The organism is Microvirga sp. 2YAF29, from assembly GCF_052114605.1.
GTDB lineage: Bacteria > Pseudomonadota > Alphaproteobacteria > Rhizobiales > Beijerinckiaceae > Microvirga.
Genome location: NZ_JBFRFB010000001.1, coordinates 286,232 through 343,902, shown reverse-complemented (window position 1 = coordinate 343,902; position 57,671 = coordinate 286,232). Strand labels below are relative to the sequence as shown.

The following is a 57,671-nucleotide window of genomic DNA, read 5'->3' as shown; positions in this document are numbered from 1 at the left end:
CGCGGCGCGGCGAGCTGGCACAGATGTATGAATGGACGAAGCCGCGCATTGCGATTCCCGCCCATGGCGAACCGCTGCATCTGGCAGAGCATGCCAAGTTTGCGCGCCAACAGGGTGTGCTGGAGGTGGTGCGGGCCAAGAACGGAACGCTGGTGCGTCTGGCGCCCGGCAAGGCCGAGATCATCGACACCATTCCCGCGGGCCGCCTCTATCGGGACGGCAACATCGTCATCCCTGCAGGTGAGCGCGCTCTTCCTGAGCGCCGCAAACTCGCCTTCGCAGGTATCGTGACGGTTGCCATTGCCATCAATTCCAAAGGCGAGATCGCCGGCGATCCTGTGGTGGATGTGATGGGTCTGCCGGAGAAAAACAGACAGGGGCGGGATCTCACCGATATCGTCGCCGATACCGTGGCTGACCTGCTCGATGGATTGTCCAGCGCCAAGCGCCGCGATCCCGATGCTGTCGAGAATGCCGTTCACAGAGCAGTCCGCGCTGCAGTCAATCAGGAATGGGGCAAGAAGCCCGCCTGTCATGTGCTCGTGATCGAGGTATAAGGCATTCAAGGTTTCGTCGGAGAGGTCTCATATGCTCGGTCGCTTGAACCATGTCGCCATTGCCGTTCGCGATATCGCGGCGGCGTCCAATCTTTATCGCGGTACCCTCGGCGCTCAGGTGTCCGAGCCGGAGGCGCTGGAGGAGCATGGGGTGACGGTGGTGTTCATCACGCTGCCGAACACCAAGATCGAGCTGCTGGAGCCTCTCGGCGCGGATTCACCCATCGCCAGGTTCCTGGAGAAAAACCCCGACGGCGGCATGCATCACATCTGCTACGAGGTGGACGACATCTTCGCGGCGCGGGACCGGCTTGTGAATTCCGGGGCCAGAGTTCTGGGGAATGGCGAGCCGAAGATCGGTGCCCATGGAAAGCCCGTGCTTTTCCTGCACCCGAAGGATTTCAACGGCACCCTCATCGAACTTGAGCAAACCTGAGGACAAGCTGTTGATCAACCTTGTAAAACGTCTGTCCTCTTCGCTCTGGTCCACGCTTGCCGTCGTCGTCGTGATTTCGGCGGTTGCGGTTGCCATCACGGTGCAATTCTTCAGCCTTCGGATCAGCGGCGGCCTCGCGCTCTATTTCGTGATCTGGTGGATCCTGCTCTTTGCCATCCTGCCTTTCGGAATCCGCAGCCAGGTGGAAAGCGGAGATGTCGTGGCCGGCAGCGAGCCCGGAGCACCGACCGCCCCAGCGCTTCAGGAAAAGGCCATCTGGACCACGCTCGTCTCATCCGTGGTCCTTATCCTCGTGGCAGCCATGTTTCCGCTGGCAGGGCTTTGAGCGTCACGCTGCCTCCGACAGGCTGCCTAGCGAATGGATCGTGCTGGAAAGGCTATCCCAGGTGCGAGAGCTGCTCGAGAAGCCCGAGGAGATGGCGCTGGAACAGCCGGCGAAGCTTAACGGCTTCGGTTCCCTGGAGGTTTTGCGTCACCATTTCAGGCGCCGCTTGAAGACAAGCCCCAGTGCCTATCGGACACGGTTCGGAAGGTGATTGCCGTAAGGGAAAAGATGAAATTGTCTCATCGAAAGGGTCCCCAAAAAGAAAAAGCAAGGCTTTCGCCTTGCTAAACTGCCTTTTGGCATTTGTTAATCCCCGGCTTTCTGGCGCCGTCGCATCTGGGCAACTTGGGATCGTGTTCCTCCCGAAACTCGGACCGCCACCTCTAACTTGGAAGGTATGAGGCGTTAGTGAAGTGTTTATAGTTCCCTTGCCTTGCGGTGTCACCTTTTTTGGGCACACCCTGATGCATTTTATGGCACTTAATGTATTGATCTTTGGTCTAATCCATCTCGTCGCAGGCCGGTTGGGACGATGGCAGCTTGTCTTTTCCTCGCAGCCTGTGTTGTGTGCTGGAAACGAGTCGTAACCCTCTGAGCGATACTGAAGGCGTCCTATGCGTTTGAGCCGCTATTTCCTTCCCATTCTCCGCGAGACGCCTAAAGAGGCGGAGATCGTCTCCCATCGCCTGATGCTGCGCGCCGGCATGATCCGCCAGGAATCGGCGGGCATCTATGCCTGGTTGCCTCTCGGCCTGAAGGTGCTCAACAAGATCAACGCCATCGTCCGCGAGGAGCAGAACCGCGCCGGCGCGGTGGAGCTGCTGATGCCGACGATCCAGTCGGCGGATCTGTGGCGTGAGTCGGGCCGTTACGACGCCTATGGCAAGGAAATGCTGCGCATCCAGGATCGGCACGAGCGCGAAATGCTGTTCGGTCCGACGAACGAGGAAATGATCACGGAGATTTTCCGGGGTTATGTGCGCTCCTACAAGGATCTGCCGCTGAACCTTTATCACATCCAGTGGAAGTTCCGCGACGAGGTGCGTCCGCGCTTCGGCGTCATGCGTTCGCGCGAGTTCCTTATGAAGGACGCCTATTCGTTCGATCTCGATCAGGCCGGCGCGGTTCATTCCTACAACAAGATGTTCGTGGCCTATCTGCGCACCTTCGCCCGCATGGGCCTGAAGGCGATTCCGATGCGCGCCGATACCGGCCCCATCGGCGGAAACCTGAGCCACGAGTTCATCATTCTCGCCTCCACGGGCGAGAGCGAAGTGTTCAGCCACGCGGACTATCTCGACTACGATATCCCGTCCGAGGACACAAATTTCGACGACATTCAGAGCCTCCAAGGCATCGTCGACAAGTGGACGTCGCTTTATGCCGCGACCTCGGAAATGCACGATGAAGCGGCTTTCAATGCCGTTCCCGAGGACAAGAAGATGTCCGCGCGCGGCATCGAGGTTGGCCACATCTTCTATTTTGGCACCAAATATTCCGAACCCATGGGTGCGAAGGTCATGGGACCGGACGGGCAGGAGAGGTCGGTCCACATGGGCTCATACGGCATCGGTCCGAGCCGTCTGATCGCCGCCATCATCGAGGCGAGCCACGACGAGAACGGTATCATCTGGCCAGAGGGTGTCGCGCCGTTCGACGTGGCGATCCTCAACCTCAAGGTCGGGGATTCCGGAACGGACGCGGCGAGCGAGCAGCTTTATCGCGAACTGACGGCCACTGGTCGCGACGTGCTCTATGATGATCGCGACGAGCGTCCGGGCGGCAAATTCGCCACCGCCGATCTCATCGGCGTGCCGTTGCAGATCCTCGTCGGACCCAAGGGTCTCGCCGAGGGCAAGGTGGAGCTGAAGAACCGCGCGACGGGCGAGCGTGAACTTCTTGCCCTCGAAGGAGTGGCAGCGCGGCTCGGAGCACATAAATAAGCTGTCATGAGCAAGACGGCACCGACAGGAACGAAACCCTTCTCCCTCTTCGAGTGGATGCTCGCCGGGCGCTACCTGCGCACGCGCCGTCGCGAGGGTTTCGTGTCGGTGATCGCCGGCTTCTCGTTTCTCGGCATCATGCTGGGCGTTGCGACGCTGATCGTGGTCCTCTCGGTCATGAACGGCTTCCGCAAGGAATTGCTCGACAAGATCGTGGGCATCAACGGCCACATCTTCGTGGCGCCCATCGAGAGTCCGCTGACCGATTATCCTGAAGTGGCGGCGCGCATCGCCGCCGTTCCAGGCGTGAAGCGGGCCATTCCCTTGGTGGAAGGGCAGGCCTTCGGCTCTTCTCAATATAACGGCAGCGGCGTTCTCGTGCGCGGCATTCGTGGCAATGACCTGCGCCAGATCGAACACATCGCCAACAATCTGCGCCAGGGTACGCTCGACAATTTCGAGGAAGGCGAGGGCGTTGCCATCGGTCGCCGCCTCGCTGAATCTCTCTCGATTCAGGCGGGCGATACGCTGACACTCATCACCCCACGCGGCGCCGCAACGCCTTTCGGCACAGCACCTCGTGTCAAAGGTTATCCGGTGAAGGCCGTGTTCGAGATCGGCATGTCCGAATTCGACAACACCTTCGTGTTCATGCCCCTGACGGAAGCGCAGAACTACTTCAATCGTCAGGGCGATGTGCCCCTGATCGAGGTTTATCTCGACAACGCCGACAGAGTGGATCAAGCCCGTGCGGCCATCGAAGAAGCGGCGCAAAGGCCGATCATGATGACCGACTGGCGCCAGCGCAACCGCACCTTCTTCGGCGCGCTGGAGGTCGAGCGCAACGTGATGTTCCTCATCCTCACGCTGATCGTGCTGGTGGCGGCGCTCAACATCATCTCCGGCCTCATCATGCTCGTTAAGGACAAGTCGGAGGACATCGCGATCCTGCGCACCATGGGCGCGACGCGCGGTTCGATCATGCGCATCTTCCTGATCACGGGTGCCTCCATCGGCGTGATCGGCACGCTCGCGGGCTTTGGGCTCGGACTGCTGATCGCCGCCAATGTTCAGTCCATACAGAACTTCTTGTCCTGGGCGACGAACTCGAACCTCTGGGATCCGACGCTGCGCTTCCTGAGCCAGATTCCGTCCGAGGTGAACCCGAGTGAAGTTGCGACCGTACTGGCGATGGCACTCGGGTTGTCGCTGCTGGCGACCCTTTATCCCTCTTGGCGGGCTGCGAAGCTCGATCCCGTCGAAGCGTTGCGGTACGGTTGATCATGGCGCCCGGACAAGCACAGCCTGCCCTTCACCTCTCCCAAGTCGAGCGTCGCTACCCTCAAGGAGACAGTCATCTCGAGGTTCTGCGCGGGGCAGATCTTGCGATCTGGCCCGGCGAAATCGTGGCGCTCATCGCTCCCTCCGGCACAGGCAAATCCACGCTGCTGCATCTGGCAGGCCTGCTTGAGAAGCCCGATGGCGGCGAGGTCTATGTGGGCGCGAAGCCGACTGCGCAGATGACGGACCAGGAGCGCACCCGCGTGCGCCGCGAGGAGCTGGGGTTTGTCTATCAGTTCCACCACCTGCTGCCCGAATTCTCCGCGCTCGAGAATGTGGTGATCCCCCAGCTCATTCGCGGCCTGCCGCGAGCGGAGGCTGAGGATCGCGCCACGCAGCTTCTGACCTTTCTAGGATTGGGCAAACGCCTCGTTCACCGCCCAGGAGAACTTTCCGGCGGTGAGCAGCAGCGTGTCGCCATCGCCCGCGCGGTGGCCAACGCACCGCGTCTCCTTCTGGCCGATGAGCCGACTGGCAATCTCGACCCGAACACCGCCGACCGGGTATTCCAGACGCTCGTCGCCATCGTGCGTGCCTCGCGCCTCGCCGCGCTCATCGCCACACACAACTTGGAACTCGCCGCCCGCATGGACCGCCGGGTGACGATCCGCGACGGGCTGATCGTCCAACTGCCGTAAGGCGGAGGCGTGGCATCTCCGGACTTGTGCCGTTGATCTATATCTTCGTTGCCACCCCACGGCCCTCATCCTGAGGAGCAGTCGTGAGGCTGCGTCTCGAAGGATCATCCAGCGATCCCTCACGATGAGGGCTATGGAGCAGATGGGGCCAAGAAGTGGATACCCGCAACAAGTGCGGCCACAACAGCACAGCCGGCGCTCCGTTATCTGGGCGTCTGTCGTCTCCGCTTGAAGAACAACTTCTCCACAGCCTTCCCCAGCTTTTCCTCCGAACCGCGGCAGGCACAGTTCCGTGCATTTTAAGGCTTTGTTGACTCCGTCCTCACCGCTCGATCCACAGCGGGTTTACAAGGAACATTTATCGAACATAATTGAACACATCAGGAACACGGAGGGCTTCACATGCTTCGCATTTTACTCGAAACCGCAGTCGAATTGACCTCTCTCGCTGTGTTTGGATCAGCCGTGGCGATCTGGGCACTGGTGCTTTTACCCATCGCATAATACCCGGAATTAACAAGCCGGACAGGCATGATTCACAGGAACCAAATCCTTTCGGGGTGACGTTAAGAACGTTGGCCAGAGAATCGTGGCAATATGCGCGCCATTCTTCGAGAAGAGTTTCATGGCACGCATTCTGCAAGACATCGGCTTCGTTCACCTGCATGTCCATTCCTCGTATTCGCTGCTCGAGGGGGCGCTGAAGATCGCGCAATTGCAGAAACTCGCAGCCGCCGACAAGCAGCCTGCGATTGCACTGACCGACACCAATAATCTCTTTGGCGCGCTCGAATTTTCAGAAAAGATGGCAGGCTCGGGCATCCAGCCCATCGCCGGAGTGCAACTATCCGTCTGCTTCGAGGAGGCGGATCCTGTGGCGCGGGTGGTGCCGCAACCCTCCAACATCGTGCTTCTGGCGCAGAACGAGGAGGGCTACCGCAATCTCATGCGCCTCGTGAGCCACGCCTATTTCGGCGTGCCGCTCGGCGAGTCTCCGAGTCTTGCCGCGCCCGTGCTGGACTCCCACAGCGAAGGGCTTATTGCGCTGACAGGCGGTTATTCAGGCCCGCTCGATTGCGCGCTCCGCAACGGTGGCCGACGGGAGCTCGCGCAGGCGAGGCTCGACATTCTTAAAGAGGCCTTCGGGCACCAGCTCTATGTGGAGATCCAGCGTCATCACCTCGACGAGGAGCGCCTGATCGAAGGCGAGTTGCTTGCGCTTGCCGATCGAAACGGCCTGCCGATCGTCGCTGCCAACGAGCCGTTCTTCTCGTCGCCAAAGGATTACGAGGCGCATGACGCGCTGCTCGCCATTGCGGAAGGGCAGCTCGTTTCAAACGACAACCGCCGTCGGCTCTCGGCGGATCATCACTTCAAGACGCGCCAGCAGATGATGGAGCTTTTCTCCGATCTCCCGGACGCGCTGCAGGCGAGTGTCGAGATCGCCATGCGCTGCTCGACACGCGTGAGAACCCGTAAGCCCATCCTCCCAAGTTTCGGCACTGGTCCGGAAGCTGCGAACTTGGATGAAGGCGAGGAGCTGCAGCGGCAGGCGGAAGAAGGATTGGCCAAGCGTCTCGCGGCGCATGGCACCGCACCGGGTGTGACGGAACAGGAATACCGCGACCGCCTTGCATTCGAGGTTGGCATCATCCGCAACATGAAGTTTCCCGGCTACTTCCTGATCGTGGCGGACTTCATCAAATGGGCGAAGGATCACGACATCCCGGTCGGGCCGGGCCGTGGTTCGGGCGCGGGCTCGCTGGTAGCATATGCACTCACCATCACCGATCTCGATCCCATCAGGTTCGGCCTGCTGTTCGAGCGCTTCCTCAATCCCGAACGCGTGTCGATGCCCGACTTCGATATCGATTTCTGCGTCGATGGCCGCGAACGCGTGATCGATTATGTGCAGAAGCGCTACGGCGAAGAGCAGGTCGCGCAGATTATCACCTTCGGTACGCTGCTTGCCCGAGGCGTTCTGCGCGACGTGGGTCGCGTGCTCGAAATGCCGTATGGCCAGGTGGACAAGCTCACCAAGCTCGTGCCGCAGAACCCGGCCAATCCGGTGACATTGGAACAGGCCATCGAAGGCGAGCCGAAATTGCAGGCAGCGCGCGATGAGGAGCCCGTCGTCAAGCGGATGCTCGACATCGCGCAAAAGCTTGAAGGTCTTCACCGCCACGCGTCCACGCACGCGGCGGGCGTGGTGATCGGCGACCGTCCGTTGCAGGAGCTGGTGCCGCTCTATCGAGACCCGAAAACCGGCATGCGCGTGACCCAGTACAACATGAAATGGGTCGAGCAGGCAGGCCTTGTGAAGTTCGACTTCCTCGGCCTGAAGACGCTCACCGTACTGCGCACAGCGGTCGATCTCATCAAGCGCAAGGACATTCACATCGATCTGTCGGCGCTGCCGCTCGATGACCGTAAGACCTACGAAATGCTCCAGCGCGGTGAAACGGTCGGCGTGTTCCAGGTGGAATCCGCGGGCATGCGAAAAGCGCTTGTCGAGATGGAAACTGACCGTTTCGAGGACATCATCGCGCTCGTGGCGCTCTACCGTCCGGGCCCGATGGCGAACATCCCGGTCTATTGCGCGCGCAAGCTCGGCAAGGACGAGCACAACAAGAGGGATTGGTATCCGCACGACAAGCTGGAACCGATCCTGCGCGAGACCTTCGGCATCATCGTTTACCAGGAGCAGGTGATGGAGGTGGCGAAGGTCCTCTCTGGCTACTCGCTCGGCGACGCGGATCTTCTGCGCCGCGCCATGGGTAAGAAGATCAAGTCCGAGATGGACGCACAGCGCGAACGCTTCGTTGCAGGCGCGAAGGAGGGCGGTCTCGACAAGTCGAAGGCCAACGAAATTTTCGACCTTCTCGCCAAGTTCGCGGATTACGGCTTCAATAAGAGTCACGCAGCGGCCTACGCGCTCGTCGCATTCCAGACCGCGTATCTGAAGGCGAATTTCCCGGTCGAGTTCATGGCCGCGTCCATGACGCTCGATCTCGACAACACTGACAAGCTGTCCGAATTCCGCCGCGAGGCGCAGCGCCTCGGCTTCAAGGTCATCCCGCCGTCCATCAACCGTTCGGGCGTGGTGTTCGACGTGGTCTATGACGCGGAAGGAACGGGCTCCATCCTCTATGCGCTCGCCGCTGTGAAGGGCGTTGGACGGCAGGCTATCGAGGCTGTCGTGGAGGCGCGCGGCGACGAGCCTTTCAAGGATCTCGCGGATTTCGCGCGGCGCATCAATCCGCGCATGATCAACAAGCGGACGCTGGAAAACCTCATCGCCGCCGGTGCTTTCGATGAATTGGAGCCGGATCGCGCGAAGGCCTGTGCTTCCATCGACGCCATGATGAGCCTCGCCCAGCAGGCGCATGAGGCAGCCAATGGCGGCATGGTTGATATGTTCGGCGGCATGGCGTCGGCGGATGTACAGCTGCGGATCGGACCTTACGAGCACTGGCCTGCAGCAGAGCGCCTGCAGCGCGAATACGATGCAGTCGGCTTCTTCTTGTCAGGCCATCCGCTCGATGAGTACGGCGATCTTCTCAAGAAGCTGCGCGTGCAGACCTGGGTGGATTTCTGTCGTTCGGTGAAGGCAGGCAATTCCGTCGGCAAGGTGGCTGCCACTATCCTCGACCGGCAGGAGCGCCGCACGAAGACCGGCAACAAGATGGGCATTCTTACTCTGTCCGATCAGACCGGGCAGTTCGAAGCGATCATCTTCTCGGAAGGCCTCGTGCGGCTGCGCGAGGTGCTGGAGCCGGGTACCGCCGTCGTTCTCATGCTTCAGGCCGGCCTCGAAGGCGAGGAGGTGAGGGCGCGCATCGGCATGGCGGAGCCCTTGGAAGAAGCCATCGCCAAGCACCAGAAGGGCATGCGCATCTTCCTGCGTGATGAGCGGCCGATCACCAGCGTCTATGAGCGCCTGAAGGCGAGGGGCGAGGGCGAGGTATCCCTGGTCTTGATTCTCGAAGACGGCGACCGCGAGGTCGAGGTGAAGCTTCCCGGCAAGTACATGGCCACGCCGCAGATCGCAGGAGCCCTCCGGGCGGTGCCTGGGGTAGTGGAAGTTCAGATGAGCTGATCCGTGGTGTAATCAAATCGGCGCCCAGCAGGAGCGGTCGGCGCCGATTTGCCTCATGCCGAGCGCGATTACGCCGGGTTGAATTTTAAGATACAATAATCGGCATATTTTGCTTCCGCGGAAGCGTGAGTATGCCCAATGGCACCTCGCCCAGCCCTTCTGTCGCTCGCGACAGCCGTTCCGCCCTTTATCCTGACGCAAAAGGATATCGCAACGGCTGCCCGACAGGTTTTTGGCCCGCAATTCGGCGATTTCGACAAGGTTGAGCAGGTCTTCGAAACGACAGGAGTCGTTCAGCGCCACGCCGTGCGTCCACTCGAATGGTATCTGGAGCCGCATGGTTGGCCTGATCGGACGGAAGTGTATCTACAGAGCGGTGCGGACCTTTTCGAAGAAGCGGCAAGCAAGGCCCTTGCTGCCGCAGGCTTGAACGGTTCCGATGTTGACACGGTCGTCATCGCATCCTCCACCGGAATTGCAACGCCCAGCCTCGATGCTTATCTGCTCGATCGACTCGGTTTTCGGGAGGACGTGACGCGCGTTCCGCTCTTCGGTCTCGGCTGTGCGGCAGGGGTTACCGGACTTACGCTCGCTACGCGCCTGGCGGCGGCTTCCCCGGGAAGCATCATCCTGTTCGTGACCGTCGAATTGTCCACCTTGGCCGTCAGGCCTGACAAGCTGACCGCTGCCAACGTGGTATCCACGGCCCTTTTTGCCGATGGCGCCGCAGCGCTCGTCGTGAGGGCGGGAGAGGGTGGGTTTGCTACGGCCTGCGGCTCCGGCGAGCATACCTGGCACGGCACTCTCGACATCATGGGGTGGGATATCGACCCCGACGGCTTCGGCGTCGTTCTCGCGCGGGCGCTGCCACCTTTCGCGGAAACGCATCTCGGCCCCGCCATACTCGGTATTCTCCGTAGGCTGGATGTTCCGATAACATCCATCGACCGGTTCGTGTGTCATCCAGGCGGTCCGAAGATCATTACCGCGCTTGAGAAAGTGCTTCACCTCAATGAGGGCACGCTCGACCATGAACGGGACATCCTCTCGACGCATGGCAACATGTCCGCTCCAACGGTTCTGTTTGTCCTGGAAAGAGTCTTGCGCGCCGGCTTGCCACAGCGCTGTCTCCTGATCGCGATGGGGCCGGGGTTTACAGCTTCCTGCCTCGTCTTGGAACGAAATCGATGAGACTGGGGCTTGCTCTGCTGATCCTGGTGACGCTGCAAAGGATCTGCGAGCTGGCATGGGCGCGCCGCAATACGCGGCGTCTCAAGGCGCGTGGAGCCGTTGAGGTCGGAGCAAGGCATTACGGGCTGATCGTCTTCGTTCATGCCGCGTGGCTTCTCGGCCTTTGGATGCTGGTTTGGGATCATCCTCTCATTCTTGGTTGGGCGGGAGTGTATGTCGCGCTTCAGGCTGCGCGGATCTGGATTCTGGCATCGTTGGGGGATCGCTGGACCACGCGCATCATCGTTCTGCCGAAGGCTCCGCTGGTTCGTACCGGGCCGTACCGGTTCGTGAGCCATCCGAACTATCTCCTCGTCGTCGCGGAGATCGCTGTCCTGCCTCTCGCTTATGGACTCCCAGGATATGCCGTTCTCTTTTCGCTCATGAACGCAGCCGTCCTGAGGATCCGCATCCGCGCTGAAATGCAGGCCTTCGAACGGTTCTCCGCGCTTCAGACGACGTAGACCGATGGCGGCGGGCAGCTTGCCGTACAAGCCCGTCTCGTTTCGCACATGGGCAGGCTTTTGCGCCATGTGCCTCGGCATGTTCATGGCGATCCTGGACATCCAGGTGGTGGCGACGTCGCTGCCGGAAATTCGATCTGCCCTTGATATCCCTCTCGATCAGATGAGTTGGGTGCAGACCGCCTATCTCATCGCCGAAGTCATCTCGATTCCACTGACCGGCTGGTTGACGCGGATGCTCACCATGCGCGGCCTGTTCGTGACGGCGATTGCCGTATTCACGATGATTTCCATTGGCTGCGCCGGCAGCGCGGGCTTTGCTTCGTTGGCCGTGTGGCGGGTCCTGCAAGGGTTTGCTGGCGGCACATTGATCCCTTTGGTCTTCTCGGCGGTCTTTTTGCTTTTTCCGAAGAAGGTCGAGGCGGTGGCGACCACCATCGCCGGCGTTCTTGCCGTTCTCGCGCCGACTTTAGGGCCTGTTGTCGGCGGCTGGATTACGCAGACTTATTCCTGGCATTGGCTGTTCCTGATCAATGTCATTCCAGGTCTTGTCGCCGGCTTGACAGGCTTGCTCTGCCTGCCGCGTGAGCGCGCGAATTTTGGCATAGCGCGCGCGTTCGATTGGATCGCGTTGCTCGGTGTCGCTTTAGCTCTTGCCGCCTTGGAGATCGGGCTGAAGGAAGCTCCGCATCGCGGATGGCTGTCGCCGAGCGTCCTTGCGATTTTTGTTTTCTGTGTTGCGTCGGGGAGCCTGTTCGTACTTCGCAGCTTGCGGAGAGCAGCACCCATCGTCAGTCTGTCGAATCTGCGCGACCGACGCCTTGCCGTCGGATGCGCATTGAGCTTCCTCACTGGCATCGGGCTCTATGGCTCGGTTTATCTCATGCCGGTGTTTCTCTCCTTTGTCAGAGGTCATGGGGCGCTTCGTATTGGAGAAATCATGTTGGTTACGGGTGCCGCCCAACTCGTGACTGCTCCTCTCGTCCTTAGGGCGGAACGCCATGTCACCGCGGCCACTCTGACAATCATCGGGTTCGTGCTCTTCGGTATCGGTCTTGGCCTAAGCGCTTTTCAGCCTCGTGACGCCGACTTCCATGAAATGTTCTGGCCGCAAGTGATCCGTGGCATTGCGATTATGCTCTGCCTTCTGCCTCCCACGCGCTTAGCGCTTGGGCATCTGTCTGCCGAGCGGGTGCCCGATGCGAGCAGCCTGTTCAATCTCATGCGCAACCTTGGAGGCGCGATCGGTCTTGCCTTGATCGATACGATTCTCTGGACCCGCGGCCCTGAGCATGCACAGACCTTGCTCGACCGCCTCAAGGCAGGTGATCTCGATGCGGCCCGCGCCATCGGCATCCCCGAATCCTTCCTGGCCGGGCCATTGCCGTCTCCCGACGACCCGATGGTCCAGGTTTATGTGCGGCCTCTGCTCGAAAGTGCGGGGCTGGCAGCAGCCACGAACGAAGCCTGGGCAATGCTTGCTGGTCTGGTTCTATTGGGGCCAGTCATCCTCATTCTGTCCGATCTCGGCAGAAAGTCCGGCTACGACGACACGGCGTCGCCTTTGGACAATTTAAAGCTTGGCTAATTTCCAATAAATTCTCAGAAAGCAGTCCGGCATTTTGCGTGAATAAGTGGATCACCGATACGAGGCGTAGGGAACCCTATGCCAGCAGAGCCGTTTTATGGCACAAGCTTGCCTTGGGCGAAGCGCGAGATCTGTAAAGGTCAAGATTTTTTGTGGTTATCCAAAAATCTTAAGCGCGCATCTGAGATCGATCTTATCAAAATTTAGTATTTTGGCGTCTCAGATCATGCAAAATCTGTCATCTTCCAGCCTGAGAACATTTTATTCAATGTATCGGAACATTGTTCTTGCTTGAACGTCATTAGTCTACTTGAACTCATCATCTTGGTGGGCTCCCTCAATATCTTGGTGGGCTCCCTCAATGTTAGTGTTGTAAAGGTGAACCATGAAACGTTCGCATGCTCTCGCTTTGTCTGCCGCAGCTCTGTTTCTGACATCTTCGGGGGCGACTTATGCCCAAGTTGTCAGGCCAGGCCAGCAATGTCAGCCGGCCGTCGCGGATCCCTCGATGTATGGCAATTGCCGGCTCCGCATCGTTAGCGGTCAGGAAGTCTGTAGCTGCGCCATTCTTCCTCAGGCATCGCGCCGCCAAAACACCGATGACCGGAACGATCTCGCAACGGGATCGATCAACTCTTCACGTATGTCAGGTTCCCGGGCCCTTTCTAACGGTGCCTCAGGAACCCTTGGTGCATCGGGAACTCTTGGCGTGACAGCAGGCTCCTCCTTGAGTTCGGGGTCGCTGTCCGGTGGCGCCACAGGTACAAATTCAACGACAGCCGATGTCTCGTCGGGTGCTTCCAGCGGCAGCAACACGCCAGGGACAACCGGTGGATCTACCAATAACGGCAATAATCAGGGTTCCGGCAACAACAATGGCCAAGGTCCCGGTAACAACAACGGTCTCGGCAACGGATCGGAGCCAGACGATAACAGCGGCACGGATGCAAAGGGTGCCGATCCCTCCAATCCGGGCGGTGGCAATGGCAACGGCGGCCATGGCAACAACAATGGCCAGGGGCCCGGTAACAACAATGGCCTTGGCAATGGATCAGAGCCGGCTGACAATACCAATACGGATGTAAAGGGAACCGACCCCTCTAATCCGGGTGGTGGAAATGGCAACGGTGGCCGTGGCGGCGACGGAAATGGCCGGGGTGGAGATAATGGCGGCGGCAGGAAATAAGCATCCTGTTCGTCTGAGGCTCGGCTCAGAGATTTTCGCAGCAGTCTAGCGTCGTCCCAAGAAAGCCTTTGGCTGCCTTGTCAGCCAAGGGCTTTTCTCGTTTAAACAGTCAACTTGGTCATAGCCAGGGGCGGGGTCCCTTCCTGCTTGCATTTTGTCTTCTTTCCGCATATATGCGCCCACATCCCACACGCGGAATCCCCTCATGAGTCCATGAGGAACCCCCGGTGGCCGGCAAGGCCGGTTCACTGTTCCGCGGAGGCTTAACCGGAGAAAAGACTATGGCGCTTCCTGAATTCTCGATGCGCAGCCTTCTTGAGGCTGGCGCTCACTTTGGCCACCAGGCCCACCGTTGGAACCCGAAGATGGGTCAATACATCTTCGGCACCCGCAACAACATCCATATCATCGACCTCGCCCAGTCGGTCCCGATGATGCACCGCGCTCTTCAGGCCGTCAGCGACACGGTTGCCAAGGGCGGTCGCGTGCTCTTCGTCGGCACGAAGCGTCAGGCTGCCGACGCCGTGGCCGATGCCGCCAAGCGTTCGGCTCAGTACTACGTGAATGCCCGCTGGCTCGGTGGCATGCTCACCAACTGGAAGACGATCTCCGGTTCGATCTCCCGCCTGCGCAAGGTGGACGAGATTCTCGCTGGCGGCGGCCAGGGCCTCACGAAGAAGGAGCGCCTGATGCTCGCTCGTGAGAAGGAAAAGCTCGAGCGCGCTCTCGGCGGAATCAAGGACATGGGCGGCACGCCCGACCTGATCTTCGTCATCGACACCAACAAGGAGCAGCTGGCGATCCAGGAGGCTAACCGCCTCGGCATCCCGGTGGCCGCCATCGTCGACACCAATTCCAACCCGGACGGCATCACCTTCCCGGTTCCGGCCAACGACGACGCCGGCCGCGCGATTTCGCTCTATTGCGATCTCGTGGCACGCGCCGCTCTTGACGGCATCTCCCGCGGTGCCGGCGATATGGGCATCGATATGGGCGCGTCCGAGAACCCGATGGCCGAAGAGCTCCCGGTGACAGAAACCGCTACTGCCGCCTACGAGGGTGAGCAGTTCGAGCGTCTGGCCGCTCCCCGTGGTGCTCCGGACGACCTGACGAAGCTCAACGGCGTTGGCCCGCAGCTCGAGAAGAAGCTGAACGAAGCCGGCATCTTCCACTACTGGCAGCTCGCTGCCATGCAGCCGGCCGATGTCGCTCAGCTCGACAAGGACCTGAAGCTGAACGGCCGTCTCGAGCGTGATGGCTGGATGGACCAGGCCCGCTCCGCGATCGAAGCCGCTGCGGTTTAAATCTCTCGATGCTGCGTGAAGCAGCTCGAACGAATGATTGAGCCCGGCGTTCCACGAGCGCCGGGCTCCCTCTATGTATGCATGAACCCGTGAAAGGATAAGCCATGGCGAATATCACCGCTGCAATGGTGAAGGAGCTGCGCGAGACGACCAGCGCCGGCATGATGGACTGTAAGGCCGCTCTCGCCGAGACCAACGGCGATATGGAAGCCGCCGTCGACTGGCTGCGCAAGAAGGGCCTCTCCAAGGCCGCCAAGAAGGCTGGCCGCGTTGCCGCCGAGGGCCTTGTCGCCGTCGAGTCTTCCGGTCACACCGCCACGATCCTCGAGGTCAACTCGGAGACGGACTTCGTTGCCCGTAACGATCAGTTCCAGGCCTTCGTTCGCGAAGCCGCCAAGATCGGCCTGAACGGCAACGGCACCATCCAGTCGCTCGAAGCCGCCACGTTCCCCGGCTCATCGACGACCATCAAGGACCGCCTGCAGGAGCTCATCGCCACCATCGGCGAGAACATGACCCTGCGCCGCATCGCCAAGCTCGAAGTCTCGAAGGGCGTGATCTCGACCTACGTCCACAACGCCGTGACCGAAGGCCTCGGCAAGATCGGCGTGCTCGTGGCTCTCGAATCCGAGGGTGACGTGACCGTTCTCGGCACGCTGGGCCGTCAGATCGCCATGCACGTCGCCGCGACGAACCCGGTCGCTCTGGACGCGTCGGGCGTCGATGCCGCCACGATCGAGCGCGAAAGCGCCATCCTGCGCGACAAGAACGCCGGCAAGCCGGACAATGTCATGCAGAAGATCGTCGAGAGCGGCCTGAAGAGCTACTTCAAGGAAGTCACGCTCCTCGAGCAGCCCTTCGTGCACGATTCTTCCAAGACCATCTCTCAGGTGCTCAAGGAAGCCGAGTCCAAGGCCGGCAAGCCGGTCACCCTGAAGGGCTTCGTTCGCTATGCTCTCGGCGAGGGCATCGAGAAGGAAGAGGCCCCGGACTTCGCGGCCGAAGTGGCCGCCCAGGCCGGGCTCAAAAAGGCCTAACATCTTTCGGCAAAACGGCGGCTTCTCAGCCGCCGTTTTCATGAGAAGGCTATAAATCCGGCAAACTTTCCGGCCTTATCTTGAAAGAGGTTGCGAGCCGGGCCTTCCGGCAAGTGATTTTCAGGCGAACAAAAAACAAGGAGTCAGACAGTGGCACAATTCCGGCGCGTTCTAGTGAAGCTCTCGGGAGAAGCCTTGATGGCTCCCGACGGCTACTGGCTGGATTCCGAAGTTCTTTCCCGCCTGTCCCGTGATCTCGCACGCGCCACCAAGGCTGGGTTCGAGATCGCCGTCGTGATCGGCGGCGGCAACATTATCCGCGGCGCACGCATGAGCGCAGCCGGCTGGATCGATCGCCCCACCGCCGATTCCATGGGCATGCTCGGCACGGTCATGAACTCGCTCGCCATCGAGACGGCCCTGAACGCAGCAGGCGTGCCGGCCCGCACCATGTCGGCGGTTTCCATGCCGACAATCTGCGAAACCTACGCTCGCCAGCCGGCCCTGCACCATCTGGACAAGGGCCAGGTGGTGGTGCTTGCGGGCGGCACCGGCAACCCGTTCTTCACCACCGACACCGCCGCCGTGCTGCGCGCCGCCGAGCTCAAATGCGATGCGGTTTTGAAGGCCACCCAGGTGGACGGCGTCTATTCCGCCGATCCCAAGAAGGACCCGAGCGCCGTCCGCTTCGACCGCCTGACCCATGACGAGGCCATCGCCAAGGACCTGAAGGTCATGGATACGGCGGCTTTTGCGCTAGCCCGCGAGAGTAAGCTCTCGATCATCGTCGGCTCGGTCCATGCTCCCAGCTCTGTGACCGATCTTCTTCTGGGAAATGTGCCCTCGACCATTGTGGCCCCTTGATGCCGAACCGTGGGAAGCGTAAGCCCGTTTTGAAATTGTTCGCGTAAGGAAAAGATCTTATGGCCACGACCTTTGACCTCGCAGATGTGAAGCGCCGCATGCAGGGCGCCATCAACTCCTTCAAACACGACCTGGGCAGCCTGCGCACGGGCCGTGCCTCGCCGAGCCTGCTCGATCCGCTCCAGATCGATGCCTATGGCTCCATGATGTCGATCTCCCAGGTGGCGACCGTCAACGTGCCGGAGCCGCGCCTGCTCAGCGTGCAGGTGTGGGATCGCGGCATGGTGGCTGCCGTGGAAAAGGCGATCCGCGAGTCGGATCTCGGCCTCAACCCGCAGACCGAAGGCCAGGTCATCCGCCTGCGCATCCCCGAGATGAACGAGCAGCGCCGCAAGGAAATGGTGAAGGTCGCGCATAAATACGCCGAAGAGGCGCGCATCGCCGTCCGCCACGTGCGCCGCGACGGCCTGGACCTGCTCAAGAAGCTGGAAAAGGACTCCGCCATCAGCGAGGACGACGCCAAGCGCGACGGCGACCAGGTGCAGAAGGCAACCGACCAGTTCGTGGCGGAAATCGAGCAGCTGCTGGTGGCCAAGGAAAAGGAAATCATGCAAGTCTGAGCGACTTGCATGGGAATTCGATCATGAGCGGCGAAGCCAAACGGTCTGCCCCCATCCTCGCCCATCCGCAGATGGGTGAGGGCGGTCCGGTGCATGTGGCCATCATCATGGATGGCAACGGCCGCTGGGCCGCTCAGAGAGGTCTGCCCCGGTTCGAAGGGCACCGGAAGGGCATCGAGGCGATCCGCCGAGCCGTGCGCGCGGCGGGTGACCTCGGAATCCGCTACCTTACCGTCTACAGTTTTTCCGCCGAGAACTGGCGCCGCCCCGCCGAGGAAGTGTCTTTCCTCATGGGCCTCCTCAAGCGTTTCGTCCGCCACGACCTCGCGGAACTGCACGCCAACAACATCCGCGTCCGCATCATCGGCGAGCGCCAGGGCCTCCCCGCCGATATCCGCGTCCTGCTGGAGGAATCCGAACAGTTGACGCGGGGCAATACGGGCCTGACCCTGGTGATCGCCTTCAATTACGGTGGTCGTCAGGAGATCGTGAACGCGGTGCGCGCCCTGGCCGAGAGGGTCAAGGCGGGGACGCTCGATCCCGCTTCCATCGACATGGACGTCCTTAGCGCTGCTCTCGACACGCACGACATTCCCGATCCCGACCTCGTCATCCGCACATCCGGCGAGCAGCGGGTATCGAATTTTCTCACCTGGCAGACCGCCTATTCCGAATTCGTCTTCCTGCCCGATTACTGGCCCGATTTCGACGAGGCGATCTTCAAGGCTGCCATCGACGAGTATTGCCGCCGCGATCGGCGCTTCGGCGGCCTGAGCGCCAAGGCCAGCTGAGATGGCATCCGACGAAGGCTCGGCCCTGACGCCGGAAATCCGCAAAAGCACGCCTAGCGAACTGAAGACCCGCGTCGCCTCCGCCATCGTCATGGTCGTATTGGCGCTGCTTGCTGCCTACTGGGGCGGCTGGCCCTTTGCCCTGTTCTGGCTCGCTGCCGGTATCGCGATGATGGTCGAGTGGACCGATATGGTCCGCAGCGAGCCCCGCCGCCCGGTGCAGGCGATCTATGGTCTCGGACTTCTGGCGCTGACCGTGCTGTTCCTTCTCAATGGGAGCTTCATGGACTCAGCGGCTGTCGCTCTCATCGCCCTGGTCGCCGGGGCGCTTCTGACCCGGGGATCGCGGGAGAAGCTGTGGTCGGCTGCCGCTTTCGCCTATGCGGCCATCATCGTCCTCGTGCCACCGCTGGTACGGGCCACGCCCGAGCTCGGCATTCTCGGCCTGATCTGGATGTTCGCCGTGGTCTGGGCCACGGATATCGCGGCCTATTTCACCGGCCGCGCCCTTGGCGGGCCGAAGTTGTGGCCGGCTGTCAGCCCCAAGAAGACCTGGTCCGGTTTTCTGGGCGGTGTCCTTGCCGCTGTCATTGCCGGCTGTCTTGTCGCTCTCATCGGCCGCAGGCTCGGTATCGATCACAGCTTCGGCCTTGGGGGTACCATCGCGCTGTCCATCGTCGCATCGATTGCCAGCCAACTCGGTGATTTGGGCGAATCCGCCCTCAAGCGCCATTGCGATGTGAAGGATTCGAGCCATCTCATACCTGGGCATGGTGGCGTGATGGATCGCCTCGACGGCTTTTGGGCTGTCTGCCTCATCGTCGGTCTCGTTCTTCTCGCTGGCTACGGAGCTGCATAACTCTTCATGGCGCGTTCTCTTACGATTCTCGGTGCCACCGGCTCGATTGGCGGCTCCACGGCCGATGTGGTTCTTGCCCAGAGAGACGAGTTCCGCGTCGAGGCGGTGGTCGGGGGACGCAATGCCGAGGCCCTGGCTGTGATGGCGAAGCGCCTCGGTGCCCGCTTCGCGGCACTTGCCGATGAAAGCGGGTCGGCTGCCCTGAAGGATGCGCTTGCCGGTTCGGGCATCGAAGCTGGAGCGGGCCATACGGCAGTGCTCGAAGCTGCGGCCCGCCCGGTCGATATCGTGCTCGCCGCCATCAGCGGGACCGCCGGTCTGGAGCCAACCCATGCGGCGTTGCGCTCCGCCAAGCGCATCGCGCTCGCCAACAAGGAGAGCCTCGTCTGCGCCGGTGCCGCTTTCATGGCCGATGCGCGCCACCTCGGCGTCGAGATCATGCCTGTGGATTCCGAGCACAATGCGCTCGATCACGCTCTCGCTGCCGGCCTCAACCGGGATGTGGAAAAGGCGGTGATTACTGCCAGCGGCGGCCCATTCCGCACCTGGGAGCGCGAGCGGATCGCCAAAGCCAACGCCAAGGAGGCCTCGGCCCACCCGATCTGGTCCATGGGCTCGAAGATCAACATCGACTCGGCCACGCTCATGAATAAAGGGCTCGAGCTGATTGAGGCTCATCATCTGTTCGGCCTTGGCGCCGAGCGACTCGATGTGCTTGTGCATCCGGAAGCCATCGTTCATGGCCTCGTGCAGTGGAGCGACGGCGCAGTGACCGCAGGCCTCGCCCTGCCGGACATGAAGGTGCCGATTGCCAATGCGCTGCGGAATGACGCGCGGCTATTCATGGGCCTGCCTCGTCTCGATCTTGCCGCGATTGGCCGCTTAACCTTCGAAAAGCCGGATGAGACCAGGTTTCCATGCCTGTCTCTGGCCAAGGCCGCGCTCAAGACCGGAGGAGCGATGCCGACAATCCTGAATGCAGCCAATGAGATCGCCGTCGAGGCGTATATGGCAGGCCGGATCGGATTTTATGATATTTCAGAGATGGTTGAGCGCGTTTGCTCAACTTTCTCGGGAACCGTGGGAGCACCTGCGACGGTTGCCGAGGCCTTGTCCATCGATGACGAGGCTCGCACCTTGGCGCGTCAGCTTGTCCCTGCGATGCGGAATTGATGTGCCCTGATCGGGCGCGAAAGGTGATGTGATGGAATGGCTTTCGACACTCAGCGGCGCGACAGGCTCCCTGTTCCTGACGTTGATTTCCTTCCTCGTGGTGCTGACAGTCGTCGTCTTCATCCACGAGTACGGACATTACTGGGTCGGTCGCCGCTGCGGCGTGGGCGTGACCGCCTTCTCCATCGGATTCGGACGGGAGATCTACGGCTGGACCGACAAGCATGGCACTCGCTGGAAGATCTCAGCGATTCCCCTCGGCGGCTACGTGAAGTTCGTCGGTGACCTCAATGCCGCGAGCGTTCCCGATCAGGATCAGCTGGATCGGATGCCCGCAGAGCAGAGGTCGATCAGTTTTCCCCATCAGAATGTCGCGAAGCGCGCGGCCATCGTCGCGGCGGGGCCGATTGCCAATTTCATCCTCGCCATCGCGATCTTCGCGGGGTTCAACTATTTCAGCGGCCGCGCGGTGCTGGAGCCGGTGATCGAATCCGTCCTGCCGGGCAGTGCCGCCGAGAAGGCCGGGTTCTTGCCGCAGGATGTGATCCGCTTCATCGACGGACGGCGGATCGATACTTTCGGGGACATGCAGGTCATCGTCAGCTCCAGTTCCGGTGAAACGCTGAACTTTGTGGTTGAGCGCCATGGCGAGAACGTCAACCTGACGGCGATTCCTGCCGTCGAGGAGCGGGAGACACCCTTCGGAAAGCAGCGCATCGGCCTGCTCGGCGTCAAGGCTCCACAGGAAAAATCGGCCATCAAGCGGATTTCATACACGCCTTTGGAAGCTCTCCAGGCTGGCGCCTATGACACCTGGAGCCAGGTGGACCGGACCATGAACTTCCTGCGCAGGCTCGTCCTGGGACGGGAATCCATCGACCAGCTCTCCGGACCGGTGGGGATTGCTCGAATTGCGGGGACTGCCTTCGAGGTCGGAGGGGTCTACAGCCTCGTAAATCTCATCGGCTTCATGTCCGTATCCATTGGACTCATTAATCTTTTTCCGATTCCTCTCTTGGATGGCGGACATCTTCTTTTCTATGCCATCGAAGCTGTGCGCGGACGTCCACTGAGTGAAAAAGCCCAAGAAATTGGGTTTCGCATCGGCTTTGTTCTGGTAGGAATGTTGATGATCCTGGCGACCTGGAGCGATCTCGCCCGCTCGTTTGGGTGAAGACGTCGTTCACCTTGTCACGAGATTTCTTCCCCATGGAACGTGACACGGACGCCACGCCGGGTAAAAATTGCTACTGTGTTTGTATGTGCCGTTTGCAATGACGGTGAAAGTTTGTACAAGCGGGACAGCACCGATAGGTTGGGACCTCTGTCTCAACCGGCGGGGAGGACCCTCGCATTGGACGAAGTATAAAAGAAACGGGCCAGTTGATGATGTCGACGACCACGCCACGCCGGAAGAAGCCGGCCGCCACTGCAGTGATCGCCATGAGTGCTCTCATGGCTGGTTTGACCGCTGCTGAAGGCGCTTTCGCTCAAGGCGCTCCCCAATCCAGCCGCCGTGCCTCGGTGGCTCAGGGGCCGATCATCAACCGCGTTGCCATCGAAGGTAACAGCAAGGTTGAGAAGGCTCTGATCGAAGGTGAGTTGCAGGCTCGGGCCCGCACTCCGGTCAATCAGGCCACGATCGACGCCGACGTTCAGCGCATTCTGAGCATCTACAGCCGCTCCGGCCGTGGTCTTGCCCAGGTGACGCCGCGTATCGTCGACCTGCCGAATGGCCGCGTCGACGTGGTGTACACCATCGTCGAGGGCGACAAGACGGGCGTGAAGGAAATCCGCTTCGTCGGCAACAATCAGGTTTCGTCCGGTCGTCTGCGTGGCATCATGCAGACCACCGAGACCAACCTTCTGAGCTTTTTCAAGAGCACGGACGTCTATGATCCGGACCGGATCGCCAACGATCTCGAACTCATTCGCCGTTACTACCTGAAGAACGGCTATGCCGACTTCCGCGTCGTTTCCACCGACGTGCAGTTCGACGCGAATGCCGGCGGCTATGTCGTGACGATCTCCGTCGAAGAGGGTGAGCAGTACCGGATCGGCAATGTCACCGTCGATTCCCGCATCCCCACGGTCGATGCCGAGGCGCTTCGCAGCGATCTCTCGACCTCCACCGGGCAGGTCTACAACGCCGACGCCGTGCAGAAGTCGGTTCAGGTGATGACCACCGATGTAGTTCGCACCGGCAATGCTTTCGCGCAGGTTCGCCCCATCGGTACCCGCGATCCCGCGTCCCGCACGATCAATCTCGGCTACGTTGTCGAGGAAGGTCCGCGTATCTACATCGAGCGTATCAACGTTCGCGGCAACACCCGTACCCGCGACTACGTCATCCGCCGCGAGTTCGACCTGGGTGAGGGCGATGCCTACAATCAGGTGTTCGTCGATCGTGCCGAGCGCCGCCTGAACAACCTCGGGTATTTCAAGCGCGTCCGTATCTCCAACGAGCCGGGTTCCTCGGCCGACCGCGTGGTCGTGAACGTGGATGTGGAAGATCAGTCCACCGGCGCCTTCTCGGTCTCGGGCGGTTACTCGACGTCCGACGGCTTCATCGGTGAAGTCTCGGTCACCGAATCCAACTTCCTCGGCCGTGGCCAGTTCGTCCGCCTCGCAGGCCAGCTCGGCCAGCGCTCGAACGGTGTCGACTTCTCCTTCACGGAGCCTTACTTCCTCGGCTACCGCATGGCGGCCGGTATCGACCTGTTCTCGAAGTTCAGCGACCAGACGCGCTACTCGCGCTACGAGAACCGCATGACGGGTGGTCAGCTCCGCCTCGGCCTGCCGTTCACGGAAGAATTCTCGATCACGGCCCGCTACTCGCTCTACCAGCAGCAGCTAGACATCCCGAACGATGAAAAGCAGCCCTATAACGACTGCTCGATCCCGATTGCCGGCTATACCCAGCTGAATGCGGACGGCACGCCGAACCGCCTGTTCTGCGAAGGCAACGGTGAAGCCTCTCTGGCGATTAAGGGCTCGGAAGGTGACACGCTGACCTCGTTGGCCGGCTTGACCTTCAACTACAACTCCCTCGACAGCACTCGCGAGCCGCGTAGCGGCTTCTACGGTGAGGTAAAGACGGACGTTGCAGGCCTCGGCGGCGACTCGCGCTACTTCCGCGCCACGGGTGACGCTCGTTACTACTACGAGATCATCGAGGACGTCGTCGGTATCGCCCGCGTTCAGGGTGGTCACATCCAGGGCTTCGGCGAGAACAACCAGGGCCTCGGCGAAGGCGGAACTCTGCGTATCGTCGACCAGTTCTTCATGGGCCCGTCCCTTGTGCGCGGCTTCGCTACCAACGGCATCGGCCCGCGTGACATTTCGAGCCTCGACTCGAATGCCAACGCCCTCGGCGGCACCACCTATTTCGGCGGATCGCTCGAAGTGCAGTTCCCGATCTTCGGCCTGCCGCGCGATCTTGGCCTGAAGGGCGCCGTCTTCGCAGATGCCGGTACGCTGTTCGGCTACGAGGGTCCGACCCGCTTCGACGTGAACGGCAACTCGATCATCACGGGCTACAACCCGCTGACGGGCGCCTGCACTCGCAGCGTGAACCAGACCACCACGCAGGAATGCGTGGACGTTCTGGACAGCCATAAGATCCGTTCGTCGGTCGGTGCGTCCATCCTGTGGACATCGCCGCTCGGTCCGATCCGCTTCGATTACGCTATCGCTCTTTCCAAGGAAGAGGGTGTGGATCGCGGCGACGGCGTGAAGGTCGGCGCCGACCGCACCCAGGCCTTCCGCTTCTCGGGTGGTACGCGCTTCTAATCGGGGAGGGCGCCTTCAGGGCGCCCTCACTTTTTTCATGACAGAATCAAATTTCTTTCCGCAGAGCCAGACGTTGAATTTACGTCAGGTGGCGGAGCTGGCGAATGCAGCACTCCCCGACGGTGTCGACGGGGAGTTTTTGCTTAAGGGCGTTGCGCCCTTGGAAAGCGCTGGCCCGAGCGATCTCGCCTATATGGACAACCCTGCCTATGGCGGGGCCTTGGCCTCGACCCGTGCCGGCGCCTGTCTGGTCACTCCACGCTTCGCAGCCAAGGTGCCCGTTCAGACCATCGCCTTGGTCACACCGCAGGCCTACCGGGTCTTTGCGCAGATCCTCGGCCTCTTGTTTCCGTCCGCGCTGAAGCCGGAAACGTCCTTTGCTTCAACCGGTGTTTCTCCTGGCTCCTTCGTCCATCCTTCCGCTCGGCTCGAGCATGGCGTCAAGGTCGATCCAGGCGCGGTGATCGGTCCCCATGCGGAGATCGGTGCCGGCACCCTCGTCGGGGCGGGCACCGTCATCGGCTCTCATGTGAAGATCGGTCGCGATTGCTCGCTCGCACCGCAGGTGACCATATCGAATGCCTTCATCGGCAATCGTGTCATTCTGCATCCGGGTGTGCGCATCGGTCAGGACGGGTTCGGTTTCGCCATGGGACCGCAAGGGCATCTTAAAGTGCCGCAGGTCGGGCGCGTCATCATTCAGGACGACGTGGAGATCGGGGCCAATACCACGGTGGATCGTGGCGCCAGCCGAGACACGGTGATCGGCGAGGGCACCAAGATCGATAATCTGGTCCAGATCGCCCACAATGTGGTCATCGGCCGCCACTGCGTGATCGTCGCGCAGGTGGGAATTGCCGGCTCGACCACGCTTGAGGATTATGTGGCCCTCGGCGGTCAAGTGGCCGTCAAAGGCCATGTACGGATCGGCATGGGCGCCCAGATCGCCGCCACCAGCGGTGTCAATGGCGATGTCCCGGCCGGAGCGCGTTGGGGCGGGGCACCCGCTCGCCCCATGCGGGAGTGGTTCCGCGAGATCACGGCGCTGAAAAAGCTTGCATCCAAGGGCTTTTCCGACAAAGACGACGACGCGTCTTCATAACGTTCGTTTCAAGACGCCCCATAATTCCGGAGTTCACGCCATGTCCGAAGCGCCCACCACGCTTCAAACCGCGGATATTCTCGAAATTCTCGAGCTGCTGCCGCACCGCTATCCGTTCCTGCTGGTCGACAAGATCATCGAGATCGACGGCGACAATTCGTGCATTGGCATCAAGAACGTCACCTTCAATGAGCCCCAATTCACGGGCCATTTCCCGTCGCGTCCGATCTTCCCGGGCGTATTCCTGATCGAGGCCATGGCTCAGACGGCGGGCGCCATCTGCGTGAAATCGAAGATCGCCCAGCAGGAAAAACCCAAGCAGGTGTTTTTCATGACTATCGACAAGGTGAAGTTCCGCAAGCCCGTGGAGCCCGGCGACCGGGTGGAATTCCACATGAAGAAGCTCAACAACCGCCGCAACATGTGGTGGTACAAGGGCGAGGCGAAGGTTGACGGCGCCGTCGTCTGCGAAGCTGAAGTCAGCGCGATGCTGGTGACCTGATGGAAACGATGATCCACCCGACTGCAATCATCGAGGATGGCGCCAAGATCGGTGCCGGTGCGAAGATCGGTCCGTTCTGCACAATCGGCCCAGAGGTCGAGCTTGGCGAAGGCTGCGAGCTGAAGAGCCACGTGGCTCTGGCCGGCAAGACGAAGATCGGTGCCCGCACGCGCATCTTCCCCTTCGCCTCCCTTGGGCATATCCCGCAGGACCTGAAGTATAAGGGCGAGCCATCGACCCTCGATATCGGCTCCGATTGCATGATCCGCGAAGGCGTGACCATGAATCCCGGCACCGAGGGCGGCGGCCTGCGCACGGTGATCGGCGATCGCTGCACCTTCCTGGCGGGCTCCCATGTGGGCCACGACACCAAGGTCGGCAACGACTGCATCCTGTCCAACAATGTGATGCTGGCGGGCCATGTGACGGTCGGCAACTTCGTGATCTTCGGTGGCGGCTCCGCCGTGATCCAGTTCGCCCGCGTGGGTTCGCATGCCTTCGTCGGCGGCTTGTCCGGCCTCGAGAACGATCTCATTCCCTACGGCATGGCGATCGGCAATCGCGGCCATCTGGCAGGCCTCAACATCATCGGCATGCGCCGTCGCAACTTCACCCGCGAGCAGATCCACGACGTCCGCCGCGCCTATCGTCTGCTGTTCGCGGACGAGGGTACCTTGGCCGAGCGCGTCGAGGATGTGGCGGCGGAGTTCGGAAGTCATCCTATCGTCCACGACATTCTTGATTTCATCCGCGAGGGCAAGGACCGGGCGCTCTGCACGCCTCGGGATCCCGTCAGCACGTCCGCCTGAGCCGGATGCCGCTCAAGCATGAGATAACGGCAGGCGACGGCCCCATTGCGATCATCGCCGGGGCCGGACGCCTGCCCATCCAACTCGTCGAGCATCTGGAGAAGACGGGCCAGGATTACCGTATTCTGGCCTTTCGCGGCTTTGCCGCACCTGAGATCCGCAAGCGCGCTCAAGCCAATGTGGATCTCCTCGATCTCAAGACCATCATGAGCACCCTGGACGGCTGGCGGCCGCGCGCCGTCTCCCTCGTCGGTGCCGTGCGCCGCCCCGGCTTCACTGCCTTGCTCGGAGCCTATTCGGCCTTGCGCAACATGCAGGAGGTGAAGGAGGTCATCTCTCGGGGCGACGATCAGGTCCTGCGCGGCGCTGTGAGGCTCATCGAAGAGCGTGGCCACAAGGTTGTGGGTGCGCACGAACTCGCGCCCGATCTCGTTGCTTCCCGTTCTTTTTGCGGCGCCCTGGCGCCCAAGGAGGATGACCGACAGGCCATTGCTGTCGGGCTCGACCTCCTCGCGTCACTGTCCGCCTTCGACATCGGCCAAGGCGCCGTCATCGCGCGCAATCACGTCCTCGCCATCGAAGGCCCGGAAGGCACCGACCGCATGTTGCGCCGGGTCAAGGCCCAACGCCAATCCTGGTTCGGCCTTCGCCAGCGCAATGAGGGCGGGGTACTGATAAAAGCCGCCAAGCTTGGGCAGGATTTGCGCGTCGACATGCCGACTATCGGCCCTAGGACGATTGCCGAGGCCGCCAGAGCAGGCCTGTCCGGCATCGCCATCGGCGCTGGCTCAACCTTCGTGCTGGAGCAAGAGGAAACCTTGCGTATGGCAGACAGGCTCGGTGTGTTTGTTGCCACCGTCGATCTTCCCTGGATGGAGAACATCCGTTGACCGCCCTCAAGCCGCTGAACATCTGGATCGTGTCGGGTGAGGAATCGGGCGATCAATTGGGGGCGAAGCTCATGCGCGCCCTCAAGAGCAGGCTCGGAGCCGAGCGTCTTCATTTCGGTGGTGTCGGCGGGCATGCCATGGCGAAGGAAGGCCTCACCAGCATCTTCCCGTTGGAGGAGATCGCCGTCATGGGCTTCTCCGCCGTCATCGCGCGCCTGCCGACCATCCTGAAGCGTATACGCTTCACCGTGGATGCCGTGGTCGCGGCAAAGCCCGATTGCCTCATCATCATCGACAGCCCGGATTTCACGCACCGCGTGGCTAAGGCCGTGCGGCAGCGCGCGCCCGAAATCCCCATCGTCGATTATGTAAGCCCCTCCGTCTGGGCCTGGAGGCCGGGCCGGGCGGCAAAGATGCGCGTCTATGTGGACCATCTTCTCGCATTGCTGCCCTTCGAGCCCGACGCGCACAAGCGCCTCGGCGGCCCGCCGACCACCTATGTGGGACATCCGCTCATCGAACGTCTTGCCGAGATCAGGCCCGCTCCCGGTGAACGCGGAAGCTCTGTGGATGCGCCGTTGAAGATGGTGGTCCTGCCAGGCAGCCGGCGCTCGGAAGTCAGCCGCCTCATGGAGCCCTTTGGCGAAGCGCTGAAGCTTCTGCAGGAAGTGGCGCCGCGCCCCTTCGAGGTCACGATTCCAGCCGTCCCGCACCTCACCGACGAGATCGAGGAGCGCGCGCAATCCTGGAGTGTGAAGCCCAAGATCGTGCAGGGTGAAGCCGCGAAATGGGCGGCCTTCCGCGAGGCTGACCTCGCCCTGGCGGCCTCGGGCACCGTGACTCTGGAACTTGGCCTCTCAGGCGTTCCGATGGTGGTGGCTTACCGGGTGTCGAAGATCGAGGAAGTGCTGAAATATCTCATCAAGGCACCGTCGATCGTGCTGACCAATCTGGTGCTTGGCGAGAACGTCATCCCCGAACTCATCCAGTGGGATTGCACACCGGAAAAACTTAAGAATGCGATCCTGCCGCTCATGAGCGACAGCCCTGAACGGCAGCAGCAAATCGCGGCGCTTGCGAAGCTCGATGATTTGATGCGGATCGGTGACGAAACGCCGAGCGAGCGAGCGGCGCGTATAGTTGAAGAGGTCATCACGGCTCGCCCTCTTCGGGCATAAAACGCAATTTCGGTCAGGTCGGCCAATGCGCCAGTAACTAAGGTCGCTCTTGCCAAGGAGTTGCCGATGAAGTCCGAAGGGATCAATCGCTATAGAGCGGTGAGGAGCTTCGCGAATGGCCGATCTTTGCAGAACGGGTGACTTTCTTTCCGGACGTACCCGAACACGAAGCGCTAACCGATATTTCCTGCCGCTTCGGTAATCAGAAATGGACATGAAAAAGGGGCCTTTCGGCCCCTTTTTCATGTCCTTATCGGATGATCTCAGCCGCGCTGAGCGACCGTCACGTAGCTGCGCTCCGGCGAGCCGGTATAGAGCTGGCGCGGGCGGCCGATGCGCTGGGACGGGTCTTCGATCATCTCGCTCCACTGGGCGATCCAGCCGACCGTACGGGCGAGCGCGAAGAGCACCGTGAACATGGAGGTGGGGAAGCCCATCGCCTTTAGGGTGATGCCCGAATAGAAATCGATGTTCGGGTAGAGCTTCTTCTCGACGAAGTACTCGTCCTTCAGCGCGATCTGCTCCAGCTCCATGGCGACGTCGAGGAGCGGATCGTCCTTGATGCCGAGTTCGCTGAGCACTTCGTGCGTGGTCTTCTGCATGATGCGGGCGCGCGGGTCGTAGTTCTTGTAGACCCGGTGTCCGAAGCCCATGAGACGGAACGGATCGTTCTTGTCCTTCGCCTTGGCGATGTACATCGGGATCTTGTCGGGCGTGCCAATCTCTTCCAGCATCTTGAGGGCCGCTTCGTTCGCGCCGCCGTGGGCAGGACCCCAGAGACAGGCGATGCCGGCCGCGATGCAGGCGAAGGGGTTGGCGCCCGACGAACCGGCAAGACGTACCGTCGAGGTCGAGGCGTTCTGCTCGTGATCGGCGTGGAGGATGAAGATCCGGTCCAGCGCCCGCGAGAGGACCGGGTTCACCTTGTACTCTTCGGCCGGCACGGCGAAGCACATGCGCAGGAAGTTCGAGGTGTAGTCCAGGTCGTTCTGCGGATACACGAAGGGCTGGCCCACATGATACTTGTAGGCCATGGCGGCGAGCGTCGGCATCTTCGCGATCATGCGCATGGAAGCGACCATACGCTGATGCGGATCGGAGATGTCGGTCGAGTCGTGATAGAAGGCCGAAAGAGCGCCGACGCAGGCCACCATGATGGCCATTGGGTGCGCATCGCGGCGGAAGCCGGTGAAGAACCTGTTCATCTGGTCATGCACCATGGTGTGGCGCGTGACGCGGTAATCGAAATCGGCCTTCTGAGCAGCCGTCGGCAGCTCTCCGTAGAGCAGCAGATAGCAGGTCTCGAGGAAGTCGCCGTGCTCGGCGAGCTGATCGATGGGATAGCCGCGATAGAGCAACACGCCCTCGTCGCCGTCGATATAGGTGATCTTCGACTCGCAGGACGCGGTCGAGGTGAAGCCGGGGTCGTAGGTGAACATCCCGGTCTGGCCGTAGAGCTTCGAAATGTCGATGACGCTCGGGCCAATGGTGCCCTCTTTCACCGCCAGGTCCACGGCCTTGTTGTCGACTGAGAGTGTGGAGTTGGAACTCATGGGTCTTCGACCTTTCAGCAGGAGGCCGGGCATAACCTAGGGCAGCCGGGGATGTGGAGGAGGGGCCTCCACGCGGGTTGCCGGACTTAAGGTCAGCCGGTCGGTGGGAAGAATGGGGTTTCCGTAGCTTATCCGTAGGGACTAAAGCAAGCACATCTAAAGGCGGGTGCGCCTGCTATGCAGCAGGCGCATCCTTCAACTGATCTTGAAGCCGCAACAGGGTTTCGTCCTTTCCGAGCACGGCCATGACATCGAAGAGACCAGGCGACGTCGCCCGGCCCGTCAAGGCGGCGCGGAGGGGCTGCGCCACCTGGCCGAGCTTTGCACCGACTGCATCCGCATGCTCGCGAATGACGGCCTCGACGCTCTGGGCCGACCAATCCTTAACCGCTTCGAGCTTCCCGGCGATTCCGGTGAGGCGCGCCTTGCCATCCGCCAGCAGGCCCGCAGCCTTCTCGTCCAGCTTCAGCGGGCGCTGGGCATAGAGATAATAGGCGCTATCGAGAAGTTCCACGAGGTTCTTGGCGCGCTCCTTCAGGCCCGGCATGGCGGCGATGAGCTTTTCACGCATGGCGGGAGGGAATGTGGGGCCGAGGCCGCGCTCGGCGCCGACTTCCGGCAGGATGGTCTCGATGGCCTGCACAAGCTCCTCATCGCCCGTCTGGCGCATGTAATGGCCGTTGAGGTTTTCGAGTTTGGCAAAGTCGAAGCGCGCCGGTGAGCGGCCGATATTCTTGAGATCAAAGGCGTCGATCATCTCCTGGGTGGAGAAAATCTCCTGGTCGCCATGGCTCCAGCCGAGACGCACGAGGTAGTTGCGCATGGCCATCGGCAGATAGCCCATGGCGCGATATGCCTCGACGCCCAGCGCACCGTGACGCTTGGAGAGCTTGGCGCCGTCCGGACCCAGGATCATGGGCACGTGCGACATGCTCGGCACGTCCCAGCCCATGGCTTGATAGATCTGCGTCTGGCGGGCGGCGTTGGTCAGGTGATCGTCGCCGCGGATCACGTGCGTGATGCACATGTCATGATCGTCCACCACGACGGCTAGCATGTAAGTCGGCGTGCCGTCCGAGCGCAGAAGAACGAGATCGTCGAGATCCTTGTTCTGCCACACGACACGGCCCTGCACCTCGTCCTCGACCGCAGTCTCGCCCTCGATGGGGGCTTTAAGGCGGATGACGGGCTTCACGTCCTTCGGAGCCTCGGACGGATCGCGGTCGCGCCAGCGGCCGTCATAGCGGGAGGGACGGCCTTCCTTGCGGGCAAGCTCGCGCATCTCCTCCAGCTCCTGCTGGGATGCATAGCAATGATAGGCGCGTCCTTTAGCCAGCAGGGTCTCGGCCACCTCGCGATGGCGGGCGGCGCGGGCGAACTGGTAGACCACGTCACCATCCCATTCGAGGCCGAGCCATTTCAGGCCGTCGATGATGGCCTCGATGGCGGCGTCCGTGGAGCGTTCCCGGTCGGTATCCTCGATGCGCAGAAGCATCTTGCCCCCATGCCGCTTGGCATAGAGCCAATTGAAAAGGGCCGTGCGGCCTCCGCCGATATGCAGGAAGCCGGTCGGCGAGGGGGCGAAGCGGGTGACGACACTCATCGCAGGAACCTTACTTGAAATCTTGAAATCACGCGGCCTGGCTGCCCATCCGCGATGCCCACAGCTCATCCACAGGGTGATTTGGGCCGTTGAGTGCGGTCGTCTAGCATGCAACCGACCCCGCGTTAAGCCGAACCCATGATCGAAGACAACAAAGAGGCCCCCAACCGGATCCCGCGCGCCACAGCGCGGGTGCTCGCGTTGCCGCGCCCGGTGGGCCTCGTTCTCGACTGGCGGTTCATCGATTGGCGGGGCTGGCTCTCGCGGCAGGTTGCACACGAGATCGAGCAGCGGCGGCTGTTTCCCTGGCTCGCCGTCTGTTTCGGGCTCGGCATCCTCCTGTTTTTCCAGGCGGAGGGCCAGCCGGCCTTGTGGGCACCGCTTAGTGCTTTTGGCCTTTGCTGCGTGGGGGCGGTGCTGCTGCGGCACAACTTGGCAACCCTTTGCGTCCTGGTAGCCCTGGCCGCTCTGTTCGCGGGGTTCTCAGCGGGCGTCATTCGCACCCGCAGCGTCTCGGCGCCCGTGCTGGCCAAGCTCGCGATTGGGCCGGTGACAGGTTTCATCGAAGCGGTCGAGGACAGGGAGACGGGCAAGCGCATTCTCCTCAAAGTGACGAGCATTCAGGGTGTGACTGAGAGCGAGCGGCCTGAGAGGGTGCGCGTCACCATCCGCAAAGGGGATCACCTCGCGCCGGGACAATTCATATCCGGCACTGCGCGCCTTCTTCCACCGCCCCAGGCCGCCTGGCCCGGCGGTTACGATTTTGCGCGGGATGCATATTACAAAGGTATCGGCGCGGTCGGCTCGTTCACGGGAGCGACGCGGCAGCTCGATCCTCCCGCGCCGCCGGACTGGCGGCTGCGTCTTGCGGCGTCCGTGGATGAGGCCCGCAACACCCTGACGCATCGTATTGCCTCCGCCATCGGTGGGCCTGCGGGCGGCGTCGGCGCGGCGCTTGTCACCGGCAAGCGCGGCCTCATCGGCGAACCGACGAACGAGGTGCTGCGTTCCGCTGGCATCTACCACATCGTGTCCATTTCCGGCCTCCACATGGTGCTGGCGGCAGGCACGTTTTTCTGGCTCGTGCGCTCGCTCCTGGCGCTGGTGCCGGGGCTCGCATTGCTCTGGCCGGTGAAGAAGATCGCCGCCGTTGCGGCCATGGTGGGCGGTACGGCGTATTGCATCTTCTCCGGCTCCGATGTGGCAACCGAGCGTTCTCTCATCATGACGCTCGTGATGTTCGGGGCGGTGCTGGTGGATAGACCGGCCTTAAGCATCCGCAACCTTTCCATCGCGGCCCTCATCGTGCTCGCGCGCGAGCCTGAGGCGCTGCTGGGGCCGAGTTTCCAGATGTCTTTCGGCGCGGTCGCCGCGATGATGGCACTCGTGCCGCTGATGCATCGAAAACAGGAAGGCGGCGCTCCTGCAACCTTGATCGAGAATGTTGCTGCCTGGGCCGGGCGTTCGGCACTCGGCCTGGTAACCACGACACTCGTCGCCAGCATCGCAACGGCACCGTTCGCGGCCTACCATTTCCAGAGCCTCAACCCTTACGGCCTCGTCGGCAATGCGCTTGCTCTGCCACTGGTCTCACTGGTGGTGATGCCGGCTGCGGTGCTCGGCGTGGTGGCCTATCCGTTCGGGCTCGACGGTCCCGTGTGGCAGGTCATGGGATTGGCGGTTTCGAAGGTGATCGAAGTCTCTGCCTGGGTCGGTGCCTTCAGCGGATCGACACTGATCGTGCCTGCGTTGAACATCGCCGCATTGGCTTTCTTGAGCCTCGCGCTTCTCGTGCTGACAATCCCGGCGTCCCCGCTGCGGTGGTTCGCGCTCATGCTTGTTGGTCTCGGCCTCGCATTCGCGGCGACGCCCGACCGATACGACATCTATGTGGACCGGGAAGGGGCGGGCGCTGCGATCCGTAACATGCAAGGAGAACTGACGCTTGTCGGCAAGCCATCCGGATTCGTCGCCGAGCAATGGCTTCGCGCAGACGGCGATGCGCGAAACATCGATGACAAGACGCTCCGACAAGCCGTGCAATGTGACAGGCTGGGCTGCGTGGTGGAAACAGGAACGCGCCGGGCTGTTGCATTCGTGCAGGAATTTGCAGCCTTCGAGGAAGATTGCCGCCGTGCGGCGATCATCATCTCGAAGCTGGAAGCGCCGCGATCATGCGCTGCTGCTCTCGTCATTGACCGCGCAGCATTGAATGAGCGCGGTGCGATCGCCGTTCGTTTGGGAGCGGATGCTGCCCACATGCGCTCCGTGAAAAAGGGACCGGAGACGCATGTCTGGCCGGGTGTGAAGACCACGGGGGCGGACGGCGCCGCTCAAAATACAACTGCTCAGGAAAGCCCGCGCCCAGCGCGGCCTGTTCCTGAGCAGGATCTTCCCGAGGAAGAGATCAATAGCGACGAACCAGGCTGACGAGCTTGCCCTGGATCTTGACCCGGTCGGGGCCGAGAACGCGGGTCTCGTAGGCTTGGTTGGCAGCCTCCAGCGCAATGGACGAGCCACGGCGGCGGAAGCGCTTGAGGGTAGCCTCCTCATCATCGATGAGCGCCACGATGATGTCGCCCGTATTGGCATTGTCCTGCCTGCGGATCACCACGAGGTCGCCGTCGAGAATGCCGGCTTCCACCATCGAGTCGCCTCGCACTTCGAGAGCGAAGTGATCGCCCTGGGCGAGGAAATCGCCCGACAGGGTGATGGAGTGGCTGCGGGTCTGGATCGCGGAGATCGGCGTACCGGCGGCGATGCGGCCCATGACAGGGATCGACATTTCGCGGTCGCGCGGATCTGCTGCTGGCTGCGGCGCTGCCTTCTTGCCGGCAAGGCCGCCTTCGACCACGCTCGGAGTGAAGCGGCGCTGCCCGGCAGCTGCACCGACGGATTCGGGCAGGCGGATCACCTCGAGGGCGCGGGCGCGGTTTGGCAACCGGCGGATGAAGCCGCGCTCCTCGAGCGCGGTGATGAGGCGGTGAATGCCGGATTTCGACTTGAGATCGAGCGCGTCCTTCATCTCGTCGAAGGACGGCGGAACCCCGGTTTCACGCAGCCGCTCATGGATAAAGCGGAGCAATTCGTGCTGCTTGCGCGTGAGCATGACAGACCCTTACTGCTCCCTGTGAGGAGCGATTCTGAAAACAAAGCAAGAACAGGGTAACTGTTCCCGCTGTGTTCTGCAAGTCCATGCTCAAGCTGAATAGCGGTTTTGTGAATCGAGCCCAGTATAAGCTGCGTTTTCCAGGGGAGACACGGGGCAAAACGCGATCTTAAACGCAGATTCTCAGCAGAATTTTGCCAGCCGGATGATACGGCAGGGTTCGCCCGCCTGGGCTGCCGGAGCATGCGGCGGCCTGACGAGAAGGGCTTCCGAGCGCTCCAGAATGCTGAGCATGGACGAATCCTGGATCAGTTGCGAGGTGACTACGGGAAGCGGCATCCGCGAGGTCCCTTGCGTCAGGGCGATCTCGAATTCCTGGGACGCTAGGGAAGCCCGCATGTAATCCTGCCGGGGGCCATTGGCGGGCAGGTCCGCGCCGAGGATCGCGGCTTCCGTGGGATCATCATCCGGCATGGCGTCGCCCAGGAGCGCGCGAATCGCGGGGACCAGGAAAAGAACGGCGCATACGAGGGAAGAGACGGGATTGCCGGGCAGTCCGAGGAGCATCATGCCGTCAAGCCTACCATGCATGAGCGGCTTGCCGGGCTTCAGCGCCACGCGCCAGAAGCCGAGCTCCATGCCCTGGCGCTGAAGCGCCTTCTGAACCAGATCGTGCTCACCCACCGAAGCACCGCCGAGAGTGACCAGTATATCGGCTTTCGAGTCGCGAGCGGCCTGGATGCGCTCCTCAAGGCTTTCGAAGGTATCGCGTGCAATGCCGAGGTCGATGGCCTCGCCACCTGCCTTCTCCACCATCATGGCGGTGGCAGGCAGGCTCGATGCGGTGATCTGATCGAGGCCCACCGGCTCGCCGGCTCTGACCAACTCATCGCCGGTCGCGAGAATTGCGACGCGGGGCTTTCGCCTCACCGGCAAAATCCCATGGCCCATGGCCGCAGCCAGTGCCACATGGCGGGAATCGAGGCACAATCCTGCCTGCAGCAGCACATCGCCGGCCCTGAAATCGAGTCCGGCCTTGCGGATATGCTGGCCCGGGCGCGGGGCTTCCTTGACCGTGACCCGATCTCCGGACGCCTCCGTGTCTTCCTGGAGCACAACCGCATCCGCGCCGTCCGGCAACGGCGCGCCGGTGAAGATGCGCACGGCCTGCTGTTCTTCGACGATTCCTGAAAACCGCTGCCCCGCCGCGCTTGCACCGATCACATGCAGTGTCGTCGGTGTCTGCGCGATGTCGGTTGAGCGCACGGCATATCCATCCATGGCGGAAGCCGGGAAGGGCGGTTGGTCGCGCGACGCGGCGACATCCTCCGCCAATGCGCGTCCGGCGCAGGCGGCGAGGGGCACATGCTCGATCTCGACCGGCTTTTCGACGCTTGCCAGCACGCGGCGCAAGGCATCTTCGACCGGGATCAAGCTCATGGCGCCTCATATACTCCGGAGCGGCCGCCGCTCTTCAGGCGAAGCCGGACATTCTCGATGCGCATGCCTTTGTCTGCGGCCTTCACCATATCGTAGATCGTGAGGCATGCGATGGACACGGCGGTAAGCGCCTCCATCTCGACGCCGGTCTGGCCCGACACCTTGACTTCAGCCGTCACGCGCACGCCAGGCAGCGTATCATCGAATTCGCAATCCACCTTTACCTTGGAAATGAGAAGCGGATGGCAGAGCGGGATCAGCTCATGGGTGCGCTTCGAGGCCATGATCCCGGCCAAACGCGCGGTGCCGAGCACGTCGCCTTTCTTGGCATCGCCCTGACGGATCAGCGCGACCGTTTCCGGCAACATCACCACGCATCCCTCGGCAATCGCGGTGCGGCTGGTGACGTCCTTTTCGGAGACGTCGACCATGTTGGCCTCACCCTTCGCGTCGAGATGCGTGAGCTGTTTCATGCAGGCTCGCCGAAGAGAAGTTTTCGCGTCGCGCCAGCCACATCCGCCTGCCGCATCAGGCTCTCGCCCACGAGGAAGGTGCGGATGTTGACCTTCGTCAGGCGCTCTATGTCTTCAATCGTGAAGATGCCGCTCTCGCCGACGATGATGCGGTCTGCCGGAATGAGCGGCGCCAGCTCTTCGCTGACCGACAGCGAGACATCGAAGGTGCGCAAATTACGGTTGTTGATGCCGATGAGCTTGGTGCCGAGCGGAATGGCCCGCTCCAGCTCCGCGCGGTCATGCACCTCGACCAGCACATCCATGCCGAGGTCATGCGCGGTGTCGATCAGCGCGCGCGCTTCATCATCCGTGACGCTCGCCATGATGACGAGGATGCAATCGGCGCCCCAGGCGCGGGCCTCGTAGACCTGATAGGGTTCGAAGAGAAAGTCCTTGCGCAAGGCCGGCAGGCCGGAGGCGTCGCGCGCCTGGGCCAGATATTCGGGTTTGCCCTGGAACGAGGGCTCGTCGGTCAAAACCGACAGGCATGTCGCGCCGCCATCCGCATAAGCCTTCGCGAGGCTCGGCGGATCGAAATCTGCGCGGATCAGCCCCTTCGATGGGCTCGCCTTCTTCACCTCGGCGATCAGTGCGGGGCGCCCCTCGGCAAGATGCCGCTCGATAGCTTTCGCGAAACCGCGCGCAGGCGCGGCAGTGCGGGCCAAACGCTCCATTTCGGCAGGGGGGATGGATGCCTTCGCGGCCTCGATCTCTTTGCGCTTATAGTCTTCGATCCGGCTGAGAACATCGCTCATGGTGGTGCGTGCTCCGTCAGATGCCGCCGCAGGTGTTCGACACCTGGACGAGGCGGTCGAGCATGGCCTTCGAGGCTCCACTGTCGAGCACTTGTGTTGCGCGCTCCAGACCGTCGCGAAGGTTGGCTGCTTCATCCGCGATCACGAGGGCAGCGGCCGCATTGAGAAGCGCTACGTCGCGATAGGCTATGCGAGCGCCGTCGAGAACAGCGCGCAGCTGGGTGGCATTATGCTCCGGATCGCCGCCCTTCAGGTCTTCGAGCTTGGCGACCGGCAGGCCGACTTCCTCCGGCGTTACGGTGAAGCGGCGGATCGCGCCGTTTTCCAACGCGGAGACGAAAGTCGGGCCGGTGGTGGTCATTTCGTCGAGGCCGTCGGAGCCATGCACCACCCACAGCTTCTTCGAGCCCAGTTCCTTCAGAACCTGAGTTATCGGATCGAGCCAAGCCTCTGAAAACACGCCGAGAAGCTGTCGTTTCACGCCGGCCGGGTTCGACAGCGGACCGAGCAAATTGAAGATCGTGCGGGTGCCGAGTTCCACGCGCACCGGCGCAACATGGCGCATGGCGGCGTGGTGCGTCTGGGCGAACATGAAGCACAGGCCCGCATCCTTCAGGCACCGCTCCAGACCTTCGGGCGTAAGCCCGAGCTTCACGCCGAGAGCCTGGAGAACATCCGCCGTGCCGGATTTCGAGGAGGCCGCGCGGTTGCCGTGCTTGGCCACAGGCACGCCGCAGGATGCGACGATGATGGATGCCAGCGTCGAGATGTTGTAGCTGCCCGAGTGATCGCCGCCGGTGCCGACGATATCGACCGCGTTGTCCGGCGCCGTGACCGTCAACATGCGCCCGCGCATGGCCGATACCGCGCCGATGATTTCCTCAAGCGCCTCGCCGCGCACCCGCAGGGCCATCAGGAAGGCCCCGCCCTGAGCATGCGTCACCTCGCCAGAAAGCAGGTCATCGAAGGCCGAGCGCGCCTCGTCCCGGCTGAGCGAAGCGCCGGTGGCGACCTTGGCGAGGTAGGACTTGAAGGATTCCATTGTCTCAGTGTCCTGATGGAGCAGCAGAGGAATGCTTGGCGTTCCATTCCTTGGCCAGCTCGAAGAAGTTCTTCATGATCGTCACCCCGTGCTCGGACAGGATGCTCTCGGGATGGAATTGCACCCCGTGGATCGGCAGCGTGCGGTGGGACAGGCCCATGACGAGGCCGTCTGCAGTCTCCGCCGTTACCACGAGATCCTTGGGGCAGGTTTCCCGATCCACGATCAGCGAGTGATAGCGGGTCGCCTTGAACGGTCCGTTGATGCCGCGAAACACGGCCTGCCCCTGGTGCTCCACTTCGGAGACCTTGCCGTGCATCGGCAGGGGCGCGTGGGAGACCGTGCCGCCGAAAACCTGCCCGATAGTCTGGAGGCCGAGGCAGACGCCGAAAGTCGGGATGCCGGGCGAGGCCCGCTTCACCAGATCGAGGCAAATGCCCGCCTCGTTCGGGGTGCAAGGACCGGGGGAGAGCACGATGGCGTCCGGCTTCGACGAGAGAACCTCGTCGACGGTGATCGCATCGTTGCGGATCACGTCCACCGAAGTGGCTAACGGGCCGAGCAGATGCACCAGGTTCCAGGTGAAGCTGTCGTAATTGTCGATCACGAGCACACGGGTCATAGCGCACCGACGTTCGCGCAAGGGGTGGACAGGGTCAAGATAGGCATCATTGGCCCATCCTCGCCTGGCTCGCGAAGCGCACCGCCTCTTCGGCTGCCTTGAAGAGTGCTTTGGACTTGTTGATGCATTCCTGCTGCTCGGAGGCCGGGTCGGAATCGTAGACGATGCCCGCGCCCGCCTGGACGGCCATGCGACCGTCCTTCACGACGGCGGTGCGCAGCACGATGCAGGTGTCCATTTCGCCGTTCGCGCCGAAATAGCCGATGCATCCGGCATAAGGTCCCCGCTTGTCCTTCTCCAGCTCGTCGATGATCTGCATCGCACGAACCTTGGGAGCGCCGGAGACGGTACCGGCCGGGAAGCCTGCAATCAATGCGTCGAGCGCGCCGAAGGAGGGGTCGAGCCTGCCTTCCACGTTCGAAACGATATGCATCACCTGGCTGTAATATTCGAGGAAGAAGGAATCCGTGACCTGCACGGAGCCCATTTCCGCCACGCGGCCCACATCGTTGCGGCCGAGATCGAGCAGCATGAGGTGCTCCGCGCGCTCCTTCTGGTCGGCGAGCAGGCTTTCCGCATGAGCGCGGTCCTCGGCAGCCGTGGCGCCGCGCGGGCGCGTTCCTGCGATGGGACGGATCGTGACCTTGCCGTCGCGCATCCGCACCAGGATTTCCGGCGAGGAGCAGACGATCTGGAAATCCTCGAAGTCGAGATAACAGAGGAACGGCGCGGGATTGACCCGGCGCAGGGAGCGGTAGAGCGCGAAGGCGGGCAGGGGGAAGGCGGATTCGAAACGCTGCGAGAGCACGACCTGGAAGATATCGCCCGCGCGGATGTACTCCTTCGCCTTGGCGACCATCTGCCCGAACTCTTCCGGCGTGGTGTTCGACACCGGCGGCTCGAAATCGATCTTGGTCGGATCGCTGCGATCCTCGATAGGCAGCGGGCTCTCCAATGCGCCGGTCACTTCGTCGAGACGGGCGAGCGCCGTTTCGTAGGCAGCTTTCGCGGAAACACCGGATCGCGGACGCACGGGCGTGATGAGCGAGATTTCGTCCTTCACCGCATCGAACACCACCATGACGGTGGGGCGGATGAGGATGGCGTCCGGCACCTTCAGCACGTCGGCATTCGGCTCCGGCAGACGCTCCATCTGCCGCACCATGTCGTAGCCCAGATAGCCGAAGAGGCCCGCCGCCATAGGCGGCAGATCGTCGAACAGGGGCAGGGCGCTTTCCTTGATCAGCGCGCGCAGGCTCTCCAGCGGCCCAAGCTCTTCCGTTTTGAACTGGCCGCTTCGCGTCAGAACGTTGCGGTCGATGGAAGCGACGCCATCCTGACAGCGCCAGACGAGATCGGGATCGAGACCGATCATCGAGAACCGGCCTCGCGTGGCTCCTCCCTCCACCGATTCCAACAGGAAGGCAGAGCCTTTCCGCTGGTGCCGCAGCTTGATGAAAGCTGCGACGGGGGTGAGGAGGTCGCCGACGAGGGTGGCGCGCAGAACGCCCGCCTCGCCCGCTTCGTAGGCTTTCGCGAAAGTCTCGAAATCGGGCGCGATGCTCATGGCTTAGAGTTCGCCGCCTGTCGCCTGACGCACGGCCTGCTGGTGGATGACGACGCCGAGATCCTGGCGGGCCTGAGTGATGTATTCACCGATCAGGTCGTCGCCCATGCCGTTGCGCAGCTGGTTGTCGATGCTCTGCGCTTCCTGCGTTGTGGTGTTCATGGGCGGCACGGTGGCAGCGGTCACCTTGAACACCGCGCGGCTGTCCGCCGTGCTCGGCGCGTTGCCGGCCTTGCCGACCGGGGTCGCGAAGATGCGGTTCACGGCCTCGGCCGAGAGATCGTCCTTCGCCGCGTTGCGGGCGAAATCGGCAACGTTCTTCGCCTCCGTGTTCACCGACTGGGCAACAGCCTCGATGGCCTCGCCTTTTTCAAGACGCTCGGTCAGCTCACGGGCCTTCTCCGAAAGACGCTGGGCGATCTGGTCCTCGCGCCATTGGGCGGTGACCTGATCGCGCACTTCGTCGAGGGTCTTCTCGCGGGAGGGCTCGATGCCCGTCACATCGTACCAGGTATAGCCGTCTGCCACGCGCAAGGCCTCATTATCGACGCCGATATCCGAGGCGAAGGCGGCCTTCACCACCTGGTCCTTGCTCGCAAGGTTCACCGGGGCGCCAGCCTTGTCGAGGCCGCTCGCGTCGACGGCGGGAAGCTGCACGAGGGTCAGGTTCTTTTCCTTGGCGATGTCGGCCAGCGGCTTTGCGCCAGCGCGCAGATCCTCGACCTCATCGTGGATACGCTCGATTTCGCCTTGAGCGCGCTCCTTCGCCACTTCCTGGCGAATCCCGGCTGCCACTTCCTCGAACGGGCGCACGGCCTCCGGCTGGATCTGCGTGACGCGGATCACCACGGGGCCGAAGCGGCCGGCAATCGGGGCGCTCACGCCGTTGAGTTCCAGCGCGAAGGCGGCCTCGGCCACGGCGGCATCGAGCATGTCGGCCTTAGCAAAGGTGCCGAGCTCAAGGCCGGAGGCAGCAACGCCCCGCTCGGCGGCGACGGATTCGAAAGTCGCGCCTTCCTTGATCTTGGCGGCGGCTGCCTCCGCGTCCGGCAAGGCCGTGAAGGGGATCTGCTGGATGGTGCGGCGCTCCGGCTGGCCGTAGCGGGCCTTCTGCTGCTCGTAGCGTTGGCGGGCATCCGCGTCGGAGACTGCATCCGGCTTCGCGATGGCGGCTGCATCGAGCACCAGCACGGAAACGGCGCGGTATTCAGGAGCGCGGTAGGTGCCCTTGCGCTCGTTGTAGAAGCTCGTGAGCTGCTCCTGGGTGGGAGCAAGGATGTCTCCGGCGGCAGTCGCATTCAGAACGAGATAGGACGCGCTGCGACGCTCGCTGGTATAGCGATACATGGCTTCGCGGGCAGCGGCGGGCACGGTCACATCCCCGGCAAGTCCTTGAGCGAGATGGAGGCGGGCCATGGACTGGCGCTGCTCCTGCACGAATCCGGCCTCAGACAATCCGGCATTGCGCAGGACCTGGTCGAAGGCGGCGCGGTTGAACTGGCCGTCCGAGCCGCGGAAGGCCGGGTTCTCCATGATGGAGCGGGCCACCAGCTGATCGGAGACGGAGAGGCCGAGCCTCCGGGCTTCCTCGGCCATCACGGCCTCGGTCACGAGGTTGTTCACGATCTGCTGATCGAGGCCGATGGCGCGAGCCTGCTCGGGGCTGATCACCGTGCCGAACTGGCGGGTAAGCTGCTGGAGCTGGTTGGTATAGGCGGCGCGAACCTGCTCGACTGTGATCTTGGCGTTCCCGACCTCGGCCACCGTCGAGGCGGGCGTCGCGCGGAAGATGTCGCCGATGCCCCAGATCGCGAAGCTGACGATCAAAGCGCCGAAAAAGATCGTGGCGATGGTTTTACCGACTAGGGTCTGCCCAGCCTTGCGCATGTTCCGAAGCATCGTGAACCCGTCTTTCGAAAAACTGTTAAACAGGGCGATAGCCCATCAAAGGCCCGGGGAAAAGGGCAAGTCAGGTTGAAAGAGGCATCAAGCCTCTGCTACTGCCAAGTTATCAAGCGTGACGGGAGTGAATGAATGAGCGTCGATAGGCCGCGCCCGCTGGTGGCGGGAAACTGGAAAATGAACGGGTTGAAGTCGTCCGCCAGGGTGCTGGACGAGGTTCATGCCGGTTATACGCCAAGCCTGAAAGCCAAGGTGGACCTGGCGATCTGCCCGCCCGCGACCCTGATCGGCACCCTCGCGAACCTCGCCGTCGGCTCCCGGATCGCCATCGGCGGACAGGACTGCCATGCGAAGGAATCGGGCGCCTACACGGGCGACCTTTCCGCCGAGATGCTCGCCGATGCAGGCGCGACTCATGTGCTCGTCGGTCATTCCGAGCGCCGCCAGTACCACCGGGAGAAGGATTCCGATGTCTGCGCCAAGGCGGTTGCTGCCTATAGGGCAGGCCTCACAGCCATCGTCTGCGTGGGCGAAACCCGCGAGGAGCGCGAGGCCGGCAAGACGATTGCCGTGGTCCGTAAGCAGCTGCGCGGCTCGATCCCGGCCGATTCGAACAGCGGCAACCTCGTGGTCGCCTATGAGCCGGTCTGGGCCATCGGCACGGGCCTGACACCGACTGTGGCCGACGTGGCCGAGGTCCACGCCGCGATCCGCGACGAGCTTAAGCGTCTCGTAGGCAAGGCTGATTATGCCAAGGTCCGCATTCTATACGGCGGCTCGGTGAAGCCCTCGAACGCCGCCGAGCTGATGGCGGTGGACAACGTCGATGGCGCGCTGGTCGGAGGCGCAAGCCTCGTGGCCGCCGATTTTCTTGCGATTGCCGGGGCTTATCTGGGCTAAAGTATCCACCTTTGTCATTCCGGGGCCGCTTAGCGGAGTTCTGGAATGACAACTGAATACTTCAACAACAAAAGCTCTCTTGCGGGCCTTTGATCCTGCGCCCACCTATGCTACAGCCCGCCTCAACGAACGAATTGCGAGCGGCTGACGCCTTTCCTGGCTCGGCCGCTTGAGGTTTTTGGAACGATGCAAACAGTCCTTATCATTATCCACCTGATCATCGTGCTCGCCCTGATCGGCGTGGTTCTCCTGCAGCGCTCCGAAGGCGGCGGCATGGGCCTCGGCGGCGGCGGCGGCGGCGGTGGCGGTGGCGTTTCCGGTTTCATGACCGGGCGCGGGCAGGCCAACGCACTCACCCGCACAACGGCGATTCTGGCAGCCCTGTTCTTCCTGACGAGCATCACACTTGCGATCTTCGCGACGAGCGGACGCGCGCCGCGTTCGATTCTCGATGGCGGCGCGCCCGCTGCTCCCGCCGGTCAGCAGACCCCGGCAGCTCCGCAGGGCGGCAGCGTGCTCGAACAGCTGCAGCGCCTCCAGGGCGATCAGCCGGCGGCTCCTGTGCCCAGCGCACCTGCTCCAAGTGCCCCGGCGCCAGCAGCGCCTCAACAATAAACCGAACAGTAGGGCCGGACCTTCCGGCCCTCTTCTTTTGTGGATGGCTTCGGAGTTGCACGATTCGTGATTGCGAATCGGCGCTCCTTATTAATGGATAGGGGTCCATGACGCGGTACGTATTTATCACCGGCGGCGTGGTGTCTTCGCTCGGCAAGGGTCTGGCTTCGGCGGCCCTGGGAGCGCTTCTCCAGGCTCGCGGCTACAAGGTCAGGCTTCGTAAGCTCGACCCATATCTCAACGTCGATCCGGGGACGATGAGCCCCTATCAGCACGGCGAGGTCTTCGTGACCGACGACGGTGCCGAGACCGACTTGGATCTGGGCCATTACGAGCGTTTCACGGGCGTTCCGGCCACCAAGGCCGACAACATCACCACGGGCCGGATCTATCTCGACATCATCACCAAGGAGCGGCGCGGCGATTATCTCGGCGCCACGATCCAGGTGATTCCGCATGTCACGAACGCCATCAAGGACTTCGTGCTCAGCGGCAACGAGGGCTTCGACTTCGTCCTGGTCGAGATCGGCGGCACGGTCGGCGATATCGAGGGACTGCCGTTCTTCGAGGCAATCCGCCAGCTCGGCAACGACTTAGCCCGCGGCCAGGCGATCTATGTGCACCTAACCCTGCTGCCCTTCATTCCGTCAGCCGGCGAACTCAAGACCAAGCCGACCCAGCACTCGGTGGCGGAGCTGCGCTCCATCGGCATCCAGCCCGACATCCTGCTCTGCCGTACGGATCGCGAGATCCCGAAGGACGAGCGCCGCAAGCTCGCCCTGTTCTGCAACGTGCGTGAGACTGCGGTGATCGAGGCGCGCGATGCACGGTCCATCTACGACGTGCCGCTGGCCTATCATGAGGCTGGGCTCGACAGCGAGGTTCTCGCGGCCTTTGGCCTCGACACCGAGAAGACGCCGAATTTGAGCCGCTGGACCGGCATTTCCGAGAGGGTTCACAACCCGGAGGGCGAGGTCAACATCGCCATCGTCGGCAAATATACCGGCCTCAAGGACGCCTATAAGTCGCTTATCGAGGCGCTTCACCATGGTGGCATCGCTAACCAGGTGAAGGTGAACCTGCAATGGATCGAGAGCGAAGTCTTCGAGCACGAGGACCCGGCTCCGTTCCTCGAAGGCATCCATGGCATCATGGTTCCGGGCGGCTTCGGCCAGCGCGGCGCTGAGGGCAAGATCCGCGCGGCCCGCTTCGCCCGCGAGCGCAAGGTGCCATATTTCGGCATCTGCTTCGGCATGCAGATGGCCGTGATCGAAGCGGCTCGTTCTCTCGCCGGAATCGAGAATGCCAGCTCGACCGAATTTGGCCCGACCTCGGAGCCGGTCGTCGGTCTGATGACCGAGTGGCTGCGCGGTAATGAGCTCGAGAAGCGTTCATCCAGCGGCGATCTGGGCGGCACCATGCGCCTTGGCGCCTTCCAGGCGTCGCTCAAGCCGGGCAGCAAGGTCGCTGAGATCTATGGCGGCACCGAAATCTCCGAGCGCCACCGCCACCGCTACGAGGTCAACATGACCTACCGCGACAAGCTCGAGCAAAAGGGCCTTCGCTTCTCCGGCGTCTCGCCCGACGGCGTCCTGCCGGAGATCGTGGAATACGAGAACCACCCCTGGTTCATCGGCGTCCAGTACCATCCAGAGCTGAAATCGCGCCCCTTCGAGCCGCATCCGCTCTTCCAGAGCTTCATCGAAGCGGCGGTCGTACAGAGCCGCTTGGTTTAAAAGCTTCTTCCTTCCAAATGGCCGGGTTCGTCCCGGCCATTTCTTTTGGCGGGTCCACCCCACGGACCTCATCCTGAAGAGCAGCAAAGCTGCGTCTCGAAGGATCGTCCAGTGATTGCTGGAGACGCCCTCAGGATGAAGGCTATGGATAGACGGGAAGGTCGAGAGGAAGTTCTGACTTCAACCTTGGACAAGCCACGCTTCGTGCCTAAGTCTATGCTCTCGCCATCGGAAAAGAGCCTGATGTCCCGTCGGATCGACCACCTCGTCATCGCTGTCCATGACCTCGACAAGGCCGCTGCATTCTACCAGCGGCTGGGATTCCAGGTGGGCGCGCGCAACAAGCATTCCTGGGGCACGGAAAACAGGCTGGTGCAGTTTCCGGGTACTTTCCTCGAACTCATCACGGTGGGCGAGGGCGCAAATATCCCGCCACATGGGCAGGGGACGTTCAGCTTCGGCGCATTCGTGCGGGATTATCTGCAAGAGCGCGAAGGCCTTGCCATGCTCGTGCTCGACAGCCAGGACGCCAAGGCCGATGCTGCTTCCTTCGCACAGCAAAAGATCGGCGCTTTTCAGCCTTTTTTCTTCGAGCGTACCGGAAAGAAGCCGGATGGCAGCGAAACCAAGGTCGCTTTCACCCTGGCTTTCGCGGCGCTGGAGAATGCTTCTAAAGCGGGCTTCTTCGTATGCCAGCAGCATTTCCCCGAGAACTTCTGGAACCCGGCTTTTCAGAAGCACGACAATCAGGCGACCGCAGTATCCAGTATTGCGCTCACGGCTCCCGACCCGGATCGGCTGCGCAGATTCGTATCGGCTTTTACCGGCGAGGAGCCCAGTCGTCCGGCCGGCCATGACCTCTCGTACCGCCTGACCGATGCCCATCTCGACGTCATGACGCCCGACGACGCGGGCGAGCTTTACGTGTCCGTAGAGGCTGAACTCGACCAGCCGTCATTCGTCGGATTCGCGTTGAGGGTCGAGGATATTCACCGGCAGGCGGCAAGGCTCGATGCCGCCGAAATTCCTTATCAGCATGTAGGCAGCAGGCTCGTGGTGCCCGCCAGCGCCGCCCATGGCGTCGCCATCGCCTTCGAGCCAACGCAAAATTAACCATGCACCCCTAACGATCTGAAAAATGAATCTTGGGGGCTGATCGTGACATCTACTTTGGCGGGCTTGTTCGACTTCGTCGTTTTCTTCGTTATCGCCACCGCGCTCGTGGCCCTGTATCTTGGCCTCTACACTCTGGCCACGATGCACAATGAGTTCGCGCTGATCCGCCAGAACGTGATCTCGGCCGCAACCGCTCTCGGGTTCAGCCTCGTGGGTTTCGCCCTGCCGCTCGCCAGCGCCATCGTGCACGCCCAGAGCATCCTCGACCTGCTGGTCTGGGGTCTTGTGGCTCTCGCTGTGCAGATCGTGGTCTACTGGCTCGTGCGCCTCCTCATGCCGAACCTGTCCCAGCGCATCGCGGCGGGCGAGATGGCAGCCTCCCTGTTTCTGGGTGCCGCCTCGCTGTCGGCGGGCATCATCAACGCGGCGTCGATGACGTTCTGAGACCACGCGTCATCCCGGACGGCGAAGCCGATCCGGGATCGCCAGCAGAATAGAGCGCCAATCTTGTCCCGCGATCCCGGATCTGCGCTACGCTTCGTCCGGGATGACACCAGGGTCGGCGGCTATAACACATCACCACTTCCCGTTTCTCCCGAAACGGAGTAGGTGACGGCGCATGACCGATACCAAAAAGCCCCAAGCCGTCGTCGAGGCAGGCTCCGTCCGCTTCGGCAATCACCTGCCGCTCAGCATCATTGCGGGCCCCTGCGCCATGGAAAGCCGCGACCACGCGCTGGAAATGGCCTCGGCCCTCAAGGAGATCACGGGCAAGCTCGGCCTCGGGCTGGTCTACAAGTCGTCCTTCGACAAAGCGAACCGCACATCGATCAACAGCGCCCGCGGCATCGGCCTCGACAAGGCGCTTAGCGTCTTTGCCGAAGTGAAGGAAAAGTTCGGGCTCCCGGTCATCACCGACGTGCATGAGAACGACCAATGCGCTCTCGTGGGCGAGGTGGTCGATATCCTCCAGATCCCGGCCTATCTCTGCCGCCAGACCGATCTTCTCATCGCCGCCGCCAAGACCGGCCGGGTGGTGAACGTGAAGAAGGGCCAGTTCCTGGCGCCCTGGGACATGGCGAACGTCGCCGAGAAGGTGCGCGCTTCGGGCAATCCCAATGTCATGCTCACCGAGCGCGGCGCATCCTTCGGCTACAACACCCTCGTATCCGATATGCGCAGCCTGCCGATCATGGCCGAGACCGGCGCTCCGGTGATTTTCGATGCCACCCATTCCGTGCAGCAGCCCGGCGGCAAGGGCGCGACCTCCGGCGGTCAGCGTGAATATGTACCGGTTCTCGCCCGTGCGGCGGTCGCGGTCGGCGTGGCCGGTGTCTTCATCGAGACGCACCAGGACCCGGACAAAGCTCCCTCCGACGGCCCCAACATGGTGCCGCTGAAGGAACTGGAGAGCCTGCTGGCGCAACTGAAGGCATTTGATGCGCTCGCCAAGGGCAGGTTGGGCTGAAGAAACGCTTATGACTCCGGAAGAGGGCAGGCCTGCATTCCTGCCTCTCCCCTTACGACAAGGCCGTGTTATGGAGTGAGCAGGCTCCATTCGCGGCCTTTCTCATTAGAGCGTCATGTCCTCGCGCAATCTCATCCTGATCCTCGCCGTCAGCGGCTTTGCCAGCACCTTTTCCGCACGTGCGATCGAGCCCATGGTCGGGGTGATTGCCCGGGATCTGAACTCGACACCGCAGACCATCGCGCTTCTCGCCGCCGCCTTCGCACTTCCTTACGCCTTCATCCAGCCGATCCTGGGGCCCATCGGCGATGCCCTCGGCAAGGAGCGGGTCATGAAGGTAGCGCTGTCACTGCTATTCCTGGCGTTGGCGGGCTCTTTCTTTGCCCCTAATGCCGAAACCCTCTTTGGCTTGCGCATCGTCGCGGGCGCCGCGGCGGGCGGCGCGGTGCCGCTGTCCATCGCACTCATCGGCGACCGGGTGGACATGTCCCAGCGACAGGTGGCGCTCAGCCGCTATCTCGTGGCCGTCATCGTCGGCCAGCTCGCCGGCTCTTCGCTGGCGGGGCTTCTGGCGGAATGGATCGGCTGGCGTGGTGTGTTCGGCCTCTCCACGGCCATGATGGCCTGCGCGCTCATCGCGACAATCATCGGCTTTCGCGGCGCCTTGCCGGGCGGCAAGTTCGATCCGAAGGCGGCGATCCTGCGCTATCGGGACATTCTCTCCAATCCCCGCGCGCTGTTCCTCTTCGGCTCGGTCTTCGTGGAGGCGACTGCGATTTTCAGCGTTTTCCCTTATATCGCGCCGCTGCTCGAGGAGCGCGGCGGGGGCGGGGCAAAGGAGGCAGGCTTCGCCATCGGTGGCTTCGCGATCGGCGGCCTCGTCTATTCGGCCCTGGTCAGCTGGATGCTCCGGCGCCTCGGGATCGGCCGCATCCTCGTCGGCGGAGGCTTCTTCGCCGCATTCGCTCTTATCCTCTTGGGGTTTGCAAGCGACTGGAAGCTCGACTTCGTCGCCCTGCTTCTGCTGGGCCTCGGCTTCTACATGATGCACAACACCTTCCAGGCTCAAGTGACGGAAGTAGCGCCTGGAGCGCGAGCCTCGGCGGTCGCGCTCCACGCCTTCTCGTTCTTCTGCGGGCAGGCGCTCGGCGTGGTGCTCATGGGCGTCGGCCTTCGCAATATAGGACTGACGATTTCCACGGCTATTGCCGCCGTCATTGTTCTGGCCGTGGGCCTGAATGCCTCACATGTGCTGAGGCGCCCGAGAGCTTAACGCGCCCTGTAGGGCGCGACGCCCTGGTCGGGCAGCCAGAGATTCTTCGGCAACTCGCCTGTCTGCCAGAATACATCGATGGGGATGCCGCCGCGCGGATACCAATAGCCGCCGATGCGCAGGAAGCGCGGCTCCAGCAGCTCGGCCAGGCGCTTGCCGATGGCCACCGTGCAATCCTCATGGAAGGCGCCGTGGTTGCGGAAGCTGTGCATGTAGAGCTTGAGCGACTTCGATTCCACCAGCCAGGGTCCGGGCACATAGTCGATCATAATGATCGCAAAATCGGGCTGGCCGGTCACGGGGCAGAGCGATGTGAATTCCGGAACGGTGAAGCGAGCGAGATAGTCCGTATCCGTGTGCGGGTTCGGCACCCGGTCGAGCTGCGCTTCTTCGGGAGTCTGGGGCAGGGCGGTCGCGTGACCCAGCTGGAGGTGGCTTTCCGTCATGATATTTCACCTTGGATCAATGTTCTATCGGTTGCCCATGTCCTTGCTCGCTTCATGATTTCGGTCAATAAGCCATGTCATGCCGTGAGGCCGCATCCGTAACACGGGCCGCATCGGTCGCTTTCAGTCTTCAGGAGCCCGTTCATGACCGCGATTATTGACGTATATGCCCGCCAGATCCTCGACAGCCGAGGCAATCCCACCGTCGAGGTGGATGTGACCCTGGAAGACGGTTCCATGGGCCGCGCGGCCGTACCCTCAGGTGCCTCCACCGGTGCGCATGAGGCGGTCGAGCTGCGCGACGGCGACAAGTCGGTCTATCTCGGCAAGGGTGTGCTGAAGGCCATCGACGCTGTGAACAACGACATCCTCGATGCCATCGGCGGCATGGATGCCGAAGAACAGGTCGCCATCGACGAGACCATGATCGAGCTCGACGGCACCCCGAACAAGGCCCGCCTCGGCGCCAACGCCATCCTTGGCGTGTCGCTCGCCGTCGCCAAGGCCGCAGCAGAGGCCTCGACCCTGCCGCTCTACCGCTATGTGGGCGGCACGCAGGCCCGCGTCCTGCCGGTTCCGATGATGAACATTATCAACGGCGGCGCGCATGCGGACAACCCCATCGACTTCCAGGAATTCATGATCATGCCGGTCGGCGCGCCGACTCTGGCTGAAGCCGTGCGCATGGGCGCCGAGGTGTTCCACACCTTGAAGAAGGCCCTCAAGGACGCAGGCCACAACACCAATGTGGGCGATGAGGGCGGCTTCGCCCCGAACCTGCCCTCCGCCGAGGCTGCCCTCGACTTCATCATGAAGTCCATCGAGCAGGCTGGCTACAAGCCCGGCAAGGACATGGTGATCGGCCTCGATTGCGCCGCCACCGAGTTCTTCAAGAACGGCTCATATGTCTATGAAGGCACGGGCCAGAAGCTCTCGCCGCAGCAGCAGGCTGAATATCTGGCGAAGCTCGTTGGTGCCTATCCCATCGCCACCATCGAGGACGGCATGTCCGAGGACGACTGGGAGGGCTGGAAGGCCGTGACCGATCTCGTCGGCAACAAGTGCCAGCTCGTGGGCGACGACCTGTTCGTCACCAACGTGAGCCGCCTCTCGCAGGGCATCAAGCAGGGCGTCGCCAATTCGCTCCTCGTGAAGGTCAACCAGATCGGCTCGCTCACCGAGACGCTGGCCGCCGTCGATATGGCCCACCGCGCCGGCTACACCACCGTGATGTCGCATCGCTCGGGCGAGACGGAAGACTCCACGATTGCCGATCTCGCGGTCGCGACCAACTGCGGTCAGATCAAGACCGGCTCGCTCGCCCGCTCGGACCGGACGGCCAAGTACAACCAGCTCATCCGCATCGAGGACGAGCTCGGTTCGCAGGCCCAGTATGCCGGCCGCGCCGCCCTGAAGGCCCTGGCGTAAGATAACTATATTTTGGTTGAAGAGGGGGCTGCCGAAAGGCGGCCCTCTTTTGTTTTCGGACTGACCTTTGTCATTCCGGGGCGACGAAGGCGAACCCGACCCGAAGGGCCGCGCCGCAGGCGTGGAAACCCATAACCACTAACATTAAAGAAGGGGGCGAGGCAGTCCTCGCCCAATTCTAGATCGTCGTGGTTGTGGGTTCCGGGCTCCGCTGCGCGGCCCCGGAATGACAAAGGACGGTGATCTTCCTAACCGCTTTTTAACCATGCAGGGTGTAGAACCATGCTCCATGGTGATCCGCAGACGACTGAGACGATTCCTGATTCCGCTGGTGCTCTACAGCATCTCAGCGGCCGTCGTCGGCTATTTCGTTCATCATGCCCATAGCGGAGCGCGGGGCATCGAGGCCCAGCAGAAATACGAAGCCCAAGTTGCTGAGCTGACTCAGGAACTTGATGCCTTGAAGACTGAGCGTACGGATTGGGAGCGCCGCATCTCATTGCTCCGCAGCGACCAAATTGATCGCGATCTGCTCGAAGAACGGGCAAGGGTCATGTTGGGGCGTGTTCATCGCAACGATCTGGTGATCATCACAGGCCCTTAACCAAAATAGCTCGAAAGAACTACTTAACTGAATTTCTGTTAATCGCCAATAGCCATGTAAATTCAGCAGGTTGCGCGATTCATTGTGCAGCGCAAAACATTATTTGGCCCCCTCGCTTTCCGATTCCGTCTGCGCTAAAACTTTCGTCGAGGAAACCCTTCGGAGGAACCCGATGGCTGTTGCTGCCCGCAAGGCGGGTCGTGCCGGTTCTGGCGCGACTAACAAGTCCACTTCCAGCAAAGGCTCCGCACGCGGAGCTGCGTTAAATTCCCCCCAATTCGATAAAGATCAGGATCTTTCGGCCTACGAGGACATGCTGCTGATCCGGCGCTTCGAGGAGAAATCCGGCCAGATGTACGGCATGGGCCTGATCGGCGGCTTCTGCCATCTCTATATCGGCCAGGAAGCCGTCGTCGTCGGCATGCAGATGGCGACGAGGGATGGCGACCAGGTGATCACGGGTTATCGCGATCACGGCCATATGCTTGCCTGCGGCATGGACGCGAAGGGCGTCATGGCCGAGTTGACGGGACGCCGCGGCGGCTTGTCGAAAGGCAAGGGCGGCTCCATGCACATGTTCTCCAAGGAGAAGCATTTCTATGGCGGTCACGGCATCGTCGGCGCTCAGGTGTCGCTGGGCACCGGCATCGCCTTCGCGAACCATTATCGCGAGAACGGCAATGTCTGCCTGACCTATTTCGGCGACGGCGCAGCCAACCAGGGCCAGGTCTACGAGAGCTTCAACATGGCGCAGCTGTGGAAGCTGCCGGTTGTCTATGTGATCGAGAACAACCGTTACGCCATGGGCACCGCGGTGACGCGCGCATCCGCGCAGACCGACTTCTCGAAGCGCGGCGTGTCCTTCGGCATTCCGGGCGAGCAGGTGGACGGCATGGATATCCGCGCGGTTTACACCGCCGGCCAGCGCGCCGTTGAGCATGCCCGCTCAGGCAAGGGCCCCTACATCCTCGAGATGCAAACCTACCGCTATCGCGGCCACTCAATGTCCGATCCGGCGAAATACCGGACGAAGGACGAGGTGACCCGCATGCGCGAGGAGCACGATCCGATCGAGCAGGTGCGCCGCCGTCTGTTGGAGAGCTGGAAGCTGTCGGAAGACGAGCTGAAGGCCATGGACAGCAAGGTGCGCGAGATCGTCAACGAGGCGGCCGAGTTCGCCACGCACGATCCCGAGCCCGATCCGTCCGAGCTCTACACGGATATTCTCCTTTAAGCGGCGCAACAGCGCCGCCCCAATTCTCGCCTTAGCGACAATCAACACGAGTCTTTCATGGCGATCGATATTCTCATGCCCGCCCTCTCGCCCACCATGGAGCAGGGCAAACTGGCCAAGTGGCTGAAAAAAGAAGGCGATCAGGTCAAACCCGGCGACGTGCTGGCCGAGATCGAGACCGACAAGGCGACCATGGAGGTCGAGGCGATCGACGAGGGTATCCTCGCCAAGATCCTCGTCTCCGATGGCACCGACAACGTTGCGGTGAATACGCCCATCGCCGTGCTCGCGAGCGAAGGCGAGGACGTGTCGAATGCCGCATCGTCGGCGAAGGCACCGGCTGCTCCTGCGCCGGAAGCGCAGAAGGCCCCGACGCCCGACATGGAGCGCGAAGGCATGGCCGACAGGCCGTCTCCGGATTCCATCCCCGGCACGGACGCCGCGCCCGTCGCGGAGCCCGCCGCTCCGTCGGTCATCACCAACCGCACGAGCTACGACGCCATGGCCGAAATCCCGGAGGGCACCGAGCTTGTCAACATGACGGTTCGCGAAGCGCTGCGCGATGCCATGGCCGAAGAAATGCGCAAGGACGACAAGGTCTTTGTAATGGGTGAAGAGGTCGCCGAATATCAGGGCGCCTACAAGGTCACCCAAGGGCTGCTGCAGGAATTCGGGCCTAAGCGCGTGATCGACACGCCGATCACCGAGCACGGCTTCGCCGGCATCGGCGTCGGCGCGGCCTTCACGGGCCTGCGCCCCATCGTCGAGTTCATGACCTTCAACTTCGCCATGCAGGCGATCGACCAGATCATCAACTCGGCGGCCAAGACCCTCTACATGTCCGGCGGCCAGCTCGGCGCTCCAATCGTGTTCCGCGGCCCGAACGGCGCAGCAGCCCGCGTGGGTGCCCAGCACAGCCAGGACTTCTCGGCCTGGTACTCGCAGATTCCGGGCCTCAAGGTCGTGGCGCCTTACTCGGCTTCCGACGCGAAGGGCCTGCTCAAGAGCGCGATCCGCGATCCGAACCCGGTGATCTTCCTGGAGAACGAAATTCTCTACGGTCAGTCCTTCCCAGTGCCGAAGCTCGATGACTTCACTGTGCCGATCGGCAAGGCGCGCATTCACCGCGAGGGCAAGGACGTCACCATCATCTCCTTCGCCATCGGCATGACCTATGCGCTCAAGGCCGCTCAGGAGCTTGAGAAGGAAGGCATCTCCGCCGAGGTGATCGACCTGCGCACGATCCGCCCCATGGACACCGACACCATCGTCGCTTCCGTCATGAAGACGGGCCGCTGCATCACGGTGGAAGAGGGCTATCCGCAATCGGGCGTCGGCGCAGAGATCGCCGCGCGCATCATGGAGCATGCGTTCGACTACCTCGACGCACCCGTGATCCGCGTGACCGGTAAGGACGTGCCCATGCCGTACGCCGCCAACCTGGAAAAGCTCGCCCTCCCGTCAGTGGCCGAGGTCGTCCAGGCGGCGAAGGCCGTTTGCTATCGGTAAGGTCGCGCAATGATCATCCGTTCCGCATTGCTGGTTGTTGTAGTCGCTGGATCTCTAGCGGCCTGCAACTCCACGCGGGAGACCGAGAGCAAGCCTGCAGCCAATTATATGGCCGCGTTGGCGAGGCGCTCGGTGATCAATCCCGCGGGCATCTCCACAAGTCAGCTCATGGGTGCTTCAGCGGGTCAACGCTTGTCGACTTTCACGGGCATGCTGCGGAAGGCGGGTGAGGAATGCACGCCTAATGCATCACGCATTACCGAGAGAGCCCAGGACGGTCGAAGCCTGTGGAACGTGTCCTGCAAAGGCAACACAGCGAATCCGGATTACATATTTTTCATACCTGCCAGTGCCGACAAATTCGCCAACATCCTCCGCTGTAGCCCTGCTGCAGATGGAGGAACTGGCTGTTCGGCTTTCTGACGGAGATCGGCACATGACCGACAAAAAGTTCGAAGCTCTCAACGTTCCGCCTGATGCGCTCGAAAGGGGCGGCGTCGAGATTTTGAGGGCTTCGGTGGTCGATGGGGCGGTGAGCATCGCGCTGCGCCGCGCCTTCGACGATCCGTTCACCTGGGGCGTGCTCCTGGTGGATCTCGCCCATCACGCTGCGCGCATCTACGCCACGGAAACCGACTTCTCGGAGGAGGAGGCCCTGGCGGAGATCACGGCAGGAATTCAAGCCGAGCTGGACGATCCGAGCGACCACGGCTCGACGTCAGCCATAAACTAATTCTCAAGATCAGGATCCAAAACGTCATGCCCATCAATATCCTGATGCCCGCTCTTTCGCCCACCATGGAAAAGGGAAACCTTGCCAAGTGGCTGAAGAAGGAAGGCGACACGGTAAAATCCGGCGACGTGATCGCCGAGATCGAAACCGACAAGGCCACCATGGAAGTGGAGGCCGTCGATGAAGGAATCCTCGCCAAGATCGTCGTGCCCGAGGGAACGTCGGATGTGCCGGTCAACCAAGTCATCGCGCTGATCGCAGGCGAGGACGAGGATCCGAAGAGCGTGACCGCGCCCGCAGGCGGATCGCCCGCGCCGAAGGCCGAGACCGCACCGGCATCTGCTCCCGCTGCACCCCAGCCGCAGGCGAACACGGTGCAGGGCGATGCCAATGCGCATATGTCCTATGCCCGCGTCGATCAGGCTCCCGCAGGTCCCGCGCAGGCAGCCAAGCCCAATGGGGCAGGGCAGGCTGCAAGCGGAAACCGCGTCTTCGCTTCGCCGCTCGCCAAGCGCATCGCGAAGGATGCCGGAATCGACATCGCATCGATCCGAGGTTCAGGGCCCCATGGCCGCGTGGTTGAAAAGGACGTTCGCTCGGCCCTCCAGGGCGGCGGCGCCAGGCCTGCCGCTGCGCCGGTCGCCGCCGGCGCTCCAGCCGCGAAGCCCGCTGCTCCGCAGCTCGCGCCGAGCATGGGCGCCGATCAGGTCAAGGCCATGTTCGAGGCCGGATCTTATGAGGAAGTGCCGCTCGACGGTATGCGCAAGACTATCGCGAAGCGCCTTGTCGAGTCCAAGCAGACGGTGCCGCATTTCTACCTGTCGCTCGATTGCGAACTCGATGCGCTCATGGCCCTGCGCGAGCAGGTCAATGCAGCAGCGTCGAAGGACAAGGACGGCAAGCCTTCGTACAAGCTCTCGGTCAATGACTTCGTGATCAAGGCCCTCGCCATCGCGCTCCAGCGCGTGCCGAGCGCCAACGCGGTCTGGGCGGAGGATCGCATCCTGAAGCTGAAGCACTCGGATGTGGGCGTGGCTGTCGCCATCGAAGGCGGCCTCTTCACGCCGATCATCCGCAAGGCCGAGACCAAGACGCTGACCGCCATCTCCGCCGAGATGAAGGACCTCGCAGGTCGCGCCCGCAATCGCCGCCTGAAGCCGGAAGAGTACACGGGCGGTTCCACTGCCGTGTCCAATCTAGGCATGTTCGGCATCAAGGACTTCCAGGCCGTCATCAACCCGCCGCACGGCACGATCCTGGCCGTCGGCGCGGGCGAGCAGCGCGTGGTGGTGAAGAACAACGCCCCCGCCGTCGTGCAGGCCATGACCGTGACGCTCTCCTGCGATCACCGCGTGGTCGACGGCGCACTCGGCGCGGAACTCCTCTCGGCCTTCAAGCGGCTCATCGAAAATCCGATGGGGATGCTTGTTTAAGGAAATGCGCCCCTTCTCCCTCCCCGAAGGGAAAAGGGGCGCGATGATGCTCAGTGCCAAAGTTGTTGGGAGCTGCATGACTAAAGGCAAGCTTGATTGCCCGCAAAGCACTTGGGTCGGCAAAGCGCGAGCTGTCGTGATGTTCGTTGGCTTTGCGTGGGTTCCAGGCTTAATGATCTATGGAATGTTCAAGGAAACTGACCATGGACGGGACTTCACGTTCATGATGATCGGCATCATGTTTACGCTCAGCATGATGATAGCTCCGATTCTCATCTGCTCCGTCCTGCTTCCTACCCATACGGCAAGACTTCTAGGC

Annotated in this window: 51 protein-coding genes (2 of these 51 running past the window's edge); 40 read left to right on the top strand and 11 right to left on the bottom strand. The window is 62.1% G+C overall.

What is annotated here, in order from left to right:
* The 25 genes from AB4Y85_RS01560 to lpxB all read left to right on the top strand — a co-directional run.
* Window positions 1-557, top strand: partial view of a ribonuclease J gene (locus tag AB4Y85_RS01560; protein WP_441983088.1) — the 3' portion only. 1,117 nt of this gene lie to the left of the window's left edge; only the last 557 of its 1,674 coding nucleotides appear in the window; the start codon falls outside the window, past its left edge; its stop codon occupies window positions 555-557.
* Window positions 558-588: 31 nt separating this feature from the next.
* On the top strand, window positions 589-993 hold the full coding sequence (mce, locus tag AB4Y85_RS01555) for a methylmalonyl-CoA epimerase (protein WP_441983087.1): 405 nt from the start codon (window positions 589-591) through the stop codon (window positions 991-993).
* Window positions 994-1,003: 10 nt separating this feature from the next.
* On the top strand, window positions 1,004-1,339 hold the full coding sequence (locus AB4Y85_RS01550) for a DUF1467 family protein (RefSeq protein WP_441983086.1): 336 nt from the start codon (window positions 1,004-1,006) through the stop codon (window positions 1,337-1,339).
* Window positions 1,340-1,953: 614 nt separating this feature from the next.
* A complete protein-coding gene (gene proS / locus AB4Y85_RS01545) occupies window positions 1,954-3,282 on the top strand; it encodes a proline--tRNA ligase (RefSeq protein WP_441983085.1) in 1,329 nt (442 codons plus the stop codon).
* A 6-nt stretch (window positions 3,283-3,288) separates the two neighbouring features.
* Window positions 3,289-4,563 (top strand): lipoprotein-releasing ABC transporter permease subunit, encoded by a 1,275-nt coding sequence (locus AB4Y85_RS01540; RefSeq protein WP_441983084.1) that lies wholly within the window; start codon window positions 3,289-3,291, stop codon window positions 4,561-4,563.
* A gap of 2 nt (window positions 4,564-4,565) precedes the next feature.
* A complete protein-coding gene (locus tag AB4Y85_RS01535) occupies window positions 4,566-5,261 on the top strand; it encodes an ABC transporter ATP-binding protein (protein WP_441983083.1) in 696 nt (231 codons plus the stop codon).
* 625 nt (window positions 5,262-5,886) lie between these two features.
* Window positions 5,887-9,360 (top strand): DNA polymerase III subunit alpha, encoded by a 3,474-nt coding sequence (gene dnaE / locus AB4Y85_RS01530; RefSeq protein WP_441983082.1) that lies wholly within the window; start codon window positions 5,887-5,889, stop codon window positions 9,358-9,360.
* A gap of 138 nt (window positions 9,361-9,498) precedes the next feature.
* Window positions 9,499-10,551 (top strand): type III polyketide synthase, encoded by a 1,053-nt coding sequence (locus tag AB4Y85_RS01525; RefSeq protein ID WP_441983081.1) that lies wholly within the window; start codon window positions 9,499-9,501, stop codon window positions 10,549-10,551.
* Window positions 10,548-11,054, top strand: a complete 507-nt coding sequence (locus AB4Y85_RS01520; protein WP_441983080.1) for an isoprenylcysteine carboxyl methyltransferase family protein — start codon at window positions 10,548-10,550, stop codon at window positions 11,052-11,054. Before AB4Y85_RS01525 ends, AB4Y85_RS01520 begins: the two co-directional genes overlap by 4 nt.
* A 4-nt stretch (window positions 11,055-11,058) precedes the next feature.
* The gene (locus AB4Y85_RS01515) at window positions 11,059-12,642 is read left to right on the top strand and encodes a DHA2 family efflux MFS transporter permease subunit (protein ID WP_441983079.1); all 1,584 of its coding nucleotides are present in this window, start codon (window positions 11,059-11,061) and stop codon (window positions 12,640-12,642) included.
* 727 nt (window positions 12,643-13,369) lie between these two features.
* Complete coding sequence (locus AB4Y85_RS01510) at window positions 13,370-13,828, top strand: hypothetical protein (RefSeq protein ID WP_441983078.1); 459 nt, start codon at window positions 13,370-13,372, stop codon at window positions 13,826-13,828.
* 281 nt (window positions 13,829-14,109) lie between these two features.
* Complete coding sequence (locus AB4Y85_RS01505) at window positions 14,110-15,132, top strand: 30S ribosomal protein S2 (RefSeq protein WP_441983077.1); 1,023 nt, start codon at window positions 14,110-14,112, stop codon at window positions 15,130-15,132.
* 104 nt (window positions 15,133-15,236) lie between these two features.
* A complete protein-coding gene (tsf, locus tag AB4Y85_RS01500; protein ID WP_441983076.1) occupies window positions 15,237-16,169 on the top strand; it encodes a translation elongation factor Ts in 933 nt (310 codons plus the stop codon).
* 150 nt (window positions 16,170-16,319) lie between these two features.
* Window positions 16,320-17,033 carry a UMP kinase gene (pyrH, locus tag AB4Y85_RS01495; RefSeq protein WP_441983075.1) on the top strand — a complete coding sequence of 238 codons (714 nt, stop codon included), beginning with the start codon at window positions 16,320-16,322 and terminating at the stop codon, window positions 17,031-17,033.
* A 59-nt stretch (window positions 17,034-17,092) separates the two neighbouring features.
* Window positions 17,093-17,653: a ribosome recycling factor gene (gene frr, locus AB4Y85_RS01490; protein WP_441983074.1), complete on the top strand. Its 561-nt coding sequence runs from the start codon at window positions 17,093-17,095 to the stop codon at window positions 17,651-17,653.
* Window positions 17,654-17,676: 23 nt separating this feature from the next.
* A complete protein-coding gene (locus AB4Y85_RS01485) occupies window positions 17,677-18,444 on the top strand; it encodes an isoprenyl transferase (protein WP_441983073.1) in 768 nt (255 codons plus the stop codon).
* A 1-nt stretch (window position 18,445) separates the two neighbouring features.
* Window positions 18,446-19,303, top strand: a complete 858-nt coding sequence (locus AB4Y85_RS01480) for a phosphatidate cytidylyltransferase (RefSeq protein WP_441983072.1) — start codon at window positions 18,446-18,448, stop codon at window positions 19,301-19,303.
* Window positions 19,304-19,309: 6 nt separating this feature from the next.
* Window positions 19,310-20,476, top strand: a complete 1,167-nt coding sequence (gene dxr, locus AB4Y85_RS01475) for a 1-deoxy-D-xylulose-5-phosphate reductoisomerase (RefSeq protein ID WP_441983071.1) — start codon at window positions 19,310-19,312, stop codon at window positions 20,474-20,476.
* Window positions 20,477-20,507: 31 nt separating this feature from the next.
* Window positions 20,508-21,650: an RIP metalloprotease RseP gene (gene rseP / locus AB4Y85_RS01470; RefSeq protein WP_441983070.1), complete on the top strand. Its 1,143-nt coding sequence runs from the start codon at window positions 20,508-20,510 to the stop codon at window positions 21,648-21,650.
* A gap of 212 nt (window positions 21,651-21,862) precedes the next feature.
* Entirely contained in the window at window positions 21,863-24,268 is a 2,406-nt protein-coding gene (gene bamA / locus AB4Y85_RS01465) for an outer membrane protein assembly factor BamA (RefSeq protein WP_441983069.1), read from the top strand.
* A gap of 37 nt (window positions 24,269-24,305) precedes the next feature.
* A complete protein-coding gene (gene lpxD / locus AB4Y85_RS01460; RefSeq protein WP_441983068.1) occupies window positions 24,306-25,370 on the top strand; it encodes a UDP-3-O-(3-hydroxymyristoyl)glucosamine N-acyltransferase in 1,065 nt (354 codons plus the stop codon).
* A 40-nt stretch (window positions 25,371-25,410) separates the two neighbouring features.
* The gene (fabZ, locus tag AB4Y85_RS01455; RefSeq protein WP_441983067.1) at window positions 25,411-25,872 is read left to right on the top strand and encodes a 3-hydroxyacyl-ACP dehydratase FabZ; all 462 of its coding nucleotides are present in this window, start codon (window positions 25,411-25,413) and stop codon (window positions 25,870-25,872) included.
* Window positions 25,872-26,681 carry an acyl-ACP--UDP-N-acetylglucosamine O-acyltransferase gene (lpxA, locus tag AB4Y85_RS01450; RefSeq protein ID WP_441983066.1) on the top strand — a complete coding sequence of 270 codons (810 nt, stop codon included), beginning with the start codon at window positions 25,872-25,874 and terminating at the stop codon, window positions 26,679-26,681. Before fabZ ends, lpxA begins: the two co-directional genes overlap by 1 nt.
* A 5-nt stretch (window positions 26,682-26,686) precedes the next feature.
* The gene (locus AB4Y85_RS01445; protein WP_441983065.1) at window positions 26,687-27,571 is read left to right on the top strand and encodes an LpxI family protein; all 885 of its coding nucleotides are present in this window, start codon (window positions 26,687-26,689) and stop codon (window positions 27,569-27,571) included.
* Window positions 27,568-28,749: a lipid-A-disaccharide synthase gene (gene lpxB, locus AB4Y85_RS01440; RefSeq protein ID WP_441983064.1), complete on the top strand. Its 1,182-nt coding sequence runs from the start codon at window positions 27,568-27,570 to the stop codon at window positions 28,747-28,749. Before AB4Y85_RS01445 ends, lpxB begins: the two co-directional genes overlap by 4 nt.
* Window positions 28,750-29,012: 263 nt before the next feature.
* Here the strand turns inward: lpxB and gltA are convergent, their stop codons facing one another.
* Together gltA and gltX are read right to left on the bottom strand one after the other, a co-directional pair.
* Entirely contained in the window at window positions 29,013-30,302 is a 1,290-nt protein-coding gene (gene gltA, locus AB4Y85_RS01435) for a citrate synthase (protein ID WP_441983063.1), read from the bottom strand.
* 175 nt (window positions 30,303-30,477) lie between these two features.
* Window positions 30,478-31,905 (bottom strand): glutamate--tRNA ligase, encoded by a 1,428-nt coding sequence (gene gltX / locus AB4Y85_RS01430; RefSeq protein WP_441983062.1) that lies wholly within the window; start codon window positions 31,903-31,905, stop codon window positions 30,478-30,480.
* 138 nt (window positions 31,906-32,043) lie between these two features.
* Here gltX and AB4Y85_RS01425 point away from each other — a divergent pair, with 138 nt between their 5' ends.
* Window positions 32,044-34,335 (top strand): ComEC/Rec2 family competence protein, encoded by a 2,292-nt coding sequence (locus tag AB4Y85_RS01425; protein ID WP_441983061.1) that lies wholly within the window; start codon window positions 32,044-32,046, stop codon window positions 34,333-34,335.
* Here AB4Y85_RS01425 and lexA read toward each other — a convergent pair.
* The 8 genes from lexA to AB4Y85_RS01385 form a co-directional block, all read right to left on the bottom strand.
* Complete coding sequence (lexA, locus tag AB4Y85_RS01420) at window positions 34,313-35,014, bottom strand: transcriptional repressor LexA (protein ID WP_441983060.1); 702 nt, start codon at window positions 35,012-35,014, stop codon at window positions 34,313-34,315. The genes AB4Y85_RS01425 and lexA overlap by 23 nt on opposite strands.
* 183 nt (window positions 35,015-35,197) lie before the next feature.
* Window positions 35,198-36,454, bottom strand: coding sequence for a molybdopterin molybdotransferase MoeA (locus AB4Y85_RS01415; RefSeq protein ID WP_441983059.1), 1,257 nt, complete (start codon window positions 36,452-36,454; stop codon window positions 35,198-35,200).
* Entirely contained in the window at window positions 36,451-36,927 is a 477-nt protein-coding gene (gene moaC / locus AB4Y85_RS01410; RefSeq protein WP_441983058.1) for a cyclic pyranopterin monophosphate synthase MoaC, read from the bottom strand. The genes AB4Y85_RS01415 and moaC overlap by 4 nt, the downstream gene beginning before the upstream one ends.
* Entirely contained in the window at window positions 36,924-37,724 is an 801-nt protein-coding gene (trpC, locus tag AB4Y85_RS01405) for an indole-3-glycerol phosphate synthase TrpC (RefSeq protein WP_441983057.1), read from the bottom strand. The genes moaC and trpC overlap by 4 nt, the downstream gene beginning before the upstream one ends.
* 16 nt (window positions 37,725-37,740) lie before the next feature.
* Entirely contained in the window at window positions 37,741-38,766 is a 1,026-nt protein-coding gene (trpD, locus tag AB4Y85_RS01400; RefSeq protein WP_441983056.1) for an anthranilate phosphoribosyltransferase, read from the bottom strand.
* 4 nt (window positions 38,767-38,770) lie between these two features.
* On the bottom strand, window positions 38,771-39,388 hold the full coding sequence (locus AB4Y85_RS01395; protein WP_441983055.1) for an anthranilate synthase component II: 618 nt from the start codon (window positions 39,386-39,388) through the stop codon (window positions 38,771-38,773).
* Between the two features lie 46 nt (window positions 39,389-39,434).
* A complete protein-coding gene (trpE, locus tag AB4Y85_RS01390) occupies window positions 39,435-40,955 on the bottom strand; it encodes an anthranilate synthase component I (RefSeq protein ID WP_441983054.1) in 1,521 nt (506 codons plus the stop codon).
* A gap of 3 nt (window positions 40,956-40,958) precedes the next feature.
* Window positions 40,959-42,854 carry a SurA N-terminal domain-containing protein gene (locus AB4Y85_RS01385; RefSeq protein ID WP_441983053.1) on the bottom strand — a complete coding sequence of 632 codons (1,896 nt, stop codon included), beginning with the start codon at window positions 42,852-42,854 and terminating at the stop codon, window positions 40,959-40,961.
* A 135-nt stretch (window positions 42,855-42,989) separates the two neighbouring features.
* On the opposite strand from AB4Y85_RS01385, the gene tpiA reads away from it, so the two are divergent.
* The 7 genes from tpiA (at window position 42,990) to AB4Y85_RS01350 (ending at window position 49,965) form a co-directional block, all read left to right on the top strand.
* Window positions 42,990-43,757 (top strand): triose-phosphate isomerase, encoded by a 768-nt coding sequence (tpiA, locus tag AB4Y85_RS01380; RefSeq protein ID WP_441983052.1) that lies wholly within the window; start codon window positions 42,990-42,992, stop codon window positions 43,755-43,757.
* Between the two features lie 186 nt (window positions 43,758-43,943).
* Entirely contained in the window at window positions 43,944-44,372 is a 429-nt protein-coding gene (gene secG / locus AB4Y85_RS01375) for a preprotein translocase subunit SecG (protein ID WP_441983051.1), read from the top strand.
* Between the two features lie 107 nt (window positions 44,373-44,479).
* Entirely contained in the window at window positions 44,480-46,108 is a 1,629-nt protein-coding gene (locus tag AB4Y85_RS01370) for a CTP synthase (protein ID WP_441983050.1), read from the top strand.
* Between the two features lie 243 nt (window positions 46,109-46,351).
* Complete coding sequence (locus AB4Y85_RS01365; protein ID WP_441983049.1) at window positions 46,352-47,221, top strand: VOC family protein; 870 nt, start codon at window positions 46,352-46,354, stop codon at window positions 47,219-47,221.
* 45 nt (window positions 47,222-47,266) lie between these two features.
* The gene (locus tag AB4Y85_RS01360) at window positions 47,267-47,668 is read left to right on the top strand and encodes a DUF350 domain-containing protein (RefSeq protein WP_441983048.1); all 402 of its coding nucleotides are present in this window, start codon (window positions 47,267-47,269) and stop codon (window positions 47,666-47,668) included.
* Window positions 47,669-47,843: 175 nt separating this feature from the next.
* The gene (kdsA, locus tag AB4Y85_RS01355) at window positions 47,844-48,692 is read left to right on the top strand and encodes a 3-deoxy-8-phosphooctulonate synthase (protein ID WP_441983047.1); all 849 of its coding nucleotides are present in this window, start codon (window positions 47,844-47,846) and stop codon (window positions 48,690-48,692) included.
* 115 nt (window positions 48,693-48,807) lie between these two features.
* Window positions 48,808-49,965, top strand: a complete 1,158-nt coding sequence (locus AB4Y85_RS01350) for an MFS transporter (protein WP_441983046.1) — start codon at window positions 48,808-48,810, stop codon at window positions 49,963-49,965.
* Here the strand turns inward: AB4Y85_RS01350 and queF are convergent.
* Entirely contained in the window at window positions 49,962-50,411 is a 450-nt protein-coding gene (gene queF / locus AB4Y85_RS01345; RefSeq protein ID WP_441983045.1) for a preQ(1) synthase, read from the bottom strand. The two genes, AB4Y85_RS01350 and queF, sit on opposite strands and share 4 nt — an antisense overlap.
* 144 nt (window positions 50,412-50,555) lie before the next feature.
* Here queF and eno point away from each other — a divergent pair, with 144 nt between their 5' ends.
* From eno to AB4Y85_RS01310, 7 genes are all read left to right on the top strand, one after another.
* Window positions 50,556-51,839 carry a phosphopyruvate hydratase gene (gene eno / locus AB4Y85_RS01340; protein WP_441983044.1) on the top strand — a complete coding sequence of 428 codons (1,284 nt, stop codon included), beginning with the start codon at window positions 50,556-50,558 and terminating at the stop codon, window positions 51,837-51,839.
* A 289-nt stretch (window positions 51,840-52,128) separates the two neighbouring features.
* The gene (locus AB4Y85_RS01335; protein ID WP_441983043.1) at window positions 52,129-52,443 is read left to right on the top strand and encodes an FtsB family cell division protein; all 315 of its coding nucleotides are present in this window, start codon (window positions 52,129-52,131) and stop codon (window positions 52,441-52,443) included.
* A gap of 172 nt (window positions 52,444-52,615) precedes the next feature.
* Window positions 52,616-53,677: a pyruvate dehydrogenase (acetyl-transferring) E1 component subunit alpha gene (gene pdhA, locus AB4Y85_RS01330; RefSeq protein ID WP_441983042.1), complete on the top strand. Its 1,062-nt coding sequence runs from the start codon at window positions 52,616-52,618 to the stop codon at window positions 53,675-53,677.
* A 57-nt stretch (window positions 53,678-53,734) separates the two neighbouring features.
* Window positions 53,735-55,186, top strand: coding sequence for a pyruvate dehydrogenase complex E1 component subunit beta (locus AB4Y85_RS01325; protein ID WP_441983041.1), 1,452 nt, complete (start codon window positions 53,735-53,737; stop codon window positions 55,184-55,186).
* 436 nt (window positions 55,187-55,622) lie between these two features.
* A complete protein-coding gene (locus AB4Y85_RS01320) occupies window positions 55,623-55,919 on the top strand; it encodes a DUF5076 domain-containing protein (RefSeq protein ID WP_441983040.1) in 297 nt (98 codons plus the stop codon).
* A 26-nt stretch (window positions 55,920-55,945) separates the two neighbouring features.
* Window positions 55,946-57,352: a pyruvate dehydrogenase complex dihydrolipoamide acetyltransferase gene (locus tag AB4Y85_RS01315; protein ID WP_441983039.1), complete on the top strand. Its 1,407-nt coding sequence runs from the start codon at window positions 55,946-55,948 to the stop codon at window positions 57,350-57,352.
* Between the two features lie 76 nt (window positions 57,353-57,428).
* On the top strand, window positions 57,429-57,671 hold the 5' portion of the coding sequence (locus tag AB4Y85_RS01310; protein ID WP_441983038.1) for a hypothetical protein. Its footprint extends 195 nt past the window's final position; 243 of the gene's 438 nt are visible here — the first part of the coding sequence; the start codon lies at window positions 57,429-57,431; its stop codon lies beyond the right edge, outside the window.

What these genes read in the sequence shown, in the direction of transcription:
- trpE (WP_441983054.1), bottom strand. Translation starts at nt 40,955, where the DNA reads ATGAGCATCGCGCCCGATTTCGAGACTTTCGCGAAAGCCTACGAAGCG.
- AB4Y85_RS01525 (WP_441983081.1), top strand. Translation starts at nt 9,499, where the DNA reads ATGGCACCTCGCCCAGCCCTTCTGTCGCTCGCGACAGCCGTTCCGCCC.
- proS (WP_441983085.1), top strand. Translation starts at nt 1,954, where the DNA reads ATGCGTTTGAGCCGCTATTTCCTTCCCATTCTCCGCGAGACGCCTAAA.
- tsf (WP_441983076.1), top strand. Translation starts at nt 15,237, where the DNA reads ATGGCGAATATCACCGCTGCAATGGTGAAGGAGCTGCGCGAGACGACC.
- trpD (WP_441983056.1), bottom strand. Translation starts at nt 38,766, where the DNA reads ATGGAATCCTTCAAGTCCTACCTCGCCAAGGTCGCCACCGGCGCTTCG.
- AB4Y85_RS01370 (WP_441983050.1), top strand. Translation starts at nt 44,480, where the DNA reads ATGACGCGGTACGTATTTATCACCGGCGGCGTGGTGTCTTCGCTCGGC.
- queF (WP_441983045.1), bottom strand. Translation starts at nt 50,411, where the DNA reads ATGACGGAAAGCCACCTCCAGCTGGGTCACGCGACCGCCCTGCCCCAG.
- AB4Y85_RS01335 (WP_441983043.1), top strand. Translation starts at nt 52,129, where the DNA reads ATGGTGATCCGCAGACGACTGAGACGATTCCTGATTCCGCTGGTGCTC.
- lexA (WP_441983060.1), bottom strand. Translation starts at nt 35,014, where the DNA reads ATGCTCACGCGCAAGCAGCACGAATTGCTCCGCTTTATCCATGAGCGG.
- AB4Y85_RS01425 (WP_441983061.1), top strand. Translation starts at nt 32,044, where the DNA reads ATGATCGAAGACAACAAAGAGGCCCCCAACCGGATCCCGCGCGCCACA.
- AB4Y85_RS01365 (WP_441983049.1), top strand. Translation starts at nt 46,352, where the DNA reads ATGTCCCGTCGGATCGACCACCTCGTCATCGCTGTCCATGACCTCGAC.
- gltX (WP_441983062.1), bottom strand. Translation starts at nt 31,905, where the DNA reads ATGAGTGTCGTCACCCGCTTCGCCCCCTCGCCGACCGGCTTCCTGCAT.
- rseP (WP_441983070.1), top strand. Translation starts at nt 20,508, where the DNA reads ATGGAATGGCTTTCGACACTCAGCGGCGCGACAGGCTCCCTGTTCCTG.
- AB4Y85_RS01485 (WP_441983073.1), top strand. Translation starts at nt 17,677, where the DNA reads ATGAGCGGCGAAGCCAAACGGTCTGCCCCCATCCTCGCCCATCCGCAG.
- AB4Y85_RS01520 (WP_441983080.1), top strand. Translation starts at nt 10,548, where the DNA reads ATGAGACTGGGGCTTGCTCTGCTGATCCTGGTGACGCTGCAAAGGATC.
- tpiA (WP_441983052.1), top strand. Translation starts at nt 42,990, where the DNA reads ATGAGCGTCGATAGGCCGCGCCCGCTGGTGGCGGGAAACTGGAAAATG.
- AB4Y85_RS01445 (WP_441983065.1), top strand. Translation starts at nt 26,687, where the DNA reads ATGCCGCTCAAGCATGAGATAACGGCAGGCGACGGCCCCATTGCGATC.
- AB4Y85_RS01320 (WP_441983040.1), top strand. Translation starts at nt 55,623, where the DNA reads ATGACCGACAAAAAGTTCGAAGCTCTCAACGTTCCGCCTGATGCGCTC.
- AB4Y85_RS01505 (WP_441983077.1), top strand. Translation starts at nt 14,110, where the DNA reads ATGGCGCTTCCTGAATTCTCGATGCGCAGCCTTCTTGAGGCTGGCGCT.
- AB4Y85_RS01315 (WP_441983039.1), top strand. Translation starts at nt 55,946, where the DNA reads ATGCCCATCAATATCCTGATGCCCGCTCTTTCGCCCACCATGGAAAAG.
- kdsA (WP_441983047.1), top strand. Translation starts at nt 47,844, where the DNA reads ATGACCGATACCAAAAAGCCCCAAGCCGTCGTCGAGGCAGGCTCCGTC.
- AB4Y85_RS01350 (WP_441983046.1), top strand. Translation starts at nt 48,808, where the DNA reads ATGTCCTCGCGCAATCTCATCCTGATCCTCGCCGTCAGCGGCTTTGCC.
- fabZ (WP_441983067.1), top strand. Translation starts at nt 25,411, where the DNA reads ATGTCCGAAGCGCCCACCACGCTTCAAACCGCGGATATTCTCGAAATT.
- moaC (WP_441983058.1), bottom strand. Translation starts at nt 36,927, where the DNA reads ATGAAACAGCTCACGCATCTCGACGCGAAGGGTGAGGCCAACATGGTC.
- lpxA (WP_441983066.1), top strand. Translation starts at nt 25,872, where the DNA reads ATGGAAACGATGATCCACCCGACTGCAATCATCGAGGATGGCGCCAAG.
- dxr (WP_441983071.1), top strand. Translation starts at nt 19,310, where the DNA reads ATGGCGCGTTCTCTTACGATTCTCGGTGCCACCGGCTCGATTGGCGGC.
- mce (WP_441983087.1), top strand. Translation starts at nt 589, where the DNA reads ATGCTCGGTCGCTTGAACCATGTCGCCATTGCCGTTCGCGATATCGCG.
- AB4Y85_RS01535 (WP_441983083.1), top strand. Translation starts at nt 4,566, where the DNA reads ATGGCGCCCGGACAAGCACAGCCTGCCCTTCACCTCTCCCAAGTCGAG.
- pdhA (WP_441983042.1), top strand. Translation starts at nt 52,616, where the DNA reads ATGGCTGTTGCTGCCCGCAAGGCGGGTCGTGCCGGTTCTGGCGCGACT.
- bamA (WP_441983069.1), top strand. Translation starts at nt 21,863, where the DNA reads ATGATGTCGACGACCACGCCACGCCGGAAGAAGCCGGCCGCCACTGCA.
- AB4Y85_RS01415 (WP_441983059.1), bottom strand. Translation starts at nt 36,454, where the DNA reads ATGAGCTTGATCCCGGTCGAAGATGCCTTGCGCCGCGTGCTGGCAAGC.
- gltA (WP_441983063.1), bottom strand. Translation starts at nt 30,302, where the DNA reads ATGAGTTCCAACTCCACACTCTCAGTCGACAACAAGGCCGTGGACCTG.
- secG (WP_441983051.1), top strand. Translation starts at nt 43,944, where the DNA reads ATGCAAACAGTCCTTATCATTATCCACCTGATCATCGTGCTCGCCCTG.
- frr (WP_441983074.1), top strand. Translation starts at nt 17,093, where the DNA reads ATGGCCACGACCTTTGACCTCGCAGATGTGAAGCGCCGCATGCAGGGC.
- lpxD (WP_441983068.1), top strand. Translation starts at nt 24,306, where the DNA reads ATGACAGAATCAAATTTCTTTCCGCAGAGCCAGACGTTGAATTTACGT.
- AB4Y85_RS01395 (WP_441983055.1), bottom strand. Translation starts at nt 39,388, where the DNA reads ATGACCCGTGTGCTCGTGATCGACAATTACGACAGCTTCACCTGGAAC.
- eno (WP_441983044.1), top strand. Translation starts at nt 50,556, where the DNA reads ATGACCGCGATTATTGACGTATATGCCCGCCAGATCCTCGACAGCCGA.
- AB4Y85_RS01480 (WP_441983072.1), top strand. Translation starts at nt 18,446, where the DNA reads ATGGCATCCGACGAAGGCTCGGCCCTGACGCCGGAAATCCGCAAAAGC.
- AB4Y85_RS01325 (WP_441983041.1), top strand. Translation starts at nt 53,735, where the DNA reads ATGGCGATCGATATTCTCATGCCCGCCCTCTCGCCCACCATGGAGCAG.
- AB4Y85_RS01385 (WP_441983053.1), bottom strand. Translation starts at nt 42,854, where the DNA reads ATGCTTCGGAACATGCGCAAGGCTGGGCAGACCCTAGTCGGTAAAACC.
- AB4Y85_RS01515 (WP_441983079.1), top strand. Translation starts at nt 11,059, where the DNA reads ATGGCGGCGGGCAGCTTGCCGTACAAGCCCGTCTCGTTTCGCACATGG.
- trpC (WP_441983057.1), bottom strand. Translation starts at nt 37,724, where the DNA reads ATGAGCGATGTTCTCAGCCGGATCGAAGACTATAAGCGCAAAGAGATC.
- dnaE (WP_441983082.1), top strand. Translation starts at nt 5,887, where the DNA reads ATGGCACGCATTCTGCAAGACATCGGCTTCGTTCACCTGCATGTCCAT.
- AB4Y85_RS01540 (WP_441983084.1), top strand. Translation starts at nt 3,289, where the DNA reads ATGAGCAAGACGGCACCGACAGGAACGAAACCCTTCTCCCTCTTCGAG.